Here is a 48,793-nt window from a genome sequence, read left to right as displayed (position 1 = left end):
ACCCGCTGCTGAGCGACCGTTTCAAGGGCTACCCGCGCACCCAGCCGCCGCGCCTGCGCAGCGAAGTCGGCGCCGCCGGCTGGAACGTGCTGGCCGGCGACCTGCCGCTGCCGCTGGCCGTGCTCAAGCGCGAGGCGCTCGAACACAACCTCGCGTGGATGCAGTCGCGCGTGCGCGAATGGGGCATCGACCTCGCGCCGCACGGCAAGACCACCATGTCACCGCAGCTGTTCCAGCGCCAGCTCGACGCCGGCGCCTGGGGCCTGACCTTTGCCACCGTCACGCAGCTGTCCGTGGGCGTGGCGGCAGGCGCGCGCCGCACGCTGATCGCCAACCAGGTCGTGAGCGACGAAGACCTGGCGGGCATCCAGCTGCTGCTGGCCGACCATGCCGATCTGCGCGTCGTGTTCCTGGTCGACTCGATCGCGCAGATGGCACTCATCGAAGACTGGTCGAAGCGCAACCCCGCCAGCGTGCCCTTCGAGGTGATGCTCGAGATCGGCATCGACGGCGGACGCACCGGTTGCCGCACGCATGCGGAAGCGGTCGCCGTGGCCAGTGCAGTGCGTGCCAGCAGCGCCGCGAAGCTGGTGGGCATCGAGAGCTACGAAGGCCTGAATGCCACCGGGTCCACCGAGCAGGACACCGCTTTTGCCAAGGCCCTGATGGACCGGATCGAAGCCGTCGCGCGTCATTGCGACACGCAGCAGCTCTTCGAGACCGACGAGGTGCTGGTCTCGGCCGGCGGCTCGGCGATCTTCGACCTCGTGGCGGGGCGGCTCAAGCCTGCGCTGGGCTCGCCGGTGCGCGGCCTGCTGCGCTCGGGCTGCTACGTGACGCACGACCATGGCTTCTACAAGCGCATGGTGAATGTGGCGGATGAGCGCATGGGTTGCGAGTGCGGCGAAGGGCTGACGCCGGCGATGGAGGTCTGGGCCAACGTGCAGTCGAGGCCCGAGCCCGGCCTGGCGATCCTTTCAGTCGGCAAGCGCGACGTCTCTTTCGACATGTCGATGCCCATTCCCATTGCGCTCGCAGCACGCGGTGCATTGCAGTCGCACGCTGTGCCCAGCAGCTGGAAAGTCACGGCACTGAACGACCAGCACGCCTACCTGCGCTGGGACGCGAACGACGAAGCGCAAGCCCCGGTCGTCGGCGACCGCGTGGGCCTGGGCATCTCGCACCCCTGCACCACCTTCGACAAGTGGCACTGGATGCCCGTGGTCGAGAACGACTACCGCGTGAGCGATGCGGTCGTGATCCATTTCTGAGCAAGGCAACGCATCCCTCCATGAACACACAGAAGAACAGCGCGACGCTGCTCGAAGGCGGCCTCGTGGTCGACGGCTCGGGCGGTCCTTCGTGGCCCGGCGACGTGCTGTTGCAGGGCGACCGCATCCTGGCGCTGGGCGACGGCCTGCGCACGCGCCTGCCTGCAGGGTTGAACATCGCCGACGTCGACGTGGTCGACTGCCGCGGCAAAGTGATCGCGCCCGGCTTCATCGACGCCCACACGCACGACGACGCCATCGTGCTGCGCGACCCGCTGTGCCTGCCCAAGGTGTCGCAGGGCATCACGACCGTGGTCACGGGCAACTGCGGCATCTCGCTGGCGCCGTACCGCACGCCGCAGTCGAAGCCGCCGCTCACGCTGCTGGGCGCCGACTCCTTCAAGCACGCGACCATGGCCGAGTACCGCGCAGCCGTCGATGCGACGCAGCCTGCGCTCAACGTGGCCGCGCTCGTGGGCCACACCACGCTGCGCTTCGCTGCCATGCAGACGCTCGACCGCCCGGCGAACGGCGATGAACTGGCACACATGGCCGCGCTGCTCGACGACTGCATGGCTTCGGGTGCGCACGGCCTGTCATCGGGGCTGTTTTACGAAGAAGCGTTTGCAGCACCGGCCGAAGAGGTCACCGCGCTCGCGCGCGTCGTGGCGCGCCATGGCGGCGTCTACGCCACGCACCTGCGCAGCGAGATGCAGCAGATCATCGAGGCGATGCACGAGGCCGGTGACTCGGCGTTCGAGGCCGGCGTGCCCTTGATCATCTCGCACCACAAATGCGCAAGCCCCGCCAACTGGGGCCGCACGAAGGAGACCCTGCCGCTGATCGACGCCCTGTCGCAGCGCCAGGAGATCGCGATGGACGTGTACCCCTACGTGGCCGGCTCCACCGTGCTGCGCGAGGACATGGTGGACGGCGTCATCGACGTGCTGCTGACCTGGTCCGAGCCCCACCCGGAGATGACCGGCCGCCTCATCGCCGACATCGCGCGCGAATGGGGCACGACGGAGAAGGAGGCCAGCCTGCGCCTGAAGCCCGGCGGTGCGTGCTATTTCCTGATGCAGGAAGAAGACGTGGAGCGCGTCATCGCGCACCCGCGCAGCATGATCGGCAGCGACGGCCTGCCGCACGACCGCCATCCGCACCCACGGCTGTGGGGCGCGTTCCCCCGCGTGTTCGCGCGTTACTGGCGCCAACGCAAGCTCTTCACGCTGGAGCAGGCGGTGCACAAGATGACGGGGATGACGGCGCGCAATTTGCGCATCGCCGATCGCGGCCTGTTGCGCGTCGGCACGATGGCCGACGTGGTGGTGTTCGATCCCGAGACCATCACCGACACCGCGACCTACGACCAGCCGCTGGGCGTGAGCGAGGGGATCGAACGCGTGTTCGTGAACGGCGTGCTCGCGTACCGCGGTGCGAACGAGGCGCGCGTGCTCGCGCGCGCGGGGCGCATGCTGACACGGCAGCCACGCGCCGCGAACTGAGCGTCGCCGCGCCCCTTCCCCGCCATCCCGTAGAGTGCACGCATGATCGAATCCACCACCCTTCGGTACTTCTACGAGGTCGCGGCCTTTGGCTCCGTGCGCGTGGCGGCGGAAAAGCTCTTCGTGGCCCAGAGCGCCGTGAGCCGGCAGATCGCGCTGCTGGAAGACGAACTGGGCGTGCCCGTCTTCGAGCGCCATGCACGGGGCATGGCGCTGACCGCGGCCGGCGAACTGCTGCTGCGCTATGCGCAGGACAACAAGACGCAGCTGGCCGACCTGAAGGGCCAGATCCACGAGTACGAGACGCTGGCCAAGGGCCATGTGCGGGTGGGCTGCGTGGAAGGCATCCTGCACGGCCTGCTCACCAGCTTCATGCCGAGCTTCATCCGCACGCACCCGGGCATCACCTTCTCGCTCGATCTCATGGGCTCGCATGCGGTGGGCGAGTCGGTGGCGGAGCACAAGTACGACCTGGGCATTTTGTTCGGCGCCTCGCCGCGCCCCGACCTCATCGAGCTGCAGAAGATCGAGCAGCCGCTGTGCGTGATCGCTTCGACGCAGCATCCCCTGGCACAACAGCGCAGCTGCACGCTCTCGGAAGTCGCCGACGCGCCGCTGGCGTTGCCCGACCGCTCCTTCGGCCTGCGCCAGCTGGTCGACCGCGTCAGCTCCAAAGGCAAGTTCAAACTGAACATCGCGGTCGAGACGAATTCGCTGTCCTTCGCGAGCCGGCTGGTCGCGGAGTCGGACCTCATCACCTTCCAGCCGAGCGACGTGGTCGCGCCGCTGATCGAGGCCGGCAAAGTGGTGGCCATTCCGCTCACCGACGCCTCGCTGCGCTCGGCGCGCGCCACGCTGGTGGCGAGCTATTCCCGGCGGCTGTCGCTCGCGGCCAATCACCTGTCGCAGTCGCTGATCGCGTACATGCAAGGGTGGCAACGGCCCGTGAAGCCGGGGCGCGCCAACGCCGCTCGCACGCCCGCCAGGGGAAAGCCGGAGTAGTCCCCGCGCGCGTGATCGTCGGCATCGAAGGGCTCAACCCGGCAGCGTGACCGTGATCATCTTGACCTCGGTCATCGCCTCCAGCGTGTGCATGCCGCCCAGCCGGCCGATGCCGCTTTTCTTGCCGCAGCCGCCGCCAAAGGGCAGGTGGATTTCCCACCAGGTGGTGCCCGCGTTGATGTTGACGATGCCGGCGGGAATCGCCTTGGCCAGGGCGATGCCGCGGCCGATGTCTTGCGTGAAGACGCCCACCGAGAGGCCGTAGTCGTTCTGCAAGGCCAGTTCCAGGGCCTGCGCTTCGTCCTGGAAGGCCATGACCGGCACGACGGGGCCGAAGGTTTCTTCGCGGCACAGCCGCATGTCGGGCATGACGTCGCGCACCACGGTCGGCCCGAAGAAGAGGTCGCTGCCCAGGTCCGGCCGCGCGCGGCCGCCGCACAGCACGCGTGCACCCTGTTCAACGGCATCGTCCACATGCGCGCGCACCTTGGCCGCCACCTGGGCGTTGTTGAGCGGCCCCATGGTGGTGGCGGGATGCAAGGGATCGCCCAGCACCTGCTCCGCAGCCTTGGCGACCAGCTTGTCGCAGAGGCGGTCCACCACGCTGGCATGGGCCAGCACGCATCCCGTCGCCGCGCACACCTGCCCGGCATTGAAGAATGCGCCGCCTGCCGCTGCAGCGGCTGCCGCATCGAGGTCGGCGTCTTCGAAAACGATCAGGGGTCCGTTGCCGCCGAGCTCGAGCAGCAAGGGCTTTCCGGCGCCTCGCTCGGCGATGCGCTGGCCCGTCGCGGTGCTGCCGGTGAAGGCGATGGCGGTCACGTCCGGGTGCACGACCACCGCATCGCCCACGGTCGCGCCCTCGCCGATCACCAAGTTGACGACGCCGGCAGGCAGGCCGGCCCTTTGGATTGCTGCCATCAGCGCGCAGGCCACGAGCGCGGTGGACGGCGCAGGCACCCAGACGAGGGTGTTGCCGGTGGCGATGCCGGGGGCGATGTACTCCACGGGAATGTTGACCGGGAAGTTCCAGGGCGTGATGACGCCATACACGCCGCGCGGCTGCCGCAGCGTCATGACGAGCTTGCCCGGGTCTTCCGCCGGCAGCGTCTTGCCGCCCATCTGCTTGACGAGTTCGGCGGCGAGCCGGAAGCCGTCGGCGGCCTTCGCGACCTCGCCCAACGCCTCGGCCAGGACCTTGCCCTGCTCGCACGACAGCGTGTGCGCGAGGGCCTCGCGCGCGGCATCGATCCCGGCCGCGATCGCCATGCACATCGCGGCGCGCTCGAACACGGGCGTGGCGGCCCACGCGTTGGCCGCGGCCTTGGCGGCGGCCACCGCCTCGCCCGCCGTCTCGCGGCCCGAACGGGGCACGGTGGCGAGGGTGTCGCCGTTGGCCGGGTTGACCACCGGCAGGGTGTCGACGGGGGTCGACCAGCGCCCGCCGATGCAGTTGCCCGTTTCGACTTCGGACATGCAGTGACTGCTCATGACCTAGCCGTACGAATACGCGATCGACGCGGCGTGGCGCTGGCCGTCGCTGCCGCCGGCACGCGCGTCCACGCTGGACGCGGACGGCCTGTACCCGGCCGGCGCGGGGGCCGCGACACCCACATGGCGCTCGGTCTGCGCGTCGAAGCAATGGGTCGATGCGGCCTCGCGGACCTGCAGGTGCACGAGGTCACCGGGCTTGAGGGCCACGCGGTCGTGCACGGACACGCACCAGGGCGTCTCGCTGCCCGCCACGGTGCCGTAGATCTGCGTCTTGTCGCCCGTCGACTCCGTGAGGATCACGCGCAGCGCCAGGCCCTCGGGGGCCAACTGCAGGTGCTCGGGCCGCAGCCCCAGCAGCACGTGCTGTCCATCGGCCAGCAGCGGCGTGCACCCGGACGTGGGCAGGTCCCAGGCCTGCCCGTCGGGCAGCGCGAGCCAGGTGCGGCCGTGTGCGCGATGCACCTGCCCCTGCGTGAAGTTCATGGCGGGCGAGCCGATGAAGCCCGCCACGAAGCGGTTGACCGGGCGGTCGTAGAGCTCGAGCGGCGCACCGACCTGCTCCACCCGGCCCGCGCGCATCACGACGATGCGGTCGGCCATGGTCATGGCTTCCACCTGGTCGTGCGTGACGTAGACCATGGTGTTGCCCAGGCGCTGGTGCAGGGCCTTGATCTCGGCGCGCATCTGCACGCGCAGCTGCGCATCCAGGTTGGACAGCGGCTCGTCGAAGAGGAACAGCGCGGGCTCGCGCACCACGGCGCGGCCCATGGCCACGCGCTGGCGCTGTCCGCCCGAGAGCGCGCGCGGCAGGCGGTCCAGGTAGGGCGTGAGGTTGAGCAGGCTGGCGGCTTTTTCGATGCGCGGGCGAAAGTCGCTTTCGGCCTCGCCGCGCGTGCGCGGGCCGAAGGCGATGTTCTCGTAGACCGACAGGTGCGGGTAGAGCGCATAGCTCTGGAACACCATCGAGATGTTGCGCTTTTGCGGCGACAGGTCGTTGGCGCGTGCGCCTCCGATGCGCAGCTCACCGCCGCTGATGGGCTCCAGCCCCGCGATCATGCGCAGCAGCGTCGACTTGCCGCAGCCCGAGGGGCCGACCAGCACGACGAACTCGCCGTGGGCAATGTCCAGGTCGATGCCGTGCACGACGGGCACGCCGGCGAAATCCTTGCGCAGTTGCTTGAGTTGAACCTGAGCCATGGGGTCTCCTTGTCTTTGTGGAAGTGAGTCGCCGGCTCAGTAGTCTTCGACCGTGATCTCGCGGGCCATGGGCAGGATGCCCGCCATGAGGCCCGCATCCACCGGCAACGCCACGCCCGTGATGACACGCGCGGCGGGCGACGCCAGGAAGAGCACGGCATCGGCCACGTCGTCGGGTGTCGCGAAGTCGCCCAGCGGGTACCACTTCTTCAGCTGCTCGAACACCTGCGGGTTCTTGTCGGCCCGCGCCTGCCAGGCGGGCGTCTTGACGGTGCCCGGCAGCACGATGTTGGCGCGGATGCCATAGGCGCCCAGCTCCATCGCGAGCGAGCGGGTGTAGCTGACCAAAGCGGCCTTGGCCGCGCTGTAGGCCGGGTGACCGAGCGTGGTCAGCGCGTTGACCGAGCCGATGAGCACCAGCTGCCCGCTGCGGCGCTCGACCATGGCGTGGCGCACCGCCTCCACGCAATGGAACGCGCCATTCAGGTTGAGCTGGATGTCGGCCTGCCAGTCCTGCGGCGTGGTCTTGCGCACCGTCGGCCCGCGCGCGGCGCCCACGTTCGACACCAGCACATCCACCGGCCCGACCGTGGCGACGGCCGTGGCCACCTTGTCGCACAGGCCTGCGCAGTCGGTGACGTCCGCCACCAAGGGATGCAACCGCGCCAGGTCGTCGGCGCTCACGCCCTGCCCGGCCAACACGGCCGCCAGGCCTTCCAGCGCGCCCGCGTCGTGGTCCAGCGCGATCAGCCGGTCGCCCGCCTGCAGCACGCGGCGGCACAGGGCCTGGCCGATGCCGCCGGCGGCGCCCGTGACCAGCGTCACGCGCCGGGACGGCGCGTGGGGATGAACAGGAGACGGAGTCGAAATTGATGTGTCCACGCAATGCGCCCTGTGAATTGCCAATACCTCTCCCGACCGGGCGGCAATGAATTACCGCGCGCAATTCGAGCTCGAATTTTGAAGCGTACAGGACGTCACGGGAATTTGGCCTTCAATATTTCGCAGGCAGGGTTCTGTTTTTTAGAAATCGAGGGTTAGCTCTATCTATGGCGCCATTCGGCCGACTCGTAAGATAAAAAAGCGAAAGCATTGATCGCAGCAGATCCCGGCGTGTATTCAATTAATTTTCAATCACTTCACGAGTAATTAAATATGAAAAATCGAAATACAACTCTATTGGCAGGCGCAATTCTTCTGGGTCTTTCCTCCCTCACGGCCCAGGCGGGAAATATCCGCATCGCCATGTCCAGCTACAGCGACAACACGCGCCCCTGGCTGGAGGCGCTGGCCCGGGACTACGAAAAGGCCAACCCGGGAGACAAGGTCAAGGTCGAGGTGGGAAGCTGGGAGAACATGCAGCAGAAACTGCAGGCGGAAATCGCCAGCAACAACCCGCCCGACCTGGCCCACGTCGCGACCCGCTGGGTCGGCGATTTCGTGAACGACGGCCTGGTGGAGCCGGTCGACAATTACGCAAATGCGGCGTTCAAGGACCAATTCATTCCGGCCTTCCTGAAAGCCGGAAATATCAATGGCAAGCCTTATGCACTGCCTATTGCGGCCAGCGTGCGCGCCATGTTCTATAACAAGGACATGCTGAGCAAGGCAGGCTTTCCCAATGGCCCCAAGACCTGGGACGACGTGATTGCCGCCGCGAAAAAGATCAAGGCCACGGGCGCCTACGGCTATGGCATCCAGGGCAAGGACCTGGATACCGACACTTATTTCTACTACGCGCTGTGGAGCATGGGGGGCGACGTGCTGGATGCGGGCAACAAGGCCGCCTTCAATTCGCCGACCGGCGTGAAAGCCGCCACGCTCTACAAAAGCATGATCGACCAGGGCCTGACCGAGCCCGGCGTGGCCGGCAACACGCGCTACGACCTGCACAACCTGTTCAAGCAGGGGCGCCTGGGCATGGTCATTTCGCTGCCGCCGCTGGCCAAGGAAATCGCCAAGGACGCGCCGCAACTGAAATACGGCATCACCGGCGTGCCCAATGGCGGCAAGGACATCACCTTCGGCGTGACCGATTCGATCATGATGTTCAAGACCTCGAAGAACAAGGAAACCGCCCAGAAATTCCTGAACTTCATGTTCTCGAAAACCGCGCGGCTGAAGTTCGACCAGGGCGAAGGCTTCATGCCGGTGACGCGAGAGGTGGCCAACGACCCCGTGTTCAAGGACGACCCGGTGCTCTCCGAGTTCGTGACCCTGCTGCCCAACGCGCGCTTCGCCCCGCTGGTCGCCGGCTGGGAGGACTCGGCGCAGGCCGTCACCAACGCGCTGCAGGCCATCTACCAGGGCAAGGCGGAACCGAAGGCGGCGCTGGACAAGGCCGCGGCCGAGGCCAACACCAAGCTCAACAAGAAGTAAGCAAGCAAGCCTCGGGGCGCAGCCCTGGGGCTGCGCCAGCTTCCCGCGTGTCGCACCACGCCCAACCACGCCTATCCGATCGAATTGCCCTATGCAGAATCCCGTTCGAGGCCCTGCCCTGGCTTGGGGGCTGATTGCGCCGAGCCTGTTGCTCACCCTCTTCATCCTGGCCTACCCGCTGTCCACCCTGGTGTTCCAGTCGGTGCACGACATCTCGCGCTTCGGCCTGCTGCGGGCCTTCAACGGCCTGGACAACTTCCGCACCGTGTTCACCGATCCGGTGTTCGCCCACGTGGTGTGGCGCACGGTGCAGTGGACGGTGTGCGTGGTCGGCGGCGCGGTGCTGTGCGCTGTGCCGATCGCGCTCATCCTGCAGCAGGATTTCTATGGCCGGGGCGTGGCGCGCACGATCGTGATGCTGCCCTGGGCGGTGTCGCTGACCATGACGGCCATCGTCTGGACCTGGTCGTTCAACGGCCAGTACGGCATGGTCAATGCGAGCCTGGCGATGGTCGGGATCATCCGGGAGCCGATCAACTGGCTGGCCGACGGACAGCTGGCGTTCTGGGTCGAGGTGGGCGTGGGCATCCTGGTGTCCATCCCCTTCACCGTGACCATCTTTCTTGGTGGCCTGTCGTCGGTGTCGCAGGACATCTACGAAGCAGCCGGCATCGAGGGCGCGTCGCGCTGGCAGCAGTTTCGCCGGCTCACGCTGCCGCTGCTCAAGCCCTTCATCCACATGGCGATCGTGCTGAACGTGATCTACGTCTTCAACTCGTTCCCCATCATCTGGATCATGACGCAGGGCGGGCCGGACAACGCCACGCACATCCTCGTCACCTGGCTGTACCAGCTGGGCTTCCGCCTGGGCCGCCCCGGCGAGGCAGCCGCCATTTCGCTCGTGATGCTGGCCTTGCTGCTGGCCTTCACCGTGTTCTACCTGCGCCTGCAGAAGCGCCAGTCCGCGAAGGCCGCCACATGATCCGCCCCGACAAACTCGTGCGCAGCCTCTGGTGCTGGCTGCTGCTCGCGCCGCTGGTGGCCGTGGTCGTCTTTCCGCTCGCGGTGATGTTCTTCACGGCGCTCAAGCCGGCGTCCGAGATCTACGTCTATCCGGCCCGCTGGCTGCCCCAGCAGTGGCAGTGGAGCAACTTCTCCGCCATGTGGACCCAGACCGGGTTCGGGCGCGCGCTGCTGAACAGCCTGCTGGTGTCGCTCTCTGCCACGGTGCTGACGATTGCCGTCAGCGTGCCTTCCGCCTATGCGCTGGCGCGCCTGAAGTTTCGCGGCCAGGGCGGCTACCGGCAGTTCTTGCTCATCACGCAGATGATCTCGCCCGTGCTGCTGGTGGTGGGCCTGTTCAAGATGGCGGCCAGCCTGCCCTGGTTCGAGGGCGGCAACATGACCGACTCGCGCCTGTCCGTGGTGGTGGCCTATGGCGCCTTCGGCATTGCCTTTGCCGTCTGGATGATGACCTCGTACTTCGAGACCATTCCGCGCGACCTGGAGGAGTCGGCCTGGCTCGAAGGCTCGGGCCCGGTGCGCACGGTCTGCAAGGTGTTCCTGCCGCTGGCGCTGCCGGCCATGGCGGTCACGGCGCTGGTCACCTTCGTCAATGCCTGGAACGAGTTCGCGGTGGTCTACACGCTGATCCGCTCCACGGAGAAGCAGACGCTGACCGTGCTCGTCACCAACATGGTCGCGGGCCAGTACGTGGTGCAGTGGGAGCTGGTGATGGCCGCCGCCATCTGCGCCGTGGTCCCGGTCGCCATCCTGTTCGCGTGGATGCAGCGCTACATGGTGCAAGGCCTGACCGCGGGCTCGGTCAAGTAGCGACCGCAGCGGCATCACAGCCCGCTGCTACCCGCTGCGCCCGCCCCCTTCGAATAATGCGGCGACGGCCGGCGCGCACCCTGCGCCGGCCGGTTTCGCCCCACCTCATCCGAAGGAGACAAACCCGATGGCTCGCAAGATCCTCATGCTCTGCGGCGACTACGCCGAAGACTACGAAACCATGGTGCCGTTCCAGACCCTGCTGGCCGTCGGCCACACCGTGCATGCGGTGGCGCCCGACAAGAAGGCCGGCGACTGGGTGCACACCGCCATCCACGACTTCGAAGGTGCGCAGACCTACAGCGAGAAGCCGGGCCACCGCTTCACGCTGAACGCCAGCTTCGACGAGGTACGCCCCGAGGCCTACGACGCGCTCGTGATCCCCGGCGGCCGCGCGCCCGAGTACCTGCGCATGCACAGCCGCGTGGTGGAGATCGCGCGCCACTTCCTGGCCACCGACAAGCCGGTGGCCGCCGTCTGCCACGGCGCGCAGCTGCTCGCGGCCACGGGCCTCATCAAGGGCCGCAAGGTCTCGGCCTACCCGGCCTGCCAGGTCGAGGTGGAACTGGCCGGCGCCGAGTACATGGGCATCCCGGTCGACCAGGCCGTGACCGACCGCAACCTCGTCACCGCACCGGCCTGGCCGGCGCATCCGGCGTGGCTGTCGCAGTTCCTGGTGGTGCTCGGCACCCGCATCGAACACTGACCTGAACGGATGGGCGCGGGCGGCGCTACAGTGCCGCGTCGCCCCGATTCACCCGCCTCTCGAGGAGATGGCCCATGTGCGAAGTCTTCATCAGCGCCGATCCGCAAAGCTACGACGCGCGCACGCGCTCGGTGCGGCTGCACGGCGTGGTCACCAGCATCCGGCTCGAGAACCTGTTCTGGCAGGTGCTCGAAGAGATCGCGCAGCGCGACGGCATGGCCGTGGTGCAGCTCATCGAGCGGCTGTACGACGAGCTGGTGGCGGCGCGCGGCGAGGTCGGCAACTTCGCGTCGTTCCTGCGCGTGTGCGCGTTGCGCTACGAGGCGATGGTGGCGCAGGGGCGGATTCCGGCCGACACCTCGGTCGCGATCCGCTCGCTCGATGCCAACGCCGTGCTGCATGAACTGCCGCAGGGCTGGGGTCGGCCATCACCTGCGCAGCAGCCGGGAGAGGCACGCGTGCACACGCTCCACGCCGGCGTGCGGCGGCATGCGTAGACGCCGCCCTTGCGCGCCCCTTCACGAGATCACCAGCGCATCTTCACGCCGACGCTCGCATTGACCCCGCTCTTGATGCGCGAGTCGCCGCCGGAGCCCGACCACAGCTTGCCCAGCTCCACATACACGCTCGTGTTCTCGGCCACCTGCAGCGTGGCCCCTGCCGCCAGCTCGGTGCTGCTGCCGCCGGTGCGCGTCGCGATGTCGGTGAAGCCGGCCGGGCCGACGAAGCGGGTGACGTCGGTGCCGCGGCTGCTGCGGTGGAAATTGACCCGCACATAAGGCTGCAGCACCCCGGCGCGGGTGACGAACTCGCCCTTCACGCGCACGCCGGCGCGTGCCCGCCAGCCGTTGTGGCTGTTCTGCTGCACGAGCGCGCCGGAGATGCCCGTGTCGCCCAGGCTCACCCGCTGGTGCACCAATTGCACCTGCGGCTCGAGGGTCCAGTTCTGCGCGATGGGAATCGACTGCCCCACCTCGATGGACGCCAGCAGGCTGTTGCCCTTGCCGCCCCGGGAGAAGCCCAGCGTGGGCCTGGCGGTGTAGCGGTGGCGCCCGGCCTGCAGCACGCCGTCGACGTACACGCCGCTGGCGTGCTTCCAGGTGGCATAGGCGCCCAGGTATTCGCTCTTCTGGTTGTTGGTGCCCACGCCGAGGTTCGCCAGGCCGCTGGCAAAGCCGTTCACGCGCATGTCGCCGTCGAGCTGGCCGACGTACACGCCCGCGTGCCAGTCGGGGTTGGCCCACAGGTCGGTGCCGGCCTGGAAGCCCGTGAGGCGCCCCTTGCTCGTGGGGCTCACGGTGCCGCCCTGCGCGATGGTGCGGTCGGTGCTGATGATGCGCCCCCACGCCTCGCGGTAGCCCTGCGTGGGCTTGGCCGGGTTTGCGCCCGCTACAAGGTCCTCACCCATGCGCAGGCGCCTGTTGCCGAGCATCGCGAAGCTGGACTGGCGCAGCTGCTCGGGCAGCGCGGCGTACAGCGGCACTTCGGCGCGGTAGGTGGGCACGGCGAGCACGGGCACGACGCCGGTGCCGCCAGTGCCCGAGCCGCCACCGCCGGCAGGCGGCGTGACGGGCGGGACAGGCGTCACGGGCGTCACGGGTGCAGCGGTCGAGCGCAGGTACCAGTTCTCGCCCGCGCCGGTGGCGTCGGCCGCATGCAGCCGGTACTCGTAGGCGCCCGCATCGACGTGCGTGCCGGCCAGCACGAACGCGCTCTTGGTCGTCTGCGCGGTGGTGGTCGCACCGTTGAGGGCGCTGATCACCTCGATGCCGTTGCCGGTGGTGAGCGCGCCCAGGCCGCCCAGGTTGGTGATCTGCACGTTGGTCGTGCCGCTGGCGACGGCGGTGGCGCCGCTCAGGACGAGCCGGTCGCTCGCGCTCGCGCTGCCGCCCAGCGCGGTGCCCAGCCGCAGCGTGCCGCCGTTGCCCACCCAGGGACCGTTGACGGTGAGCGTGGTGCCCGGCACCGCGCCCACCAGCGAGACGGTGCCGCTGTGGGCCATCGACGCGAGGGTCTGGCTGTTGCCGGCCAAGTCGAGCGTCGCGCCGGTGGCCACGGTGAAGGGACTCGCGCTGCTGAGCACGTTGGCGGCGCCCGCGCGCAGGGTGCCCGCCGCGACGTTGGTGGCGCCCGAATGGGTGTCGGCACCGCTCAGCGTCAGCACGCCCGCGCCGATCTTCACGAGATCGCTGGCGCCGGAGATCGCGCCGGTCCACGTCAGGGCGTTCCCGTTGGTGTCGATGGTGCCCGTGCCGCCCAGCAGCAGGGCGTTGCTGACGCTGAGGCCGCCGGCGCCCGCGATGACGCTCGCGGTGGCGCCCGCGCCGATGGAAATCGCGCCCGTCATCGACGAGCCGGTGTTCAGCGTGAGGCTGTTGGTGCCGCCCGTGAATGCGACCGCCGCGGCGCGCGTGACGCCGTCGCCGCCCAGGCCGCCCGAGATGGTTCCGCCGTTGGTCAGCGCGAGGTTCGCGCCCGTCACCCCGACGCCGCCCACGCCGTTGGCACCGCTCGGTCCGCCGTTGCTGTTGGCCCCGCCGACGCCGCCCGCCCCACCGGCGATGGTGCCGGTGTTGGTGACGGTTGCGCCCGCGCCGGTCGACGCGAGGCCCGCCCCGCCATCGCCGCCAGCGCCCGGTGAACCGGTGCCGCCCGCACCGCCGCCGGCCGCGCCGCCCGCGCCCCCGGCACCGCCCGTGATCGCGCCGGAGTTGCTGACCGTGACCGCGACGCCCGCCAACGTCGCGCCGATGCCCCCTGCGCCGCCGCCGCCACCCGAGGCGTTGGAACGGGCGGGCGCCAGTTCGGCCCCACCGGCACCGCCCGCCCCGCCCGTGAGGGGACCGGTGTTGGTGAAGCTGAGCCCCGGGTTGGTCGCGTTCAGGTAGAACCCGCCGCCCCCGCTGCCGCCGCCACCGCCCTGCGAGAAAGCGTCGCCGCCCTTGCCGCCGGCGCCGCCCGTGGAAGATCCCGTGGCCGTGTAGCTGCCGAGCGGGCCGCTGAGGATCGAGCCATAGCCGCCTGCACCACCGCCGCCCGCGGCCCAGTACCCGTTGCCGCCCGCGCCACCGATGCCGCCGGTGTAGCTGTCGGACGAATTGGCCACGTTGTTGGCGATCGACATGCCCTGGAAGCCACCGCCGCCACCCCCGCCATAGCCGTTCCCGTTGGCCGCGTCACCGGTCTGCGCCTGGCCCGCGCCGCCGGCGTCGCCCTGGAACGCACCGGGGCCGGTGGGCGTGCTGGCCGCGCCGGCCGCGCCGCCGGTGCCCGGCGTGGCACCGCCGAAGCCGCCGATGCTGGCGTTGGCCCCCGCCGTGACACCGCCCGGCGTGGACGATCCGCCCGCGCCGCCGAAGGCATTGACCGTGGTGTCGTTGAGCCCGCCGCTCCCGCCCGTGCCGTCGCTGCCGCCCGTGCCCGCGTTCAGCGACGCGTCACCGACCGGCTGGCCACCCGCACCGCCGGCCGCGAGCACCGGCACGACGCAGACCCACAGCGCCGCCGTTGCCGCCGCCGCCGCCACCGCGCGCGCGCCGCCCCCGCTGCACGATCGCGCGTGGCCGCGCGCGATTTCCGGCGCGGCCACCCAGGTGCCGGCGGTGGGACTCCACAGGGTTCGGAAGATCTTGTTCATGACTCAACTCCCTCTTCGTTCACTGACTGGGCAGGTGGACCTCCGTGTGCAGCAGCAATGGCTTGCTCCTCCCCACGGCGACGATTTCGGATGTGCAAGTCAAAAATGTAAGAACGCGTGCCAGTTACGCGTATCCCTGCAAGGGGCTACCCTGAAACGGGAGCGACCTGCCCCATGCGGGGCCATGTCGCCTCTGTCAGGGCGTTCGGTAGACGGTCTACCCTGTCGCGTATCCATACGTAACATGTGACTTTTGGACAGCACAATCTCTCGCCCTTGGTGCGGCGCCCAAAAGAAAAGGCACCCTCGCGGGTGCCTTGTTCGTTGCGGATGCGCCCCGGGGCGCGCGCTGTCAGTCCAGCGACACGTTCGCCTTGCGGATCACGTCGGTGAAGCGCTTCGTTTCCGTTGCCACGAACTGGTCGAACTGCGGGCGCGTGGTCGGGAACGGCTCGTAGCCGAAGCTCTTGAACTTCTCCAGCACGTCGGGTTCGGCCAGGCCCTTCTCGATGTCGCGCTTGATCTTGTCCGTGACCGAAGCCGGCAGGCCCTTCGGCACGGCGATGGCGTTCCAGCCGATGACCTCGAAGCCCTTCGGGCCGCCCGATTCGCTCACGGTCGGCACGTCGGGGAAGGCGGCCACGCGCTGGGGCGCGGCAGCCGCCAGGAAGCGCAGCTTGTTGGCGCGCTGCAGCGGGCCGGCGGTGGCGCTGCTGCCCAGCGCAAAGGCCAGCTCGCCGGTGGCGACCGAGGTGTACAGCTGCGTGGTCTCCTTGTAGATCACGTGCTCCATCTGCGTGCCGGTGGCCGACTCGAACAGTTCCGAGCCCAGGTGCACCGGGTTGCCGACCGACCACGAGCCGTAGTCGAGCTTGCCGGGGTTGGCCTTGGCGTCGGCGATCAGGTCGCCCACGGTCTTGTACTTGCTGTTGGTCGCGACGGTGAAGAAGAAGTAGGTCTTGAACAGCGGCAGCAGCGCGTCGAAGTCCTTCGATGCGTCGTATGGCAGCTTCTTGAACAGCGCCGGGTACGCGGCCAGGTGCACGTTGTCGAGCACGATGATGTCGTGGCCGTCCTTGGCACCGCGCTTGAAGGCGTCGATGGCGATGAAGCCGTTGCCGCCCGGGCGATTCTCGACCACCACCGGCTGACCCCAGGCGCGCGAGAGCTTGTCGGCCACGAGGCGGGCCACGCCGTCCGGACCACCGCCGACCGGGAACGGCGTGATGATGCGCACGGGCTTGGTCGGGAAGGCCGCAGGTTGTTGCTGTGCCGAAGCGGTCAGCGGCAGCAGGCCGCCGGCGGTCAGGGCCAGCACGGCCGCTGCGATGGCGCGGCGCGAAAGCGACGAACGGAAGAAGGACATGAGGGAAGTCTCCGGTTTGATGAATCGTTGATGGGTGGGAAGCGGTGCGTCGCCGCTCAGTCGACCGACGCGCCCGAGGCCTTGACGATGCCGGCCCACAGCGCGCTTTCCTTCGCGATGAGCGCGGCGTACTCGGCCGGCCCGCCGAGCAGCGGCACGGCGCCTTCCACGTCCAGGCGCGACTGGAACTCGGCGCCGCCCGCCACCTGCAGCATCTGCGCCGACAGCGTCTTCACGAACGCATCGGGCGTGCCGCGCGGCGCGAGGATGCCGTAGGTGAGCGTGCTCTCGAAGCCCGCGAGTTCGCGCAGGCCCGACTCGGCCACGGTGGGCACGTCGGGCAGCGACGGCAGGCGTTTGGCACCGGTGACGGCAATGGCGCGCAGACGCCCACCCTTGACCAGCGCGAGCGCGGGCGGGATGACGCTGAACATCATCTGCACCTGGCCACCCGCGAGGTCGGTGAGCGCGGGGTTGGTGCCCTTGTAGGGAATGTGATTGATCTTCGTGCCGGTGCGCTGCGCGAAGAGTTCGCCCGTGAGGTGGCCGCCGGTGCCGCTGCCACTCGACGCGTAGTCGAGCAGGCCCGGGCGCACCTTGGCCTCCTTGACGAGGTCGGCCACGCTGCGCACCTTCGAGGCCCCGGGCACCACGAGCACGAGCGCGGACGAGGCGAACATGGCCACGGGCACGAGGTCCTTGCGGGCGTCGAACTTCAGGCCCTTGTACAGCGCCGGGTTGATCGACACGGTGCCCGTGTGGCCCAGCAGCAGCGTGCTGCCGTCGGGCGTGCTGCGCACCACCTGCTCGGTGCCGAGGTTGCCGCCCGCGCCGGGTTTGTTGTCGACGATGACGCCGGACTTGCGCACCTCGCCCAGGCCCTTAGCCATCTGGCGCGCGAACACGTCGTTGCCGCCGCCGGCCGCGAAGGGCACGACGATGCGGATCGGCTTGCCGTCGGCCTGTTGCGCATGCACGGGCAGGCCCGCTGCTGCCAGCAGGCCCAGCAGCAGCTCGCGTCGGGCGAGCGCCATCAGACGCGTTCCAGGATCACGGCAATGCCCTGCCCCACGCCGATGCACATCGTGCACAGCGCGTAGCGGCCGCCGCCCTTGTGCAGCTGGTTCACCGCGGTGGTGGCCAGGCGTGCGCCGCTGGCGCCGAGCGGGTGGCCCAGCGCGATGGCGCCGCCGTTGATGTTCACGCGCGCGTCGTCGTCCTTCAGGCCCAGCAGGCGCAGCACGGCAAGGCCTTGTGCGGCGAAGGCTTCGTTCAGTTCGATGACGTCGATCTGGTCGAGCGTGAGGCCGGTGAGCGCCAGCACCTTCTGCGTGGCGGGCGCCGGGCCGATGCCCATGATGCGCGGCGCGACACCGGCCGTGGCCATGCCGACCACGCGGGCGCGCGGCGTGAGGCCGTGCTTGGCGGCGCTGGCTTCGTCGGCCAGCAGCAGCGCGCAGGCGCCGTCGTTCACGCCGCTGGCATTGCCGGCGGTGACGGTGCCGTCGGGGCGCACGATGGGCTTGAGCTTGGCCAGCGCCTCCAGCGTGGTGTCACGCGGATGCTCGTCCTTGTTGACGATAAGGGCGTCGCCCTTCTTCTGGGGCACGCTCACGGGCACGATCTCGGCGTCGAAGAAGCCGGACTTCTGCGAAGCCACGGCGCGCAGCTGCGAGTTCAGCGCCATCAGGTCTTGCGCTTCGCGCTCGATCTTGTAGTCGGTGGCCACGTTCTCGGCCGTCTCGGGCATCGAGTCGACGCCGTACTGCGCCTTCATGAGCTTGTTGACGAAGCGCCAGCCGATGGTGGTGTCGTACACCGCGTTGTTGCGGCTGAAGGCGCTCTCGGCCTTGGGCATGACGAAGGGCGCGCGGCTCATGCTTTCGACGCCGCCAGCGATCATCAGGCCGGCTTCACCGGCGCGGATGGCGCGCGCAGCGGTGCCCAGTGCATCGAGGCCCGAACCGCACAGGCGGTTGATGGTGCCGCCGCCCACTTCGATCGGCAGGCCCGCGAGCAGCGCCGACATGCGCGCGACGTTGCGGTTGTCTTCGCCGGCCTGGTTGGCGCAGCCGTAGAGCACGTCGCTCACCGCTTGCCAGTCGACGTTCTTGTTGCGCTCGATCAGTGCGCGCAGCGGCACGGCGCCGAGGTCGTCGGTGCGCACGCTGCTGAGCGAACCGCCGTAGCGGCCGAAGGGGGTGCGGACGGCGTCGCAGATGAAGGCTTGGGTGGTCATGTGAGTTGTCTCTCTCTGATTACTTGGATGGGATCAAGCGGCGATCGGAAGGCCGACCAGCGTCTCGAGTTCTTCGCGGCTCAGGCCCTCGACGGTGTCGACGAGCTTCAGGCCCTGCGGCGTGCATTCGAGCGTGGCGAGGTCGGAGTACACGCGCTTGACGCAGCCGATGCCGGTGAGCGGATAGGTGCACTGCTGCACCAGCTTGCTCGCGCCCTGCTTGGTGAGCAGATCCATCATGACCCACGTCTGCTTGGCGCCGATGGCCAGGTCCATCGCGCCACCGACCGCGGGAATGGCGTCTTTCTCGCCCGTGTGCCAGTTGGCCAGGTCACCGGTGGCCGACACCTGGAACGCGCCGAGCACGCAGATGTCGAGGTGGCCGCCGCGCATCATCGCGAAGCTGTCCGAGTGATGAAAGAACGAGCCGCCCGGCAGCAGCGTGACGGGCTGCTTGCCGGCGTTGATGAGGTCGTAGTCTTCTTCGCCGGCCTCCGGCGCGGGGCCCATGCCGAGGATGCCGTTCTCGCTTTGCAGGATGACCTCGCGGCCCTGCGGCAGGTGGTTGGCCACGAGCGTGGGCTGGCCGATGCCGAGGTTGACGACGGCGCCGTCGAAGATGTCTTGCGCGACGCGGGCTGCCAGTTGGTCTTTGGTGCGACGGGTGTATGCCATGGTCATGCTGCCTTCTTGAAGCCACCGGCTTGCGTGGCGACACGTTCGATGCGCACCACCTGGTGCACGAAGATGCCCGGGGTCACGATGGTCTCGGGGTCGAGGGTGCCGAGCTCGGCGATGTCGTGCACGGTGGCGATGGTCTTCTTCGCCGCCATGGCCATCACCGGGCCGAAGTTGCGCGCGGCCTTGCGGTAGACCAGGTTGCCCCAGCGGTCGCCGCGCTCGGCCTTGATGAGCGCCACGTCGCCGTGGATGGGGTACTCGAGCACGTACTGCACGCCGTCGATCTCGCGCGTTTCGCGGTTGCCGGCCAGTTGCGTGCCGTAGCCCGTGGGGCAGAAGAAGGCGCCGATGCCGGCACCCGCCGCGCGGATGCGTTCGGCGAGGTTGCCCTGGGGCACCAGTTCGAGTTCGATCTTGCCGCTGCGGTACAGGCCGTCGAACACCTGGCTGTCGGCCTGGCGCGGAAAGCTGCAGATGATCTTGCGCACGCGGCCGGCCTTGAGCAGCGCCGCCAGGCCCGTCTCTCCGTTGCCTGCGTTGTTGTTGACGACCGTGAGGTCCTTGGCGCCCTGCTCGACGAGGCCGTCGATGAGTTCGCCTGGAATGCCGGCGGTGCCGAAACCGCCGATGAGCACCGTGGCGCCGTCTTGGATGCCTGCCAGGGCATCGGCGACCGAGCGCGCGATCTTGTTGATCATGAAGCTTGTCTCCGGGAGTGAAGAAAGAAACCGAACGGTCCGAACACCCTGCCGAATTCACGATTCCTCGCGAATCGCAATTTGTTCGCCTAAAGAACTTTTGTTCGTATAATGAATTTTAGAGAGGATCGCTCGCCATGGCAACCCACCCCGTTTCCGCCAGTTCCGCCACCGACACGCCCGCTCCCGGCGACAGCTACGTGCAGTCTTTTGCGCGCGGCCTGCAGGTGATCCGCTCGTTCAGCGCGAGCGCACCGCACCAGACCCTGAGCGAGGTGGCGGCCAGCAGCGGCCTCACGCGTGCGGGGGCGCGGCGCATTCTTCTCACGCTGCAGACGCTGGGTTATGTGGTGACCGACGGCAAGCTCTTCACGCTCACGCCGCGCATCCTCGACCTGGGCTTTGCCTACCTGTCGTCGATGCCGATCTGGAACCGCGCCGAGCCCGTGATGGAGGCGCTGGTGCAGCAGGTGCAGGAGTCGTGCTCGGCCGCCGTGCTCGACGCGACCGACATCGTCTACGTGCTGCGCGTGCCGACGCAGAAGATCATGCGCATCAGCCTGGGCGTGGGCTCGCGGCTGCCGGCGTACTGCACCTCGTTGGGCCGCCTGCTGCTGGCCGACTTGAGCGACGACGAGGTACGCGCGCGCCTCGAGGCCTCGAACCTCGAGGCGCTGACCAAGCACACCGTGACCGACATCGACGCGCTCATGGCCAAGGTGGCCCAGGCGCGCAAGCAGCAGTGGTGCCTGGTGAACCAGGAACTGGAAGAAGGCCTGATCTCCGTGGCCGCGCCCATCGTGAACCGGCAGGGCCGCATGGTGGCCGCACTGAACATCAGCGGGCAGGCGAACCGCACGAGTGCGAAGGTGATGCAGGAGACGATGCTGCCGGCGCTGATCGATGCGGCACGGCAGGTGTCGGCGCTGCTGTAGCCGCAGCGCGGTCGCCCTCGCGAAGGCTCAAGCCTCGGAGCGAATGCCCTTCATGAGGATCACGCCACCAAGGCGCGTGGTGTCGGCGCGCATGCGCTTGGCCAGCGTGTCGGGCGAACCGGGCTGCGCCTGCCAGCCGGTCTTGAGCAGCTCGCCGCTCACCTCGGGCGAACTGATCACCTCGACCAGCGCGGCATTGAGCTTGGCCACCGCTGCCTGCTTCATGCTGGCGGGCGCGGCGAGCGCGGTCCAGATCTCGAGGTCGGCGCCACGCACGTCGGCGTCGCGGATCGTCGGCAGCTCGTTGACCAGCGGGCTGCGCTCGGGCGAGGTCACGCCGATGGCCTTGAGCTTGCCCGACTTCACGTGCGGCATCGCCAGGCCCGGCGGCAGCAGCGCCAGCTGGATCTCGCCCGCGAGGATGCCGGCGATCACCTGGGGGTTGCCGGTGTAGGGCTTGTGCTGCGCGGTGATGGCCGCGCGGCTCTTGAGCAGTTCCATGCCCAGGTGGCCCACCGTGCCCACGCCCGGCGTGCCGTACTTGCCGGCGCTGCCCAGGTTGCGCACCCACAGCAGCAGGTCGGCCGCAGACTTGCCCGTGGCGCCGCCCGACACCACCAGCACCAGCGGCGCGGTGCCGATCAGGCCGACGGGTGCGAAGTCTTTCTCGGGGTCGAAGTCGAGCGAGGGGTTCAGCAGCTTGGCGATCGTGAGGTTGCCGTTGATCAGCGCGCCGATCGTGTGGTCGTCCGTGGCCTTGGCCACTTCGGCGGCCACGAGGTTGCCGCTGGCGCCGGGCTTGTTCTCCACCGTCACCGGCTGGCGCAGGAGCTTCGAGAGCGGCTCCGCGATGGCGCGCGCCGCCAGGTCGGGCGAGGCACCGGCCGGAAAGCCCACGAGGATGCGCACGGGCTTGGTTGGCCAGGCGGCATCGCCGCCTGCTGCGCGCTGGGCCCACGAGGCCGGCGTGAACAGCGAGGTGGCAATGGCTGCAGCGCCGCCTTCGAGCAGGCGGCGTTTGGTGATCTTCAAGACGGACTCCGGAGGGTTGGAAAAATCAGGGTAAACACGTGCATTTTGCTTACGAGACGTTACATGATGATGCTGCAGCGCACAAGTTCAGCACAACTGTGAATAGGGCCATCGCAGGGCTCCGTCAGCTTGGTATCCAGAGGTGACGGGCGCATTTACAATGCCTGCCGCATTCCCCTTCCCCACCAACGAGGTCTTGTCCGCAATGCCCAAGAGCCCCCGGCCTCGCGCCCGCTTCAGCTTCTCCCCCACCGTGCGCGCCCTGTTCCTGGCCGTTGCGGCCTGCGGCGCCGCGCTTCCCGCGCTGGCCGCGACCGAGCACGAAGAGGTCGACCGCCTGATGCAGTCCGGCAAGCTCGACGAGGCCATGACCAAGGCCGAGGCCTTCCTCAAGGACAAGCCGCGCGATCCGCAGATGCGCTTCCTGAAGGGCGTGATCCAGCTCGACACCGGCAAGCGCGCCGAGGCCATCGCCGCCTTCACGCAGCTCACGCAGGATGCGCCCGAGCTGCCCGAGCCGTTCAACAACCTCGCCGTCATCTACGCGAGCCAGAACCAGTTCGACAAGGCCCGCAACGCCCTCGAAAGCGCCATTCGCACCAACCCCAGCTACGCCACCGCCCAGGAAAACCTCGGCGACGTGTACGCGCGACTGGCCAGCCAGGCCTACAGCAAGGCGCTGCAGCTCGACCAGAACAACACCGCGGTGCAGCCCAAGCTGGCCGTGATTCGCACGCTCTTCACCGCACCGCCGGCGGCCGGCTCCAAGGGCTCGACCCTCGTGGCTTCGGCCACGACGACGCCTGCACCGGCTCCGGCTGCGAAGGCTCCCGCCCCGGCGCCTGCGCCCGCACCGGTCGCCAAGGCACCTGCTCCGGCACCCGTGCCCGCTCCTGCGCCCGTCGCCAAGGCCTCGCCTGCGCCCGCGCCGGCACCCGCCGCCGCGCCTGTCGCCCCCCCCGTCAAGGTGGCCGCAGCCCCCGCGCCGGCGGCCAAGACGCCTGAACCGGCACCGGCACCAGCGCCTGCTGCAGCCCCGGCTTCCAACGCCGAGATCGAATCCGTCGTGCGCGGCTGGGCCTCGGCCTGGGCCAGCCAGGACATGGACCGCTACCTCGCCGCCTACGGCAGCGACTTCGTGCCCGCCGGCGGCCAGAGCCGCAAGGCCTGGGAAGAAGACCGCCGCGCCCGCATCGTCGGCAAGTCCAGCATCAGCGTGAACCTCGAGAACCTCGCGATCAAGGTCGACGGACAGACCGCCACCGCCAAGTTCCGCCAGATCTACCGCGCCGACAACCTCAACATCGCGAGCCGTAAGACGCTCGAGCTGCAACGCTCCGGCAACCAGTGGCACATTCGCAAGGAAAGCGTCGGCGGCTAGTGGCAGACATCGTCCGGCACGGCCGGCTTCAGACCCTCCCGTTCCCGCTGCGGAGCGGGAAGCTGCTCGCGGCCTTGATGGCCGCTTCTGCGCTCCTGCTGGCCACGCCCGGCGCCGCGCTCGCAGCCAACAACAGCAACAGTTCCAGCAAGTCGGCCACCGCCAAGACCAGCGGCACCAAGGCCGCCAAGGCGGGCGGCAGCCGCGCGTCTGCCAAGGAAGCCCGAGGCGCCAAGGCCGGGAGCGGCGCCAGCAAGACGCAGCTGCAAGCCAAGGGCAAGCGGTCCGCCGTCGCGGCAGACAACGCCAGCGCCACGCGCCCGGCCCGCAAGACCGCCAGAACCGCCGCGCCGCTGCAGGAAGCCAGCGGCGCCGAGGCCCGCCTGATCGGCGTCTACGAACTGTTCGGCCGCGGCAAGACCCGCGAGGCCTTGGCCAAGGCCCAGACCCTCGTGCGCGACCACCCGAACTTCCAGCTCGCGCAGCTCGTGTACGGCGACCTGCTCGCAGCGCAGGTGCCGCCCTCGAACGCCATGCCCGACACCGCCGGCATCGCGCGCCTGCGCGGCAACCCGGCCATGGTCGAGCTGCACGAGGAATCGCGCCGCCGCCTGCAGGCCCTGCGCGAACGCCCGCCCGCCGGCACCGTGCCCTCGCAGTTCCTCACCCTCTCGACCCGCAGCCGCTTCGCCATTGCCGTCGACGCCTCGCGCTCGCGGCTGTACCTGTTCGAGAACTCCGACAAGGGCCTGAAGCTCGTTGCCGACTACTACATCTCCGTCGGCAAGTCGGGCACCGACAAGGCCGTCGAAGGCGACGCGCGCACCCCGCTGGGCGTGTACTACATCACCAGCAGCCTCGATCCGCGCTCGCTGAAAGACTTCTACGGCGCCGGCGCCCTGCCCATCAACTACCCCAACCCGTACGACGTGCGGCGCGGCAAGACCGGCAGCGGCATCTGGCTGCATGGCACCCCGCCCCAGCAGTTCGCACGGGCGCCGCTGGCCAGCGACGGCTGCGTCGTCATGGCCAACCCCGACCTCAAGCAGCTGCTGCGCAAGGTCCAGATCGGCGCCACCCCCGTCGTCACCGCGCGCAGCCTGCAATGGATTTCGCAGCCGCAGGCCGAAAAAGAAACAAAGAAATTCGCCGATTCAATTACCGCCTGGAAAGACGCGCGCGCCAGCGGCAATGAAGCGCAATTGAAAAAATTCTATTTGCCGGATTTCCAGCGCGCCAGCCGCAAGCCCGTCGACGCCGATGCGGTACTCCGCGACGAATTGACCTACGCACAAGGTAAACGAGTGCAAATCAAGGACACGTCGTACCTGCACTGGCGCGACACAGAGGACACCATGGTCGCCACCTTCGGCGAGGTGTTCGAGGGCGAGAAGAACGGCCGCACCCGCCGCCAGTACTGGCTGCGCCAGGGCGGCGAGTGGAAGCTCTTCCACGAAGAAATCCTCGGCTGAGCCCACATCACTGAAGGGGTCTCGGCCCCAAAAGTGTGATTTATTGCCCAAACGGAGCCGCCTTGTCGAGTGTTACAAATTGCACTCCTAGGTACCGCGCTACGTAACACGTAACGGGCATGTTCCCGTAACGTTCAACTTTCGGACGTTCCCACGCCCGTAACGCGTTCCCCTCGTCCATGCCAGTGTGCATGCGGTTTACAGAGGGAAACGAACATCTCCAGACTGTGAATAAGTGACCTTTTCTGCCCCGTTGTGGGGGCCGAGCGAGGCTGGCCGCCTTCCTGCTTTACCCCTCCGAGTAGCACATCCGGGACTCGATCCGGTGTGTTTCTCCTGTTGATACACGGAGTTACGCTGTATAACATCCACCGTGCCAGCCTTTGTTAACACTTCCTTTCAGGAGATCACCATGCTTAGTTCTATTACTCGTTTTCTGCGCGATGAAGAGGGTGCTACCGCAATTGAATATGGAATTATTGCGGGGCTGATTTCTATTGCGATCGTGACTGTTCTGACCACCGCAGATGGCTTGGGCCCACGACTGGCTCGTGTCTTTACGAATATCACCAATGCGCTGCCGGCTGCACCAGCACCGAGCGGCGGAGGTTCTGGCAGCTAATACCCCCCAGAAAAGCGACTGGTGTTCATACAGGCCTGTCTGCTGTGGCTGCTCTTCGTTACTGTCTATGACTTTCGAAAGCGCCGCGTCCCGAATGCTCTTGTGCTGGCCGGGGCTGCTCTGGCCCTGGCAGCCATCGCTTCGGGCTCACAACCTTTTGGTCTCAGTTGGACCGCGGCACTTGTGGGCGCAGCATCAGGCTTCGGATTTCTGCTCCTCTTCTATGCAACCGGACTTATGGGAGCAGGCGACGTGAAATTCGCTGGAGCTCTAGGGTTGTGGGTAGGGTTGCCGGCCCTGATTCCCATTTGGATCGTGGCCAGCTTGCTAGCGGGCGTCCACAGCGTCCTCTGGCTTGTCTTGACACGCTGGCCTCTATTCCCGCGACTTTCCTTGATGCTGGCGGGTCCAGCTCGTATTTCTGATTCCGGCAGCTCACCCGGCCGGCTTCGCATCGTTCCCTATGCGGCCTATCTCGCCTTGGCCGCTGCGGCCTGGATGGTTTGGGAGCGACAGAGTTAGCCAACACCAGTCAACTCTGCCCGTCTCGCAGGCCCTTCATCTCCTTTCCATGATCGCTTGCCCCTCTCATTCAGTTCGCCGCTCATGATCAATCTCACCAAAATCATCGCAGCCGTCTTGGTTCTTCTGGCCATCGCGCTGGGGGTCTACGCTTGGATGCTCGGCCGGCAGCCGGCACCAAAGATCGCCATGACTCCGGCGCCGGCAGCAACGCAGACCCAAAGCCCACCAACGGTCACGCACGCAGTCGTCGTCGCAGCCAAACCGTTGCCGGCAGGTCAGGTCATTCCCGCCGACGGCCTGCGCGTCGAACGCCTTACCGTTAATCCAGTTGGTGCTTTCCAGGATGTGGCAACCGCGGCGGGGCGAGTTCCGGTGCTGGACCTTTCGGAAGGCACGCCTGTGATGGAGAACCAACTGGTTTCGGGCCTGTCACTTCGTTTGGAGGAGGGCCAGCGAGCGGTTGCCATCAAGGCCGACGAGATCATGGGCGTCGGCAACAGGATTCAACCCGGAGACTTCGTCGACGTGTTCATCACCTTGAAGTCGGACGGGAGGGATGTGGACCGCAGCCAGGCACGACTGCTGCTTTCTCGCAAGCGTGTCCTCGCCTATGGCTCTGCCTCGGTTGATGGCCTTCCCTCAAAGGCGATAGACAAGCAGCAAGCACAACAAGCCCAGCGCACCGAGGCCGCTCGCACCGCGGTTCTCGCCGTTCCCGTGGACGACGTCAACCGCCTCACGATCGGTGACGCCACAGGCCGGCTGATGCTGGCGTTGCGTAACCCCAGCGACATGGCAGAACCCGACCCCAAGCTCTTCGCCACACTTCCCACCGCACTACAGCCTGCAACGTCTCGCCCGGGGGAACCTCGCCGCGACCCGCTGGACGGACTCGACCGTGCCCAAGCCGGGCTGACTGCCGTGGACCTTGTCACAGGTGGCAAGGCCTTCGCCAACAGAGCTTTTCCACTTGAAGCGCGTGCCATCTCCAGCGGTCCGCGCTCGCCCCAAACCGGCACCGGTCGCGGCGGCCTCCAAGTCGAAGTTATTCGCGGCGAACGCAGCGAAACCGTCAGCTACTGATCGCGGTGCGCATCGCCGTCACGTCCGTCACACAAGAAAGAAGCCACATGCTCCATACGCCACGCGAACTGTCGAGCAGCCATCCAGGCGCCCCGTCGCTGCTGCGTTCGTCGCTTATCGCGCTCTGTGCGTTGACCCCTGCGGCTTGGCCGCTCACCACCGGCGCCGCGGATGCGCCGCTCGTGCGCACCGTGTCTCCGCGTCCGGTGGTCCTCACCGCCGGCACTCAACAGGAGTTGCTGATTGACAAGGGCATCGAGCGAATGGCGATCGCCGATGAGGCTGTAGCAGCTGTCACCATCACGCGCAAGACGCCGAATGCACCGGCGGCACGTCTGATCGTCACCGGCAAGTCGGCCGGTCGCACCACTCTCATGATCTGGGAAAAGGGCAATGCCGCGGCGACCACCTATGCCATCGAAGTACGACGCAGGGCAACCAATCTGACCGGAACATTGGACAGCGTCGCCGCGCATCAGCAAGCGCGCGATACGGCAATGGCCGGTGCAGCGGACAAGACTGAGCTGATAGATCGTTCCGTCGTGGCCGTGCGCAGCAACACCGTTCAAGTTGAAGTGAAGGTCGTTGAGTTCAATCGAAGTGTGCTCAAACAGGCCGGCCTGAATATCTTCAGCACACGTGCGAACTCCAACGGGTTCAGCTTCGGGGTTTTCGGTCCGTCTTCGCTTGGCAGCACCACCTTCGCGCCCAATGGCTCCATCAGCGGCGAATTCGGCAACCCGCTGGCACAAGCGTTCGGCCTGCTGTTCAACTTCGGCAAAGCCGGAATTGGCGTGAATGTCGGCTTCCTCGAAGGCAATGGCATGGCTCGGGTGCTCGCCGAACCCACTCTGGTGGCAATGTCGGGCCAGAGTGCCAGCTTCTTGGCCGGTGGAGAGCTGCCGGTTCCCGCTCCACAAGGCTTGGGTAGCACGAGCATTGAATACAAACCCTTCGGCATCGGCCTCACTGTGACGCCCACCGTGCTGTCCAACGATCGCATCGTGCTCAAGGTGGCGCCCGAAGCCAGCGACCTCGACTACACCAACTCGCTCAGCATCGGCGGCGTCGCCGTACCCGCGATCAGCACCCGGCGCGCCGACACCACGGTAGAACTGGGAGACGGAGAAAGCTTCATCATCGGCGGCCTCGTCAGCCGCACTACCACCTCGAATGTCGACAAGGTCCCGCTTCTTGGCGACCTGCCGATCCTGGGCACCTTCTTCCGCCAGAACAAGTACCAGATGAGCGAGAAGGAACTGGTGATCCTCGTCACCCCGCATCTGGTCAAGCCGATTGCCCGCAACACCGATCTGACGCCCTACCTCCCAGGCGGCGCCGAACAGCGCGACGGCCCCGTGTGGCGCTCGCACTTCCTCGGCGGCGCAGCCAACACGGCGGTGCCGGGCTTCTCCCGCTGATGGATGACGGTCTTACGAATCGCGCATCGCAGAACGGCACCATGAACGCCCCACGCGACAACCTTCCGGAAACTGGCAGCGAAACCTACCTGTTCGCGTCAGCCAACGGCGGCCACATCACCTGGCTGACAGACGCCCTGAGCCACGAAGGCTCGGTCGTCGTCCTGAGCCAGGACACGAAGACGATCGACGAGCGCATTTCCCTGCTCGGCCCCGTGGCTGTGTTCATCGACTTCTCTCCCGAGCAAGCCACCGCAGCCAGCGAGCTCCATCAACGCCTGAAGCGCGACTGGCCCACCCTGCCCGTGCTGGCCGCCGGTGTGTCGTCGCAACCCGCGGCGATGCTGGCCGCCCTTCGCGCCGGTGTGGACGACTTCATCGACCTCTCGGCCACGCCCGATGAAGCCGTGGGCACCCTGCGCGCGCTTCTCGAAAAGCGGCGCTCGCTCCCCGGGGGCCTGCGTGGCAGCACGCTGGCCCTGCTGGGCGCGCGTGCCGGCCTGGGCGTCACCACGCTGGCCACGAGCCTGGCGCTCACGCTGTACGACCAACTGGGGCAAGCGCCCGCACGCACGCCAGGCCGCAACGGCCGCCATGGCGTGGCGCTGCTCGACCTGGGCCTACCCGCACGCGACGGACTGCTGTACCTGAATACGCAAAGCGGTTTCAGCTTCGTCGATGGCGTGCGCAACCTGCGACGCCTCGACCAGACCCTGCTGCACACGGCACTCGCGCATCACACCAGCGGCGTCGCCGTGCTGCCACTGCCGACCAATCTGGCGCAGGTGCGCGAGATCTCGCACGCCGATTCCGTCTCGCTGATCCGTCGCCTAGCCGACTTCTTCGACTTCCAGATCGCCGACCTCGGCGGCTTCTCGACCATCGACTTCATCGCCCAGACCGTGCGCGAAGCACAGAACGCGTGGGTGGTGTGCGACCAGAGCATCGGCGCCATCGTCTCGACGGCCAACATGCTCAAGGAGCTGCGCGCCCGCAATGTCGAGACCGAGCGGATGACTCTGGTCGTGAACAAGTTCGACGCTCGCGTCGGCCTGTCGGCCAAGGACATCGCCGAACGCCTTGAGCTGCCGCTGCAGCACGTGCTGCCCGAGCGCAGCACCCAGCTGCTCGCCGCCGGTTGCCGCGGCGAAATGCTCGTGCGCACCGCCCGCAACGATCCGTATGCACAGGCCGTCGGCGGCCTGGCCCGCACCCTGCACCAGGAATACATGTCCGTCTCCGGTCAACCGCCTGCCAAGGACCCACGCTGGGTGGCACTGATGGCGCAGATCACGGGGCTCTGGAAGAGAGATAACGAAGGCTGATCCATGTCCACTGATATCGAATTTGCCGACGACGACCAGGCGTTCATCAACTCCCAGCAATTCCAGGACATCAAGAGCTGGACGCACGATCACCTGCTCAGTCGCATCGAAGAGCTGGGCGCGGAGTTCGGCCGCTGGTCGCGCGCGTCTATCCAGCAGTTCGTCGAACTGGAGGTCGACAGCTTCGTGCGCCTGCGCCGCGTGCCGATCAACGACCGCGAGATGCAGCTCATCGCCGATGCGCTGACGAAGGAGCTGGCCGGCTTCGGCCCGCTGGAAGACCTGCTGAACGATCCGGCTGTCGAAGACATCCTGATCAACGGCTATGAGAACGTCTACGTGTCGCGTCACGGCATCCTGGAACGCGAAACGCTGCGCTTCACCGATTCCGAGCACGTCATGCGGATCGTGCGCCGCATCCTGGCGCCGCTGGGGCGTCGGCTCGACGAATCGAACCCGATGGTCGATGCGCGCCTGCCCGACGGGGGGCGCATCAACGTCATCATCGAACCGCTAGCCATCGATGGCCTGTCCGTCTCCATCCGCAAGTTCCGCAAGGAGCCCCTCACTCCCGCAGACCTGGTGAAGCTCGGGACCTTCGATGCCGGCATGGCGCAACTGCTCGAGATCGCGGTGCGAGCACGCTGCAATGTGCTGGTGAGCGGCGGAACCAGCTCCGGCAAGACATCATTGCTCAATGCCCTGGCAAGCTTCATTCCCGCGCGGGAGCGCGTGATCACCATCGAAGACACGGCCGAACTTTCACTCAGTACCAGCCACGTGGTACGCCTCGAAAGCCGCCCCGGTGGCTTCGACGGCACGGGGGTTGTATCGATTCGCGACCTGCTGCGCAACAGCCTGCGGATGCGACCGGATCGAATCATCGTCGGCGAGGTGCGCGGCGCCGAAGTCATCGAGATGCTGCAGGCCATGAATACCGGGCACGAAGGTTCCATGGGCACCATCCACGCCAGCTCGCCGCGCGAGTGCCTGTATCGACTGGAAATGCTCGCCGGCTTCGCCGGCTATCAAGGCAGCGAGGTGAGCCTGCGTCGCCAGATTGCCAACGCCATCGATTTCATCGTGCAGATCGGCCGGCTCTCCAACGGGCAGCGGCGCATCATCTCGCTCAGCGAAGTCACAGGCGTGAACGACAACGTGGTGGCAATGCAAGAGCTTTACCGCTACGAGCCTGTCGTGTCGCCGGACGGAGAAGAACGCGATCGCTGGGTCTCACTGGGCATTGCGCCTCATTCGCCGAAGATCACGCGCTTCCGTCAATCCTTCGCCCGCACCCAAAGTGGAGAAGGTCGTGCGTGAAGCACTGCTCATCGTGATCTGCATTGCGCTGCTGCTAGCGGCGAGTGGATTGTTGCTTTGGCAGTGGGCAAGAAATCGGCAGAGCCGCCGCGCAACCGAACGACACCTTGAGCAACAGATTCTGGCGAGCAGCGCTGATGCGACAGCAAATGCCCCGCAGGTGCCGACTCTGCGCGCCCCTCCTGCAGAGGCGTTCGTTCCTGGCATCACGTCGGATCCCTGGCTTCAGAACGAGATAGCAGCAACTCCGGCCAGTCGAAAGCTCTCGCTGGAATCCGTTCTTCCCGCGTGGCTCCACGGGATCATCCCGCCTCGGGTTGCCGCACTTTCCGCAATCGGCACCGTCGTGTTGTGCTTGCTGGCGGGCGTCTTTGGAGGTTGGGTCGCTGCCGCTGGTGTGCTCTTTCTTCTCATCGTCGCCTCTGCCTTCGCAACGTGGTTGCGCCTGCAAAAAGTCCGCCGTCAATTGATCAGCCAGTTGCCCGCTTACATCGATGCAATGGTTCGTCTGATCACCATCGGCAACTCGACGCAAGCGGCCTTTCAATTGGCGATCGCCACGACACAGGACCCACTGCGAGGACACATGGAACGCGCTGCGGTCCTGGTACGTGCGGGCGTGGACCTTGACCGCGCGGTGCATCAGATGGCGAACAATGTGCGTGTGGAGGAGATGTTCCTGCTGGCCTCGATCCTGGGACTGAGCGTGCGCTACGGCGGCCGGTCCGACCTCCTCCTGGAGCGAGTTGCCAACTTCATGCGCGACAGCGAGCAGGCCCAGCATGAACTGGTCGCAATGTCTTCCGAAACACGCCTCTCAGCCTGGATTTTGGGACTTCTTCCTCTCGGCGTCGGCGCCTTCCTGATCCTGACCAATCCGTCTTACTTTGTGGGCATGTGGAACGACGGAACAGGGCGAGTACTGATCTTTTCGTCTGCAGGGCTACAAATACTGGGCGCCATCTTCCTGTATCGATTGGCGAGGCTCGCATGAATCTCACGTCGAACCATCTCGCTACCCTCAGTATTGTGTTTCTCGCACTGGGCTTGCTGGTCGCTGCGGGTGCATTGATTGCAGCAGAGCGTCGCCGCAGCCGCAGCGGTCAGGTAATCGGCCGCGCCCTCCGTCGGGACACGACCACCCAGATCGATCTGAAGACTCCTCCCGAAACCGATTTAGAACCAGGTGCCGCCGCGCGCGCCGACATCGAGCTTCCCTTTCATTGGCTCGACTCGCGAATCGGACGCGCCCTGGTCGCAGACGAAGACCGACGACTTATCGATCAATGTGGACTCGCGTCCAAGCGGGCACAACTGATCTTCTTGGTAACCCGTCTCGCTCTGGCCATCCTCCTTCCAATGATCGTCTGCGCCGTCTGGAAGACCAGCCAGAGCGATCGCACCTTTGTGATCGTTCTCGCTGGGGCCTTCGTGGTTGGTTTCATGCTCCCAAAGTGGGTGCTTGGTCGAATCGCGGCCGGCCGCCGCGAGCGCATATCGCGTGAGCTTCCGCTCTTTGTCGATCTCTTGAAACTCCTGCAAGGCGTGGGTCTGAGCCTCGATCAAAGTCTGCAGATCATGGCCGACGATTTTTCACATGTTCTGCGGGTGCTCGGCTACGAACTGACGTTCGCCAACCGCCAATACAGCCAGGGACGAACGCGTGAGCACTCCCTTCAACGCCTCGCCACCCTCCACGGCAACGAGGATCTGCGCGGCTTGGTCTCTCTGCTCGTGCAGGTCGATCGCCATGGGGGAGCGGTGCAAGAACCCTTGCGTATCTTCGGCGAAAGGCTGCGTGAAAGGCGGCGCTCGGAAATGAAGGAACGCATCGGAAAAATCACCGTGAAGATGACTGGCGTCATGGTGACCACGTTGCTACCTGCCTTGGTGATCGTGACGGCCGGTCCCGGGTTCATTGCCATCTTCCGTTCACTGGCAGCAGTCTCCAAATGAGAAACATCAATCTCCTTGGCAAGCAATCCCATAGCGCACGAAACCGATTTTCGGTACACGCTGCGATTTGCCTGATGTTCCTTGCGCTTTCCGGGTGCACTACCCCCAAGGATCAGTACGCTGCCAGCGTCGATGCTCAACAACGTATGGCAGCAGAAGCCGTCGCCGAAACCAAAGCGGGAAACTCCATCGATACGAAAGAAACCTACCTCAAGCTCGTCGAACAGATGCAGCGAGAGAACCTGTGGTTTGCTTCACTGGCACACATCGATGCTCTCGAACAACGCTGGGGAACGTCCCCCGAATCCACTCGCCTGCGCGCTGATGCCTTGCGTCAAACTGGCCAAGCAACGCAGAGCGAAGCGGCCTATAGACGGCTGATGGGCACCGCGCTTGAAGGTGCCGGTTGTCGCGGACTGGGTCTCTTGGCCGGAGCACGCGGGAACTACGCGGAGGCGGTGCAATTTCTGAAGCAGGCCCAGCGCCACACACCGACTGATGCGCTGCTGTTGAGCGATCTTGGCTATGCCCACCTACGCGCAGGCTCCATTGAGGAGGCTCGCTTGCCGTTGATGCAAGCTCTTCAGCTTCGCCCCGACAGCACGCAGGCACAAGCCAATCTCGCCTTGTATCTCGAACTCACGAATCAGCAGGAACAAGCCGCGGCCATGATGGATGCGAATCGCATGTCCACCGCTGCGCGTTCGGCGGTCAGAGAAGCTGCACAGCGACTCCGTGATGGTGCAGCCGCGCCCCGTGCACTGGTCGCACCCGCGGGGACATCAGCTCGCGACGAAACCCTTCCGCTTGCACTCAAGACTTCACGGCGGTCGCACTTGACCGAGATACGCACCGCCATTCCAGCAAATCCGGAGGCCATCGCCTCTTCGCCCCCTCCGATCCCGACTTCAAGAGGTACACCATGAAAAAAGAGTGCGATGCCGTGCTCCACGCTTTGTCCAGATGCGGTCTCCTTGTGGCGCTGCTTTCCTCCTCGCCGGCGGTTCTGGCGCAAGGCGCGGCACCGGCAGGACCGGCTGCAGTACCTCTCACCGCAAACGTGCAAGCTCCTGCAGTTGCCGAACCTTCAGTCGATACGCCATCTCCGCATGAAGAAGAGCACGGCTACGCTCCGCTGCAAGTTGGCGACGCTACCCAGGGCCTGCTGGCCTGGCAGCGCAGCGGTGACATCGCGTCCAAAACGCCGCGCCCGATTGCAGGAAGCATCGCGCAGCGCAGTTACGAACGCTATTTGAAGAGCTTTGAGTTCCCGATCCCCGAGCGCTTCAACTCAAGCGTCAAATCCGGCAGCGCCAGCAATGGCACCGGTGGCGGCAGATAGGCGCGCGCCATGAAAACATCGCGGCCTTTTGCCTCCATCCGTGCTCAGCGCGGTGTGTATGCGATCGAGTTCGCTGTTGTGTTCTTGATTTTCTTCGCTGTTCTCTACGGGATCATCTGCTACGGAATTCTCTTTGCCTTTCGATTTGGGCTTCAGAACGCAGCGGAAGATGGGGCGCGCGCCGCACTGCGCTATCAAATCGATCTACCTCGCCGAAAGGCAGAGGCTGATTTCGTGGCGCGCTTCCAGATTAAGGGATGGCTACCCGCAGCAAGCAGCCAACTGGTCGATGTTCAGATCTGCCAGGTTGAGACCAATATCTGTCTCAATCCGCCGTGTCACACAGCGTGGGAGAAAAGGTGCCAGGTCACTGTGACTGTGACTGTGAACGGCATGAAGCAAGTACTGCCGCCACTGGCCAACTTTGCCATCCCTGATGTTCTTGTAGGCAAGGCCAGCATGCTTTTGGACGGGGGAACACTTTGACAAACGCCCATGCTTTTACTCGGCCAGCATGCATGAGTCTCCAGCGCGGCATCGCGGCCGTCGAATTCGCCTTGGTCTTCGGCTTTCTATTTCTCGTGCTCTACGGAATCGCGACGTTCGGCGCTGCGCTTTATACGCAGCAAGTGGTCACGCGTGCCGCAGAAGAAGGTGCTCGCGCCATATCGCTACTTCCTCCTTCGGTCCCTCTCGTCGATGACGATGCCCGGATCAAAGGCGTGGTCTTCAACTCGTTGAAGACCTCCATGATCGCGCCGACAGTCTCTAGCAATTGGATCGAGCAGAAGGTCAACGTACGCATCAGCAAGCAACCGGGGAGCCCAACGGGAATACCGCCGGCACAGGCCACAGTCGTTGTGACTTTTCCCTATGACAGTGTCAGTAGATTGTTGCCCTCATTGCCCCTCGTCGGCAGTTCTCCTGAAAAACTGACGAGCCGAGCTATCGCCGCGCTTCAATCTTCCTGAGGAGCCTCGAATGAACTTCACTCATCGGAGCGCTTCGCACAGTACCGCACATCGAGCCTCAGGCGCATGCCGGAAAAATGGGCAAGCCAGAGGATCTATTCTGGTCAACGCAGCCATCGCGTTGAGCTTGGTGATCATTACTCTGATCGGCACAGAACTGGGCTACCTCTTCTATATGAAGCGGGAGTTTCAGAAAGCTGCCGACCTAGCCGCTCTGGCAGGAGCGCAGCAACTCTCGCCTCTTCCCGCGACCGATATGTGCAAGTTGGCGAAAGATGCCGCTACAGCCAATGCCACCAGCAACTTGCCCGGCGTATCCCTCACGCTGTTGGAATGCGGTAAATGGGCGCCGGGGCTACCTGCGGGGGATCATTTCCTGCCGAGCACTGATCCGAAAGAGCACAACGCGCTACGAGTCACCATTACGAAAGAGCCACCCAAGCTTCTACCGTTCTTCACGGGAAATCGACAGATCAGCGTTAAGGCCGTCGCAGCGCTCGATGCAGCCGTTGCGAACTTTTCCGTTGGCTCTCAACTACTTAGAACGAATGCGAACTCGCCCCTCGGAAAAATACTTCAGGCCGTCGGAGTGAACCCGGAAGTTCTGACCGTTTTGGACTCCAATGGGCTCGCGAAGATCAAGGTCACGCCATCGGGCCTTCTGAAGGACTTGGGTCTGGGTGTCGTTTTGGATGGGGGTGCCCTAACCCCAACAGAACTTGCAAAGCTTCCCCAAGTTACCCTGAGCCAGATTCTCGACCTCTCATTGAACGCTATTGGACAAGACGAGGCCCTTGCCGTGCTAGTCAGAGCGTTGAAAGAAGATCTGATCGATGCGCATCTAGGTCAAGTGAAGTTGAACCTTCTTGGCTCTGACACCGGATCTGGCGGAATCCTGACGCTCAGCACACCAAACAGCACCAACGAGGCAGCGCTGAATACTGAGATCGACCTTGGAATGCTCTTGAAGACCAGCATTGGCATTGCCACAGCCGGTCGGGCCGTATTGATCCCCGGGCTGAAACTGGGCGGTCTTGTCGATGCACAAGCTGGCATCGTCGAACCACCGTCTATCGGCATCGGTGGCATCGGAACCAAGGCCTACAACGCACAAGTTCGCCTTTACTTGAATATCGATACCGACGGTCTCCTAGGAGGACTTCTGTCTCCGATCGTGACCGGCTTGCTGGGCACTCGTGTGCATCTTCCCATCTACATCGATGCCATCAACGGAAATGGAGAACTTACCGGCATGGATTGCCTTGCCTCTCCTCGCAAGGCGACAGTCAAGGTCACATCAAACATTCTCCGCGCCTGTGTCGGAAAAGTTGACGACGCCAGTGTTCGATTTTCTACCAAGAACTTGTGCGAAGACAGTCTTCAGAAGGAGCGATTGATTCAACTTCTCCATCTACCCGTACCTGCGCCGGCCTGGATCAAGATTGATGCATTTTCTCAACAGGAATCCGTGACTTTGGAGGTCGGTCAGGTCGTGTCAACAGCTCCGAACACGCTCAAAGTCGGTACGACGGTCGCCAACCTGATCGACGAGTTGTCCAAAACGTTAGGCCAGCTATTGAGTTTGAGCCCGGAAGCCCCAGCGGACGACAAGGCCCTCGCGCTCGCAAACGCTTACCTCGCTGCAACCCAGAAACCGAACGGCTTCTACGATGCCACCGCCGTTATCAACCTTCTGAAGAATGGAAATCCGGCGACCGGTTCACCCAGCCTCGGAGATTGGCTTCGAACCGTTTGGGTGCCAGACCCATTGCTTGGCGTCATTCCAGTCAAGAAGAATCTGTCTGTATGGCAAGTTCTGGAAGACCAAACGAAGCCGTCTGGTGGTTTGTTGGGCCTGATCGGCCTTGGTCCCTCTTGTGCGGGCCTGCTGCAGGCATTGGCCTGGAACAGCTGCGTAAAAGGCAAGGTACTTGATGCACTCAACTCTGCGCCGGCCGGCGTGATTGACAGCGCCGCCTCGCAAGTTCCAGGTAGCACATCACCAGGAACAGGCGGCGCGACCGGGCTTCTTTCTGTCCTGCTCAGCCCGGTGATTGCACTTCTTCAGCCTCTCCTGGATGGTATCGGGGGATTTCTCTCCAACATTCTCACCAACGTATTGGGTCTTGAACTAGGCCGCACCGATGTCAAGCTGAATGGCCTTCAATGCGCGCGCTCCAAGCTGGTGTATTGACCGACAGCGAATTTCAGCATCAATCTTTCGATGAATCCTGCCTCCAACTTCGACGAACTCGACCTCTTTGTCTGGGAAGGCAAAGCCGACATCCTCGACCGCATTGCGCGGTGCATGGCGAGCTTCGACGTGGAAGTCATCCGGGCCGATGGCCTGCCGCCGCCTCAGCAGGACCGCGGTGTCGCGCTGCGCCCTTCCGTCGCGATCATCAGCGTCACCGTCATCGATGGCGGCGGGCTCCCTCATGCCACCGAGCTGCTGCAAGGCATGCCCGTGATCTGGGTCGCTGCGGCCTCGCGCGAGCGCGATTCGCGCACGTATCCACCCGAGTACCTGCACGTCCTGCCTTATGACTTCACCTGTGCCGAGTTGCGCACGATGGTGGCCAAGCTGGTGCGCCAGCTGCGTGCGCGCGATGTCGCGCCGCAGGCGCCCGACGTGCTGGTGGCGCATTCCGATGCGATGAAAGGGCTGCTCGCCGAAGTGGGCGCCTTTGCGGACTGCAACCATCCGGTGCTGGTGCGCGGCGAGACCGGCGTGGGCAAGGAGCGCATTGCGCAGCAGCTTCACATCGGGCACCAGCAGTACGGCAAGGGCGCGTTCGTGGCGGTGAACTGCGGTGCGATTCCCGATGGGCTGTTCGAGTCGCTGTTCTTCGGCCACACGAAGGGCTCGTTCACCGGTGCCGTGCATGCGCACCGCGGGTACTTCGAGCAGGCCACGGGCGGCACGTTGTTCCTCGACGAGATCGGTGACTTGCCGCGCTACCAGCAGGTCAAGCTGCTGCGCGTGCTCGAAGACAGCGCGGTCACGCGGCTGGGTGCAACGTCGCCGATCCGTGTCGACTTCCGGCTCGTGGCGGCGACGAACCGCAACCTGCGCGAGATGGTGGCGAGCGGCGAGTTTCGGGCCGACCTGTTCTACCGGCTCGCGGTGATCGAGCTGCATGTGCCGAGCCTCGAAGAGCGTGGCGAGATCGACAAGATCGCGATCTTCAAGGCGCTGCTGGCGAACGTGCTCGGCGACGAGCTCGAAGCCTTGGGCGAAACGCCGCACTGGCTCAGCGATGCGGTGGCCGAAACCTACTTTCCCGGCAACGTGCGGCAGCTGCGCAATCTCGCGGAGCGCGTGGGCGTGATCGCGCGGCAGTTGCACAGCTGGGACCAGAACCTGATCCAGCGCGCGATCGCGCTCACGCGCGGCACGCCGGCACCGGCTGCGCTGGCCACCGACCGCAATGGCACGGGGGTCCCGCTCGACGCGAATGGCGACCGCAAGGGCTGGAACAGCAGCGAGCGCAATCGCATCATCGCGGCGCTCGAGATCAACGACTGGAAGCGCCAGGATACGGCGCAGCACCTGGGCATCAGCCGCAAGGTGCTGTGGGAAAAGATGCGCAAGTACCAGATCCTCGACGGCGAGCCCGGCATCCCCGAAGAAACTTAGCTCGCCCCCAGGCTGCGCGGCACTTCGTGTCCGCTTCTCCTTCCCCCTACCGGGGGCAACACCTACGGCCCGGCAAAGCCGGTTCCGTGGTGTTTCGCGAAGGGGCTTCGCTGCGCTTGCCGCTGAAGACTATTGAGTTCCGAGGCGCGTTGACCGGCGCAGCGGCGGGTTCGCAATCGATGCGCCCGGTGCGCGGTCGACCAACGGTTCGCTCGCGCAGGTCGTGTTGCTCGAGATGCACAGCGCGCCCAGCAGGCCGTCTTCGGTCAGGACGTTCCGGCTCGGGGGGCCGAAGATGCGGTCGATCCAGTTGTTGGCGCCGATGGGGTCGATGCGCAGTTCGCCGGTGGTGCGCGCCAGACGCAGTTCCGAAATGCGCAGGTCGAACACGCCGTCGATGTAGTCGAACAGCAGGGTGTAGTAGTCGAGCTGCGCGTCGAGCACCTGGGGCAGGGTCTCGCGGCCGAACTCCATGAGGCGGCGGCGGCCGCGGAAGGCCTGGCCCGAGGTGCTGACAGCTTCCATCAACTGGCGCTCGCGTTCGCGGCCGGCCACGGTGCGGGACCACGACGACGCGGTGAGCTCCATCAGGTTGAGCTTCACGCCCTCCATCTTGGCTTCCTGGTTCGCGACTTCGGCCAGGGCGCCCTTGAGCTTGAGCTGGCGGTCGAAGCCGTTGCCGAAGTTCCAGTTGAGTTCGAAGGCGGCGCGCGTGGGGTCTTGCGGCGACACGCCGCGCGGGTCCTTGCTCTTCACGACGACGGCGTCGAGCGTGGGGTACAGGCTGGCTTCGGTCTGGTCGACCAGCGCGCGTGCACGTGCCACGCGGCCCTGGGCTTCGGCCAGTTCGGTGCTGCGTGCTTCGGCGCGGCGCAGCGCTTCTTCCTGCGAGCCGATGCGCCAGTGCGACGGTGCAGCGAGCACGGGCAGCGATTCAGGCGCGGGCGAGAACTTGAAGTAGTTGCGGAACTTGGCCAGCGCCTCGTCGCGCTGGGCCTCGAAGTCGGACTCGCGCGCAGCGACGAGGGCGCGGCGCGAGGCGGCCATGTTGAGGTCGTTGTCGCCGCTCACGCCGAGCGCCACGCGGCGCGCCTCGGCCTTCGACAGGTCGGCCACGACTTCGGTGGCGCGGTGCGCGATCTGCTTCTTCAGGTCGAAGCGCTGCACCTGCAGGTAGGCGGTGAGCGCGTCGAGCACTACTTTCTGCGACGTGGTGGTAACGGCCTCGTCGTCGGCCTGGTTGCCGAATTCGGCGGCCCGCTGCGCCGCGCTCATGGCGCCGCCATCGATCAGGCTCACGCGCGCTTCGGCGGTGAGCACGGTGTAGTTCTCGCTCTTCGCATCCTTGGCACCGCTGCTGTAGGTGCCCGACGACGTGCCGACCTTGAAGCGCGGGTAGCGCGCCATGCGGGCCGCGTCGACGCCGAAGCTGCTGGTGTTGGCCGCGGCCTGCGCAGTCAGCACTTCGGGGTACTCCTGCGACAGCGCGATGAGCGCCTGCTTCACGCGCTGCGCATAGCTCGCGGCGCCGAGGGACGGTGGCGACAGGCGGCGCGACAGTGCCAGCGCTGCAGGTGGCCCCTCCTGCTCCGGCGACGATTGGGCATACGCGGTGGGCGGCAGCGCCATGCTGACGCACAAGGTCGCGCAGAGCACACCCGGGGCGATGCGCGCGCGCCGGCCCGGCAACACGGGCTTGCTCATGGTTCGCGGAAGGCTTCGCGCCGCAGTTTGAGCACAGGCCGCAGGATGTACCAGATGAACGGATCGGTCCCCACGCGCAGGTCGACTTCGGACTCCATGCCGGCGGTGACGCGGTTTTCCGGCCGTCCCACGTGCGACTGCGACATGCTGATGAGCAGCCGGTAGTACGGCGCGCCGCTGGCAATGGCGGCATCGCGATCGGCGTCGGCCGCCACGAGCTTGACCTTGCCGTCGACGGCGCCGTAGCGCAGGTAGTCGTAGGCGGTGATCTTCACGCGCGCCTCCTGCCCCACTTCGACAAAGCCGCGGTCGTTCGGGTTGAGGCGCGCCTCGACCATGATCTCGTCCTCGTCGGGCACCACCTCCAGGATGGATTCGCCGGGCTTCACGACCCAGCCGGCGCTGGAGCTGCGCAGGCCCTTCACGATGCCGTCGGCCGGCGCCTTCACCACCGTGCGCGAGCGCTGGGTGCGGGCGCGCGCGAGGTCTTCGCTCAGGCTGGCGAACTGGCGCTCGACGGTGGCGAGCTCGTCCGATGCGCGGCGGCGAAAGCGGCCCTCGGCCTCGGCCATCTTGGCCTGCGCCTCGGTGATGGCGGCCTGCGCCGAGATCACGCCCTGGCGCGCCACGGCGAGTTCGCTGCGCACGCCTTCGGCCTGGCGGCGCTTTTCGAGCACCTCGACCTGGCCGACGAGTTTTTCGCTCAGCAGCTGTTCGGAGATCTCCAGCTCTTTCTGCATCAGCGCGAGCCGATCGTTCAGGCCCTTGGCCTTGGCCTGCTGTTCGAGCTGCTTGCTGCGCGCCTGCTCCAGGCCCGACACGGCGCCGGCCATGACGCCGCGCTGTTCGAGCGCGCGCGCCTGGTAGGCGCCGACCTCGCCTTCGAGCACGGCTTCGTCGATGTCGGCATCGAACGAATCGCGCTTGAGCGGCTGGCCGCGGCTCTCGGCAATGAGCCGCACGCGCGTGGCCTGCGTGGCGGCGTAGCGCGCGGTGAGCTCCTCGAAGTTCAGGCCGCTGCCGCCCAGGTCGATCTCGACCAGCGACTGGCCCTGCTTGACCTTGTCGCCTTCTTTCACGAGCACGTTGCTGACGATGCCGCCTTCCAGATGCTGGATCGACTTCACGCGGTCGGAGGGGATCACGCGGCCCGGTGCGACGACGACGGTTTCCATCGGAAAGCCGAGCCCCACAACCGCCAGCACCGCGACCGCGCCACCGATGATCCACTGGCGCCGCCGGCCTTGCGGCGTGGTCTGCGCCGCCTGTTTCTCGCTCTCGCCCTGAAGCACCTGCGGCAAGTCTGGTTTCAAAATCCCGTTCCCCTGTCTCTGTCTGTCAGTCGGTCGATCCGTGTCAACCACGAATCACGCATCGCGTGGCCCTTCTTGCTCACGCCATCGAGCGCGAGGCGGCCGGGACGCCTGCATTGCTGTTGCTGCTGCCGCTGCCGTCGTCGGTGCTGTCGCCCAGCGCCACCAGCGGCTTCTTCACGCCGAAGAGCTTGGGCACCATGACGGCGGCGGAGCCGATTTCCACGTTGCCCTGGCCGGTGACGTGATAGACGGCGGAGGCCGCCGACACGATGCGCAGCGAGTGCGTGACCACGACCACGGTGCGCACCTTGGCCACCGCGAGCATGGTCGCGAGCAGGTTGCGCTCGCTTTGAAAGTCGAGGTCGTTGCTGGGCTCGTCGAGCACCAGCACCGAGGGCTTGCGCAGGAAGCTCATGGCCAGCGCGAGCTTGCGCCGCTCGCCCACCGAGAAGCCGGTGCCGCCCTCGCCCACCACGGTGCGGTAGCCGTCGGGCAGGCGCGAGATGAAGTCGTGCGCGCCCGAGAGCTTGCAGGCCGCGACGATCTGCTCGTCGCTCTGGCCCGGCGCGCCGCGGCGCATGGTGTCGACCAGCGGGCCGCCGAACCAGTACACCTCTTGCGAGAGGTAGCTGATCCAGCGCGACAGCTCTTCGCGGCCGAACTGCGACAGGTCGTACTCGCCGATGCTCACCACGCCGTGCGTGGGCGTGTACAGGCCCGACAGCAGCTTCACCAGCGTCGACTTGCCCGCGCCGTTGCGCCCGACGATCACATGCAGGCCGCCGGGGCCGATGTCGAGGTCGACGTTTTCCAGCACGGGCTGCGGCGCGTCTTCGGTGAAGCTGAAGCTCACGTCTTTCAGCGTGACGCGGCCCAGCGGCTGCGGCAGCGCCATGCCGGTGGGCGCCTTCTCGACCGGCTCGCCGAGCACGGTCTCGAGGCGCTTGGCGGCTTCCTTGGCGGTGGCCAGCGCGCGCCAGTTCGACACGAGCCCGGCCACCGGCTGCAGCGCCTTCAGCGCAAGCATGTTGGAGGCAACGAGGCCGCCCACCGTCATCCACTGCTGCATGACGGCGATGGCGCCGACGGTGACGACGATCACCGAGAACACGGTGAGCAGCACAGTGGTGCCGTCGCGCGCGGTTTCGATCTGGCCGTTCTTGCCGAAGCTCTCGCTGAGCCAGGCGTTGTAGGTCTGCTGCCAGACCTCGATGGTCGGGCCGTCGTTCGACTGCGCCTTGAGCGTCTCGCGCGCATGGCAGATCTCGGAGGTGATGCGATCGAGCCCGCGCCCGCGCAGCACTTCTTCGACGCGGCCGGCGCGCACTTCGTCGGCCCACCACCAAGCCAGGAACGCCATGATGGCCAGGAAGGCCGCCACCACGGGCAGCACCGGCAGCGCGACGATGCCGATCACGATCAGCGCGAAGATCGCCATCGGCAGGTCGAAGATCGATTGCGCGAGCCCGCCGGTGACGGTGCCGCGCACCGCGCCCACGTCGCGAAAGAACAGCTGCCAGGACGAGGCCGGCCGCGCCTCGAGCGCGCGCAGCGGGCGCCCGAGCATGGAGTGCAGCAGCGCGCCCGACACGCCGTGGTCGACGGTGGCGCCCGCGTTGCGCAGCAGGCGCGAACGCCGCGTGCGCAGCCAGAACTCGATGCACAGGAAGAACAGGATGCCGCTCACCAGCGCGGCGAGCGTGGAGACACCGCTGCGCGAGAGCACGCGGTCATACACCTGCAGCAGGAAGATCGAAGGCAGCAGCCCGAACAGGCTGATGGGCAGCGACAGCCAGGCCGCGCTCTTGACGAGCGGGTAGGCCGCGCGAAACGCATCGTTCAGCGCACCGGCATACGGACTGGCGCCGGGGACTTCCGGCCTGTCGGCAACCAGCTGGCTGGGCAAGAGGAACTTGATCATGGAAAAAGACCGATCCGTCGGGCAACGACGCCTGCATCATTATCAACTGTTACCCGACTGTTACAAGGCAAAAATTCGCCTCTGACGCCTCTCAGCATCGGTGGGTGCGAACCTGCGCCGGACCGGTCGTTTCCGCGCCGCGCGCTGCTTGCGGCGCGGCGTTTTCCCTGAGCGTGCAATTCATCGTTTTGTGGGCATGGCTGTGGGTCGCGGTGCGGCCGGACGAGCCCGGCAGGCCTTCGGCAAAAACGAGGGCGATGTTGGCGCACAGCAGCATCAGCAGCACCCAGGCGCACAGCAGCTGCAGCCAGCCCAGCCACCAGCGCCGCGGGGGTACCTCGCGTTCGGATTCATAGGGGATGTGGACCAATGCGTTCCATCTCATGGCAGTGCTTTCAGGACCCGGGCCAGCCGGGAAAGACCGACACCGGCGGAGCTTTTGGCCAGCACCCAGTCGCCTGGTTGCAGCAGCCCGCCGAGTGCGGTGGAGAGGTCGGACACATCGACAAACCAATGGGAGCGGACCTTGGTGCGGATGCGCGTGTGAAGCGCCCGCATCAAAGGTCCGCACAGGAGCACGCGGTCAGGTTGCGACGCCAGCAACTCGGCCTCCAGATCGAGGTGATGGCGTTGCGCCGCGGGCCCCAGCTCCTGCATGTCGCCCAGGATGGCCACCCGGCGCGCAGGCTCGCAGGGGGCTTGTGACAGCAACTCAAGCGCCGCCCGCATCGAACTCGGGTTGGCGTCGTAGGTTTCATCGATCAGCTTGAAGCTTCCGCCGCCGATGTGAATGGTGTGCAGCGCACCGCGTCCGCCCGGCGGCTCGAAGTGCGCAAAGGGTTCGACCGCGGCGGCCAGCGGCAGGCGCAGCGCCTGCAGCGCGGCCAGCGCGGCCACGGCGCTGGCGCCCATGTGGCGGCCCGGCGCGTTCAGGCGCAGCTGGAAGGGCTCGCCGGCCACCTCGGCCTGCACCTCGCCGTGGTCGAAGGCGAGCAGGCGCACGTCGGCGTCCTTGTGCTCGCCGTAGGTCACGATCTGCAGCTGGTGCGCCATCGCGGCTTCGGCGAAGGTGGCGAACTCGGGCATGTCGCGGTTGAGCACCACGCGGTCGCCCGCGGCCATGGCCTGGAACATGCGGCAATCGAGCCGCGCGGCGGCCTCCGACGGGCCGCGGTGTTTCTGCGACGCGGCCGACAGCCCCGTCACCACGATGAGCGAAGGCCGCATCAGCTGCGCCGAGGCCGGCATGTGCGAGGTACCCATTTCGAGCACCCAGTAGGCGGCATGGCGCGGCATGCAGGTGAGGTTCCACGCGATGCCCGACGGCAGGCTGATGTTGCCTTCGGGCTGCGCCACCTCGCCCCACACGGTGAGCGCGCTGGCCAGCATGGCGGCCACGGTGCTGCTGCCCGCGCCGCTGCCCAGCACGCCGCACACGCGGCCGGTGAACTCGGTGCGCGCGTGGTCGCCCAGCTCGAGCACGGCCTGCAGCACGTTGGCCACCTGCAGCACGGGCACGCGCTTGTCCAGGTGCGGCTTGGGGTCGGTGCACAGCACGGCCGCAGCCGGCTGCAGCACGCCCTTGAGCGTGACGGCGGCCAGCGGCGTCTTCGAGGGCCGGGCCTGGTGTTCGAACACGACGCGGCCCTTGCGCATGAAGGTGCGCTGGGTCACGCCGGTGGCGCGCCAGCCGTCCTCGGGCTTGACCACCCATTCGCCGCCGGTCACGCGCGCCATCTCGCTGGCCGTCCAGACCGCGCCGTCGTCGCGCACGCCGCCACCACCGCCCCCGGGGCCCGCGCCGCCGGGCTGGCTGCGCCGGTCCAGCAGGTAGCGGTGGTAGGCCGCGAAGCCGGTCACGTACTGCTCGACGTCGTCGATGCGCACGCGGAACGAGTGGTGCCGCACGAAGAAGGCGCCGACGACCGTGGACGGCCGGCGGAAGTACATCGCCATCTCGGGCCAGAAGAAACCGTTGAGCAGGTAGTGCGCGCGGTAGTCGAGCGCGCGGTAGAACTTCTCGGTGTCCAGCTCGTCGAGCAGATGCCGCATGGCGGGCATGCTCTCCAGCCGCTGCAGCATCTGCTGCGCCGCCAGCATGAGGCTGAGCAGCGTGGGAAAGGTGGTCTTGCGGTCGAGCACGAAGTCCAGGTAGCCCGCCACGTTCTGCAGCCCGAAGCGGAAGTAGCGCTCCTGCGGGCTCCACTGCGTGAGCTCGTTCACGCAGCCGCTGAGCCAGTGGTCGTGCGACTGCCAGTGCTGGCTCGCAATGAAGTGGTCGAAGGCTTTCTCGACCGCGGCCAGCCAGCGCGGATCGCGCGTGAGGCCGTACAGGCGCATGAGGCCGAAGGCCGCCTCGCCGTCGTAGAAGATGACGCGCGAGGCCTGCTTGAGCGACAGGTCAGCCGCGTGCAGCACGTGGTCGAAGCGTCCGCTGGCCGGGTCCTGCAGCGCCACGATGCCCAGTGCGAGCTTCTCCAGCAGCGGCAGCCAGTGGCGCGTTTCCATCAGCTCGCAGTAGCGCACGAACATGCGCACGCAGGCCGCGTTGCCGCCCAGGCGGATCTCGCCGCCGGTGTCGACCAGGTAGGCGACTTCGCGGCCGTCGGGCAGCGTGTAGTCGCGGATCAGCGCGTCGGTGAGGTGGTCGATGGCGCGGTCGATGGCCGCGCGCAGCGTGTCGTCGCGCGTGAGCTCCCAGGCCTCGAGCATGGCGTGCACGGTGCCGGCATGGCGCATCGCGTCGTAGGTCGGAATGCGGCGGTCGAAGCACGGAAAGTAGCCGTACACGAACAGGCCGTCGCTTTGCATCTGGCGCGCCAGGTACGACGAGCCGCTGCGCACCAGCTCGAGCACCGCCTGCGGGTTGAGCGCCGGCAGCTGGCGGCGGCCCGCGTCGAGCCCCGTGCCCACGAGCTTGTGCACCACGCCGTCGGGCTGGCAGAACACGCCCACCGTGGCCAGCAGGTACACGGTGCGCTCCGACGACTCTTCCAGCGGCAGCGTGCGCTCGAAGCGGGCCTGCGCATAGACGTCGAAGTTGCGCACGTTCACCACCGAATGCGCGATGGTCGAATCGCCGCACAGCATGGCGTTGGCGTTGAGTTCCTGCTCGGTGAAGGCGAAGCCGAAGTCCTGGTCGAAAGCCAGGCCGAGCCGGAAGTAGTTGCGCTTGACCGCGGTGAGCTGGGTCTTGAACTGCGTCCAGTCCATGGGACTGGCGCCCTCGACCCAGTCGATGCGCAGCCAGGGCGAGACGATGCCGCGCTCGCGCACCCATCGCTCGACGAGGTCGGCGCCTTCGCGCCAGGCGGTCTCGAAGTCGTCGGCCCGCGCATGCACGACGTGCGCACGCTGGGAGCCGTCGCTCACCGAGAAGAAGAGCGTGAAGGCCGGGTACGGGGCAGGCAACGCCGCGCACACGGACACCAGGCGCTCGTGGCAGGCGTGGAGCTGGTCTGAGAAGGACATCATTCGGCCCCGGTCGAATGCGGGCGAAGGCCGGTCGCGTCCGTCATCTGCTCTCGCTTGAATGACGTGATCGCGGACCGGAAGCCGCCCGTGAAATCATCGCGTGCTCCCGATTCAGCGGTAGCTGAACTCGGCGCGACGATTGAGCTGATGGCCCTCCTCGGTGGTGGCAAGCGATGCGGGCTTTTCAATGCCCCAGCTGACGGCTTCGATGCGTTCGCCCGGCACGCCCATCTGCGTGAGCATGCGTTGCACGGCCTCGGCGCGGCGCTGGCCGAGCGCGAGGTTGTACTCGCGGCCGCCGCGCAGGTCGGTGTGGCCTTCGATCACGACCCGGCTCGCCGGCCGGTTGCGCATGTAGCCCGCGTGCGCCTCGACGATGCTGCGGTCGCCGGCCCGGACGTCGTATCGGTCGAAGTCGAAGTAGACGATCTTGGCCGGTGTGTTCGGCGGCGGCGGCGGGGGTGCCGGCTCCACCTTGGGCACTTCGCGCACGCTCTTGTTGGAGTAGTAGTAGGTCGCGTCGTCGCGACCGCCCTTGGGAGGCACACCGCAGGCAGCGAGGCTTGCGCCCATTGCCACGAGGGCCAGTATCCGGAAATTCTTGTTCATGACGGTCCTTTCGCGGGACGGGCCGCTGACGGCCCGTCCCTGTCTGCTTGCTATCGAGGTTTCCCTTCCTCCTTCTTCGTGTCCTTGGATCAGCCCAGCAGGCCGTGCAGGATGTTCGTCACGGGTGCCAGGGCACCGCCGGCCGGGCTCTGGTCGAGCAGGCTGGTGATCGGGGTGAGCACGTTGTCGAGCACCGGGGCCACCGTGTGTTCGACGGTGTCCAGCACACCGGTCACGACCGCGGCCACCGGGGCTGCCGGGGTGCCGGCGAGGATGTCGGTCACCGGTTCGACTGCGTTGGTCACGGTTTCGACCACCGTCGAGACCACCGAGCCGGCCGAGCCGTCGAGGATGCTCGTCACCGGTTCCAGGATGCCGGCCACCGGTTCGGCGCCACCCGTCAGGCCACCGAGCAGGCCGCCCACGAGGCCATCGGCACCGAGCAGGCTGCCGACCAGGCCGTCGTCACCGAGGACGCCGCCGAGCAGACCGCCTTCGCCGCCGCCGAGGACGCCGCCCAGGAGGCCGCCGTCACCGCCGAGGACCCCACCGAGCAGGCCGTCGTCGCCCAGCACGCCGTCGAGCAGGCCACCAGCGTCGCCGCCGGTCACACCACCGAGGACACCGCCCAGCAGGCCGTCGTCACCGAGGACGCCGTCGAGCAGGCCGCCGGCGTCGCCACCGGTCACACCGCCGAGGACACCGCCCAGCAGGCCGTCGTCACCGAGGATGCCGT

At 66.6% G+C, this 48,793-nt stretch carries 41 protein-coding genes and 1 pseudogene; 25 read left to right on the top strand and 17 right to left on the bottom strand.

The window, feature by feature from the left end:
• The 3 genes from AC1RLW_RS27315 to AC1RLW_RS27305 form a co-directional block, all read left to right on the top strand.
• On the top strand, positions 1–1,271 hold a 1,271-nt coding region (locus AC1RLW_RS27315; protein WP_493195782.1), incomplete at its 5' end, for an alanine racemase.
• A 20-nt stretch (positions 1,272–1,291) separates the two neighbouring features.
• Positions 1,292–2,776 (top strand): N-acyl-D-amino-acid deacylase family protein, encoded by a 1,485-nt coding sequence (locus AC1RLW_RS27310; RefSeq protein ID WP_493195781.1) that lies wholly within the window; start codon positions 1,292–1,294, stop codon positions 2,774–2,776.
• A gap of 42 nt (positions 2,777–2,818) precedes the next feature.
• Positions 2,819–3,778 (top strand): LysR family transcriptional regulator, encoded by a 960-nt coding sequence (locus AC1RLW_RS27305; protein WP_493195780.1) that lies wholly within the window; start codon positions 2,819–2,821, stop codon positions 3,776–3,778.
• A 33-nt stretch (positions 3,779–3,811) separates the two neighbouring features.
• Here the strand turns inward: AC1RLW_RS27305 and AC1RLW_RS27300 are convergent, their stop codons facing one another.
• The 3 genes from AC1RLW_RS27300 to AC1RLW_RS27290 are packed head-to-tail and all read right to left on the bottom strand — an operon-like array spanning position 3,812 to position 7,294.
• Positions 3,812–5,254: an aldehyde dehydrogenase family protein gene (locus AC1RLW_RS27300; protein WP_493195779.1), complete on the bottom strand. Its 1,443-nt coding sequence runs from the start codon at positions 5,252–5,254 to the stop codon at positions 3,812–3,814.
• Between the two features lie 18 nt (positions 5,255–5,272).
• Positions 5,273–6,469 carry an ABC transporter ATP-binding protein gene (locus tag AC1RLW_RS27295; protein WP_493195778.1) on the bottom strand — a complete coding sequence of 399 codons (1,197 nt, stop codon included), beginning with the start codon at positions 6,467–6,469 and terminating at the stop codon, positions 5,273–5,275.
• A 36-nt stretch (positions 6,470–6,505) separates the two neighbouring features.
• The gene (locus tag AC1RLW_RS27290) at positions 6,506–7,294 is read right to left on the bottom strand and encodes an SDR family oxidoreductase (protein WP_493195777.1); all 789 of its coding nucleotides are present in this window, start codon (positions 7,292–7,294) and stop codon (positions 6,506–6,508) included.
• Positions 7,295–7,624: 330 nt separating this feature from the next.
• On the opposite strand from AC1RLW_RS27290, the gene AC1RLW_RS27285 reads away from it, so the two are divergent.
• From AC1RLW_RS27285 to AC1RLW_RS27265, 5 genes are all read left to right on the top strand, one after another.
• Positions 7,625–8,848 carry an ABC transporter substrate-binding protein gene (locus AC1RLW_RS27285; RefSeq protein ID WP_095948090.1) on the top strand — a complete coding sequence of 408 codons (1,224 nt, stop codon included), beginning with the start codon at positions 7,625–7,627 and terminating at the stop codon, positions 8,846–8,848.
• Positions 8,849–8,939: 91 nt separating this feature from the next.
• The gene (locus tag AC1RLW_RS27280; RefSeq protein ID WP_493195776.1) at positions 8,940–9,830 is read left to right on the top strand and encodes a carbohydrate ABC transporter permease; all 891 of its coding nucleotides are present in this window, start codon (positions 8,940–8,942) and stop codon (positions 9,828–9,830) included.
• Positions 9,827–10,681, top strand: a complete 855-nt coding sequence (locus AC1RLW_RS27275; protein WP_095948089.1) for a carbohydrate ABC transporter permease — start codon at positions 9,827–9,829, stop codon at positions 10,679–10,681. Before AC1RLW_RS27280 ends, AC1RLW_RS27275 begins: the two co-directional genes overlap by 4 nt.
• A 127-nt stretch (positions 10,682–10,808) precedes the next feature.
• A complete protein-coding gene (locus AC1RLW_RS27270) occupies positions 10,809–11,387 on the top strand; it encodes a DJ-1/PfpI family protein (protein ID WP_095746738.1) in 579 nt (192 codons plus the stop codon).
• A 74-nt stretch (positions 11,388–11,461) separates the two neighbouring features.
• Complete coding sequence (locus AC1RLW_RS27265; protein WP_307696991.1) at positions 11,462–11,884, top strand: ribbon-helix-helix domain-containing protein; 423 nt, start codon at positions 11,462–11,464, stop codon at positions 11,882–11,884.
• Positions 11,885–11,913: 29 nt separating this feature from the next.
• On the opposite strand, the gene AC1RLW_RS27260 is transcribed toward AC1RLW_RS27265, so the two are convergent.
• The 6 genes from AC1RLW_RS27260 to AC1RLW_RS27235 all read right to left on the bottom strand — a co-directional run bounded on the left by AC1RLW_RS27260 (position 11,914) and on the right by AC1RLW_RS27235 (position 20,008).
• Entirely contained in the window at positions 11,914–15,024 is a 3,111-nt protein-coding gene (locus tag AC1RLW_RS27260) for an autotransporter outer membrane beta-barrel domain-containing protein (RefSeq protein ID WP_493195775.1), read from the bottom strand.
• Between the two features lie 352 nt (positions 15,025–15,376).
• On the bottom strand, positions 15,377–16,390 hold the full coding sequence (locus AC1RLW_RS27255) for a Bug family tripartite tricarboxylate transporter substrate binding protein (RefSeq protein ID WP_095948087.1): 1,014 nt from the start codon (positions 16,388–16,390) through the stop codon (positions 15,377–15,379).
• A 56-nt stretch (positions 16,391–16,446) separates the two neighbouring features.
• A complete protein-coding gene (locus AC1RLW_RS27250; protein WP_493195774.1) occupies positions 16,447–17,424 on the bottom strand; it encodes a Bug family tripartite tricarboxylate transporter substrate binding protein in 978 nt (325 codons plus the stop codon).
• Positions 17,424–18,629, bottom strand: a complete 1,206-nt coding sequence (gene pcaF, locus AC1RLW_RS27245; protein ID WP_062482451.1) for a 3-oxoadipyl-CoA thiolase — start codon at positions 18,627–18,629, stop codon at positions 17,424–17,426. Before pcaF ends, AC1RLW_RS27250 begins: the two co-directional genes overlap by 1 nt.
• Positions 18,630–18,662: 33 nt before the next feature.
• A complete protein-coding gene (locus tag AC1RLW_RS27240) occupies positions 18,663–19,310 on the bottom strand; it encodes a 3-oxoacid CoA-transferase subunit B (protein ID WP_062482449.1) in 648 nt (215 codons plus the stop codon).
• Positions 19,307–20,008: a 3-oxoacid CoA-transferase subunit A gene (locus AC1RLW_RS27235; RefSeq protein ID WP_062482447.1), complete on the bottom strand. Its 702-nt coding sequence runs from the start codon at positions 20,006–20,008 to the stop codon at positions 19,307–19,309. The genes AC1RLW_RS27240 and AC1RLW_RS27235 overlap by 4 nt, the downstream gene beginning before the upstream one ends.
• A 137-nt stretch (positions 20,009–20,145) precedes the next feature.
• Between AC1RLW_RS27235 and AC1RLW_RS27230 the strand changes: the two genes are divergently transcribed.
• A complete protein-coding gene (locus AC1RLW_RS27230) occupies positions 20,146–20,943 on the top strand; it encodes an IclR family transcriptional regulator domain-containing protein (RefSeq protein WP_493195773.1) in 798 nt (265 codons plus the stop codon).
• A 27-nt stretch (positions 20,944–20,970) separates the two neighbouring features.
• On the opposite strand, the gene AC1RLW_RS27225 is transcribed toward AC1RLW_RS27230, so the two are convergent.
• Complete coding sequence (locus AC1RLW_RS27225) at positions 20,971–21,975, bottom strand: Bug family tripartite tricarboxylate transporter substrate binding protein (RefSeq protein ID WP_493195772.1); 1,005 nt, start codon at positions 21,973–21,975, stop codon at positions 20,971–20,973.
• Between the two features lie 205 nt (positions 21,976–22,180).
• Between AC1RLW_RS27225 and AC1RLW_RS27220 the strand changes: the two genes are divergently transcribed.
• The 16 genes from AC1RLW_RS27220 (at position 22,181) to AC1RLW_RS27145 (ending at position 39,033) form a co-directional block, all read left to right on the top strand.
• On the top strand, positions 22,181–23,356 hold the full coding sequence (locus tag AC1RLW_RS27220) for a YybH family protein (protein WP_493195771.1): 1,176 nt from the start codon (positions 22,181–22,183) through the stop codon (positions 23,354–23,356).
• A 77-nt stretch (positions 23,357–23,433) separates the two neighbouring features.
• Positions 23,434–24,828 carry a L,D-transpeptidase family protein gene (locus AC1RLW_RS27215; RefSeq protein WP_493195769.1) on the top strand — a complete coding sequence of 465 codons (1,395 nt, stop codon included), beginning with the start codon at positions 23,434–23,436 and terminating at the stop codon, positions 24,826–24,828.
• Between the two features lie 373 nt (positions 24,829–25,201).
• Entirely contained in the window at positions 25,202–25,450 is a 249-nt protein-coding gene (locus AC1RLW_RS27210) for a Flp family type IVb pilin (protein ID WP_493195768.1), read from the top strand.
• Between the two features lie 21 nt (positions 25,451–25,471).
• Positions 25,472–25,972: an A24 family peptidase gene (locus AC1RLW_RS27205; RefSeq protein WP_493195767.1), complete on the top strand. Its 501-nt coding sequence runs from the start codon at positions 25,472–25,474 to the stop codon at positions 25,970–25,972.
• 84 nt (positions 25,973–26,056) lie between these two features.
• Positions 26,057–27,058, top strand: a complete 1,002-nt coding sequence (cpaB, locus tag AC1RLW_RS27200) for a Flp pilus assembly protein CpaB (protein ID WP_493195766.1) — start codon at positions 26,057–26,059, stop codon at positions 27,056–27,058.
• Positions 27,059–27,105: 47 nt separating this feature from the next.
• Complete coding sequence (locus AC1RLW_RS27195) at positions 27,106–28,479, top strand: type II and III secretion system protein family protein (RefSeq protein WP_493195765.1); 1,374 nt, start codon at positions 27,106–27,108, stop codon at positions 28,477–28,479.
• A gap of 41 nt (positions 28,480–28,520) precedes the next feature.
• Complete coding sequence (locus AC1RLW_RS27190; RefSeq protein WP_493195764.1) at positions 28,521–29,804, top strand: CpaE/TadZ family protein; 1,284 nt, start codon at positions 28,521–28,523, stop codon at positions 29,802–29,804.
• A gap of 3 nt (positions 29,805–29,807) precedes the next feature.
• Positions 29,808–31,124, top strand: coding sequence for a TadA family conjugal transfer-associated ATPase (locus AC1RLW_RS27185; RefSeq protein WP_493195763.1), 1,317 nt, complete (start codon positions 29,808–29,810; stop codon positions 31,122–31,124).
• Positions 31,117–32,118, top strand: a complete 1,002-nt coding sequence (locus AC1RLW_RS27180; protein WP_493195762.1) for a type II secretion system F family protein — start codon at positions 31,117–31,119, stop codon at positions 32,116–32,118. The genes AC1RLW_RS27185 and AC1RLW_RS27180 overlap by 8 nt, the downstream gene beginning before the upstream one ends.
• The gene (locus AC1RLW_RS27175; protein ID WP_493195761.1) at positions 32,115–33,080 is read left to right on the top strand and encodes a type II secretion system F family protein; all 966 of its coding nucleotides are present in this window, start codon (positions 32,115–32,117) and stop codon (positions 33,078–33,080) included. Before AC1RLW_RS27180 ends, AC1RLW_RS27175 begins: the two co-directional genes overlap by 4 nt.
• Complete coding sequence (locus AC1RLW_RS27170) at positions 33,077–34,006, top strand: tetratricopeptide repeat protein (RefSeq protein WP_493195760.1); 930 nt, start codon at positions 33,077–33,079, stop codon at positions 34,004–34,006. The genes AC1RLW_RS27175 and AC1RLW_RS27170 overlap by 4 nt, the downstream gene beginning before the upstream one ends.
• A complete protein-coding gene (locus AC1RLW_RS27165) occupies positions 34,003–34,422 on the top strand; it encodes a DUF3613 domain-containing protein (RefSeq protein ID WP_493195759.1) in 420 nt (139 codons plus the stop codon). Before AC1RLW_RS27170 ends, AC1RLW_RS27165 begins: the two co-directional genes overlap by 4 nt.
• 9 nt (positions 34,423–34,431) lie before the next feature.
• A complete protein-coding gene (locus AC1RLW_RS27160) occupies positions 34,432–34,908 on the top strand; it encodes a TadE/TadG family type IV pilus assembly protein (protein WP_493195758.1) in 477 nt (158 codons plus the stop codon).
• A 32-nt stretch (positions 34,909–34,940) separates the two neighbouring features.
• The gene (locus AC1RLW_RS27155; RefSeq protein WP_493195757.1) at positions 34,941–35,393 is read left to right on the top strand and encodes a TadE/TadG family type IV pilus assembly protein; all 453 of its coding nucleotides are present in this window, start codon (positions 34,941–34,943) and stop codon (positions 35,391–35,393) included.
• 10 nt (positions 35,394–35,403) lie between these two features.
• Positions 35,404–37,587 (top strand): TadG family pilus assembly protein, encoded by a 2,184-nt coding sequence (locus AC1RLW_RS27150; RefSeq protein WP_493195756.1) that lies wholly within the window; start codon positions 35,404–35,406, stop codon positions 37,585–37,587.
• A 30-nt stretch (positions 37,588–37,617) separates the two neighbouring features.
• On the top strand, positions 37,618–39,033 hold the full coding sequence (locus AC1RLW_RS27145) for a sigma 54-interacting transcriptional regulator (RefSeq protein ID WP_493195755.1): 1,416 nt from the start codon (positions 37,618–37,620) through the stop codon (positions 39,031–39,033).
• Between the two features lie 129 nt (positions 39,034–39,162).
• Here AC1RLW_RS27145 and AC1RLW_RS27140 read toward each other — a convergent pair whose 3' ends face one another.
• The 7 genes and pseudogenes from AC1RLW_RS27140 to AC1RLW_RS27110 all read right to left on the bottom strand — a co-directional run.
• Positions 39,163–40,737: a TolC family protein gene (locus tag AC1RLW_RS27140; RefSeq protein WP_493195754.1), complete on the bottom strand. Its 1,575-nt coding sequence runs from the start codon at positions 40,735–40,737 to the stop codon at positions 39,163–39,165.
• Positions 40,734–42,029 carry an HlyD family type I secretion periplasmic adaptor subunit gene (locus AC1RLW_RS27135; protein ID WP_493195787.1) on the bottom strand — a complete coding sequence of 432 codons (1,296 nt, stop codon included), beginning with the start codon at positions 42,027–42,029 and terminating at the stop codon, positions 40,734–40,736. Before AC1RLW_RS27135 ends, AC1RLW_RS27140 begins: the two co-directional genes overlap by 4 nt.
• Positions 42,030–42,129: 100 nt before the next feature.
• Positions 42,130–43,974 (bottom strand): peptidase domain-containing ABC transporter, encoded by a 1,845-nt coding sequence (locus tag AC1RLW_RS27130; RefSeq protein WP_390348642.1) that lies wholly within the window; start codon positions 43,972–43,974, stop codon positions 42,130–42,132.
• 91 nt (positions 43,975–44,065) lie between these two features.
• Positions 44,066–44,344: a hypothetical protein gene (locus AC1RLW_RS27125; protein ID WP_492686559.1), complete on the bottom strand. Its 279-nt coding sequence runs from the start codon at positions 44,342–44,344 to the stop codon at positions 44,066–44,068.
• 11 nt (positions 44,345–44,355) lie between these two features.
• The gene (locus AC1RLW_RS27120; RefSeq protein WP_493195753.1) at positions 44,356–47,448 is read right to left on the bottom strand and encodes a glutamate ligase domain-containing protein; all 3,093 of its coding nucleotides are present in this window, start codon (positions 47,446–47,448) and stop codon (positions 44,356–44,358) included.
• A gap of 111 nt (positions 47,449–47,559) precedes the next feature.
• Complete coding sequence (locus tag AC1RLW_RS27115; RefSeq protein ID WP_492686558.1) at positions 47,560–48,057, bottom strand: OmpA family protein; 498 nt, start codon at positions 48,055–48,057, stop codon at positions 47,560–47,562.
• 89 nt (positions 48,058–48,146) lie between these two features.
• Positions 48,147–48,793: pseudogene (locus AC1RLW_RS27110) on the bottom strand (hypothetical protein); the annotation flags it as partial.

The sequence above is a fragment of the Variovorax sp. GW822-FHT04A09 genome (assembly GCF_058801005.1).
Note: the sequence above shows the minus strand (reverse complement) of the source record. Positions and strands in the feature narration are given on the sequence as shown.

What these genes read in the sequence shown, in the direction of transcription:
- AC1RLW_RS27310 (WP_493195781.1), top strand. Translation starts at nt 1,292, where the DNA reads ATGAACACACAGAAGAACAGCGCGACGCTGCTCGAAGGCGGCCTCGTG.
- AC1RLW_RS27305 (WP_493195780.1), top strand. Translation starts at nt 2,819, where the DNA reads ATGATCGAATCCACCACCCTTCGGTACTTCTACGAGGTCGCGGCCTTT.
- AC1RLW_RS27300 (WP_493195779.1), bottom strand. Translation starts at nt 5,254, where the DNA reads ATGTCCGAAGTCGAAACGGGCAACTGCATCGGCGGGCGCTGGTCGACC.
- AC1RLW_RS27295 (WP_493195778.1), bottom strand. Translation starts at nt 6,469, where the DNA reads ATGGCTCAGGTTCAACTCAAGCAACTGCGCAAGGATTTCGCCGGCGTG.
- AC1RLW_RS27285 (WP_095948090.1), top strand. Translation starts at nt 7,625, where the DNA reads ATGAAAAATCGAAATACAACTCTATTGGCAGGCGCAATTCTTCTGGGT.
- AC1RLW_RS27280 (WP_493195776.1), top strand. Translation starts at nt 8,940, where the DNA reads ATGCAGAATCCCGTTCGAGGCCCTGCCCTGGCTTGGGGGCTGATTGCG.
- AC1RLW_RS27275 (WP_095948089.1), top strand. Translation starts at nt 9,827, where the DNA reads ATGATCCGCCCCGACAAACTCGTGCGCAGCCTCTGGTGCTGGCTGCTG.
- AC1RLW_RS27270 (WP_095746738.1), top strand. Translation starts at nt 10,809, where the DNA reads ATGGCTCGCAAGATCCTCATGCTCTGCGGCGACTACGCCGAAGACTAC.
- AC1RLW_RS27265 (WP_307696991.1), top strand. Translation starts at nt 11,462, where the DNA reads ATGTGCGAAGTCTTCATCAGCGCCGATCCGCAAAGCTACGACGCGCGC.
- AC1RLW_RS27260 (WP_493195775.1), bottom strand. Translation starts at nt 15,024, where the DNA reads ATGAACAAGATCTTCCGAACCCTGTGGAGTCCCACCGCCGGCACCTGG.
- AC1RLW_RS27255 (WP_095948087.1), bottom strand. Translation starts at nt 16,390, where the DNA reads ATGTCCTTCTTCCGTTCGTCGCTTTCGCGCCGCGCCATCGCAGCGGCC.
- AC1RLW_RS27250 (WP_493195774.1), bottom strand. Translation starts at nt 17,424, where the DNA reads ATGGCGCTCGCCCGACGCGAGCTGCTGCTGGGCCTGCTGGCAGCAGCG.
- pcaF (WP_062482451.1), bottom strand. Translation starts at nt 18,629, where the DNA reads ATGACCACCCAAGCCTTCATCTGCGACGCCGTCCGCACCCCCTTCGGC.
- AC1RLW_RS27240 (WP_062482449.1), bottom strand. Translation starts at nt 19,310, where the DNA reads ATGACCATGGCATACACCCGTCGCACCAAAGACCAACTGGCAGCCCGC.
- AC1RLW_RS27235 (WP_062482447.1), bottom strand. Translation starts at nt 20,008, where the DNA reads ATGATCAACAAGATCGCGCGCTCGGTCGCCGATGCCCTGGCAGGCATC.
- AC1RLW_RS27230 (WP_493195773.1), top strand. Translation starts at nt 20,146, where the DNA reads ATGGCAACCCACCCCGTTTCCGCCAGTTCCGCCACCGACACGCCCGCT.
- AC1RLW_RS27220 (WP_493195771.1), top strand. Translation starts at nt 22,181, where the DNA reads ATGCCCAAGAGCCCCCGGCCTCGCGCCCGCTTCAGCTTCTCCCCCACC.
- AC1RLW_RS27215 (WP_493195769.1), top strand. Translation starts at nt 23,434, where the DNA reads ATGGCCGCTTCTGCGCTCCTGCTGGCCACGCCCGGCGCCGCGCTCGCA.
- cpaB (WP_493195766.1), top strand. Translation starts at nt 26,057, where the DNA reads ATGATCAATCTCACCAAAATCATCGCAGCCGTCTTGGTTCTTCTGGCC.
- AC1RLW_RS27195 (WP_493195765.1), top strand. Translation starts at nt 27,106, where the DNA reads ATGCTCCATACGCCACGCGAACTGTCGAGCAGCCATCCAGGCGCCCCG.
- AC1RLW_RS27190 (WP_493195764.1), top strand. Translation starts at nt 28,521, where the DNA reads ATGAACGCCCCACGCGACAACCTTCCGGAAACTGGCAGCGAAACCTAC.
- AC1RLW_RS27185 (WP_493195763.1), top strand. Translation starts at nt 29,808, where the DNA reads ATGTCCACTGATATCGAATTTGCCGACGACGACCAGGCGTTCATCAAC.
- AC1RLW_RS27175 (WP_493195761.1), top strand. Translation starts at nt 32,115, where the DNA reads ATGAATCTCACGTCGAACCATCTCGCTACCCTCAGTATTGTGTTTCTC.
- AC1RLW_RS27170 (WP_493195760.1), top strand. Translation starts at nt 33,077, where the DNA reads ATGAGAAACATCAATCTCCTTGGCAAGCAATCCCATAGCGCACGAAAC.
- AC1RLW_RS27165 (WP_493195759.1), top strand. Translation starts at nt 34,003, where the DNA reads ATGAAAAAAGAGTGCGATGCCGTGCTCCACGCTTTGTCCAGATGCGGT.
- AC1RLW_RS27160 (WP_493195758.1), top strand. Translation starts at nt 34,432, where the DNA reads ATGAAAACATCGCGGCCTTTTGCCTCCATCCGTGCTCAGCGCGGTGTG.
- AC1RLW_RS27155 (WP_493195757.1), top strand. Translation starts at nt 34,941, where the DNA reads ATGAGTCTCCAGCGCGGCATCGCGGCCGTCGAATTCGCCTTGGTCTTC.
- AC1RLW_RS27150 (WP_493195756.1), top strand. Translation starts at nt 35,404, where the DNA reads ATGAACTTCACTCATCGGAGCGCTTCGCACAGTACCGCACATCGAGCC.
- AC1RLW_RS27145 (WP_493195755.1), top strand. Translation starts at nt 37,618, where the DNA reads ATGAATCCTGCCTCCAACTTCGACGAACTCGACCTCTTTGTCTGGGAA.
- AC1RLW_RS27140 (WP_493195754.1), bottom strand. Translation starts at nt 40,737, where the DNA reads ATGAGCAAGCCCGTGTTGCCGGGCCGGCGCGCGCGCATCGCCCCGGGT.
- AC1RLW_RS27130 (WP_390348642.1), bottom strand. Translation starts at nt 43,974, where the DNA reads ATGATCAAGTTCCTCTTGCCCAGCCAGCTGGTTGCCGACAGGCCGGAA.
- AC1RLW_RS27120 (WP_493195753.1), bottom strand. Translation starts at nt 47,448, where the DNA reads ATGATGTCCTTCTCAGACCAGCTCCACGCCTGCCACGAGCGCCTGGTG.
- AC1RLW_RS27115 (WP_492686558.1), bottom strand. Translation starts at nt 48,057, where the DNA reads ATGAACAAGAATTTCCGGATACTGGCCCTCGTGGCAATGGGCGCAAGC.